This is a genomic window from Angustibacter sp. McL0619 (assembly GCF_049994355.1).
Taxonomy (GTDB): Bacteria; Actinomycetota; Actinomycetes; order Actinomycetales; family Angustibacteraceae; genus Angustibacter.
On record NZ_CP188257.1, the window covers coordinates 794,924 to 852,594 of the forward strand.

At 71.5% G+C, this 57,671-nt stretch carries 38 protein-coding genes (2 of these 38 running past the window's edge); 15 read left to right on the forward strand and 23 right to left on the reverse strand.

Annotation, left to right across the window (positions count from 1 at the left end):
- Together ACPPVT_RS03425 and ACPPVT_RS03430 are read left to right on the forward strand one after the other, a co-directional pair.
- Positions 1 to 19,933 carry the end of a hypothetical protein gene (locus tag ACPPVT_RS03425; protein ID WP_426565479.1) on the forward strand. The gene continues 27,680 nt to the left of window position 1, outside the view, so the window shows 19,933 of its 47,613 coding nt (coding positions 27,681-47,613); its start codon lies off the left edge, out of view; it ends in the stop codon at positions 19,931 to 19,933.
- A 58-nt stretch (positions 19,934 to 19,991) separates the two neighbouring features.
- On the forward strand, positions 19,992 to 20,168 hold the full coding sequence (locus ACPPVT_RS03430) for a hypothetical protein (protein WP_426565481.1): 177 nt from the start codon (positions 19,992 to 19,994) through the stop codon (positions 20,166 to 20,168).
- A 316-nt stretch (positions 20,169 to 20,484) separates the two neighbouring features.
- Here the strand turns inward: ACPPVT_RS03430 and ACPPVT_RS03435 are convergent, their stop codons facing one another.
- The 3 genes from ACPPVT_RS03435 to ACPPVT_RS03445 are packed head-to-tail and all read right to left on the reverse strand — an operon-like array spanning position 20,485 to position 22,497.
- Complete coding sequence (locus tag ACPPVT_RS03435; RefSeq protein ID WP_426565483.1) at positions 20,485 to 20,961, reverse strand: hypothetical protein; 477 nt, start codon at positions 20,959 to 20,961, stop codon at positions 20,485 to 20,487.
- Positions 20,962 to 21,001: 40 nt separating this feature from the next.
- Positions 21,002 to 21,676, reverse strand: a complete 675-nt coding sequence (locus ACPPVT_RS03440) for a hypothetical protein (protein WP_426565485.1) — start codon at positions 21,674 to 21,676, stop codon at positions 21,002 to 21,004.
- A complete protein-coding gene (locus tag ACPPVT_RS03445; RefSeq protein WP_426565487.1) occupies positions 21,676 to 22,497 on the reverse strand; it encodes a hypothetical protein in 822 nt (273 codons plus the stop codon). The genes ACPPVT_RS03440 and ACPPVT_RS03445 overlap by 1 nt, the downstream gene beginning before the upstream one ends.
- A gap of 182 nt (positions 22,498 to 22,679) precedes the next feature.
- On the opposite strand from ACPPVT_RS03445, the gene ACPPVT_RS03450 reads away from it, so the two are divergent.
- Positions 22,680 to 23,435, forward strand: a complete 756-nt coding sequence (locus tag ACPPVT_RS03450; RefSeq protein ID WP_426565489.1) for an AfsR/SARP family transcriptional regulator — start codon at positions 22,680 to 22,682, stop codon at positions 23,433 to 23,435.
- Here ACPPVT_RS03450 and ACPPVT_RS03455 read toward each other — a convergent pair.
- Positions 23,417 to 24,280, reverse strand: a complete 864-nt coding sequence (locus ACPPVT_RS03455; protein WP_426565491.1) for an IclR family transcriptional regulator — start codon at positions 24,278 to 24,280, stop codon at positions 23,417 to 23,419. The two genes, ACPPVT_RS03450 and ACPPVT_RS03455, sit on opposite strands and share 19 nt — an antisense overlap.
- 294 nt (positions 24,281 to 24,574) lie before the next feature.
- Here ACPPVT_RS03455 and ACPPVT_RS03460 point away from each other — a divergent pair, with 294 nt between their 5' ends.
- From ACPPVT_RS03460 to ACPPVT_RS03470, 3 genes are read left to right on the forward strand one after another with little or no spacing between them, the layout of a single operon-like run.
- The gene (locus tag ACPPVT_RS03460) at positions 24,575 to 25,639 is read left to right on the forward strand and encodes a hypothetical protein (RefSeq protein ID WP_426565492.1); all 1,065 of its coding nucleotides are present in this window, start codon (positions 24,575 to 24,577) and stop codon (positions 25,637 to 25,639) included.
- Entirely contained in the window at positions 25,636 to 26,625 is a 990-nt protein-coding gene (locus ACPPVT_RS03465; protein WP_426565494.1) for a DUF2332 domain-containing protein, read from the forward strand. Before ACPPVT_RS03460 ends, ACPPVT_RS03465 begins: the two co-directional genes overlap by 4 nt.
- 8 nt (positions 26,626 to 26,633) lie before the next feature.
- Positions 26,634 to 27,833, forward strand: a complete 1,200-nt coding sequence (locus tag ACPPVT_RS03470; protein ID WP_426565496.1) for a cytochrome P450 — start codon at positions 26,634 to 26,636, stop codon at positions 27,831 to 27,833.
- Between the two features lie 8 nt (positions 27,834 to 27,841).
- Here ACPPVT_RS03470 and ACPPVT_RS03475 read toward each other — a convergent pair whose 3' ends face one another.
- From ACPPVT_RS03475 to ACPPVT_RS03495, 5 genes are all read right to left on the reverse strand, one after another.
- Positions 27,842 to 28,717, reverse strand: a complete 876-nt coding sequence (locus tag ACPPVT_RS03475; protein WP_426565498.1) for a ZIP family metal transporter — start codon at positions 28,715 to 28,717, stop codon at positions 27,842 to 27,844.
- Between the two features lie 82 nt (positions 28,718 to 28,799).
- The gene (locus tag ACPPVT_RS03480) at positions 28,800 to 29,675 is read right to left on the reverse strand and encodes a decaprenyl-phosphate phosphoribosyltransferase (RefSeq protein WP_426565500.1); all 876 of its coding nucleotides are present in this window, start codon (positions 29,673 to 29,675) and stop codon (positions 28,800 to 28,802) included.
- A gap of 46 nt (positions 29,676 to 29,721) precedes the next feature.
- Complete coding sequence (locus tag ACPPVT_RS03485) at positions 29,722 to 30,912, reverse strand: hypothetical protein (protein WP_426565502.1); 1,191 nt, start codon at positions 30,910 to 30,912, stop codon at positions 29,722 to 29,724.
- A gap of 42 nt (positions 30,913 to 30,954) precedes the next feature.
- A complete protein-coding gene (locus tag ACPPVT_RS03490; RefSeq protein WP_426565504.1) occupies positions 30,955 to 31,707 on the reverse strand; it encodes an SDR family NAD(P)-dependent oxidoreductase in 753 nt (250 codons plus the stop codon).
- A 1-nt stretch (position 31,708) separates the two neighbouring features.
- Positions 31,709 to 33,115 carry an FAD-binding protein gene (locus ACPPVT_RS03495; protein WP_426565506.1) on the reverse strand — a complete coding sequence of 469 codons (1,407 nt, stop codon included), beginning with the start codon at positions 33,113 to 33,115 and terminating at the stop codon, positions 31,709 to 31,711.
- Between the two features lie 94 nt (positions 33,116 to 33,209).
- Here ACPPVT_RS03495 and ACPPVT_RS03500 point away from each other — a divergent pair, with 94 nt between their 5' ends.
- Complete coding sequence (locus ACPPVT_RS03500; protein WP_426565508.1) at positions 33,210 to 34,082, forward strand: hypothetical protein; 873 nt, start codon at positions 33,210 to 33,212, stop codon at positions 34,080 to 34,082.
- A gap of 8 nt (positions 34,083 to 34,090) precedes the next feature.
- Here the strand turns inward: ACPPVT_RS03500 and ACPPVT_RS03505 are convergent, their stop codons facing one another.
- The gene (locus ACPPVT_RS03505; RefSeq protein WP_426565510.1) at positions 34,091 to 34,891 is read right to left on the reverse strand and encodes a PIG-L deacetylase family protein; all 801 of its coding nucleotides are present in this window, start codon (positions 34,889 to 34,891) and stop codon (positions 34,091 to 34,093) included.
- A 95-nt stretch (positions 34,892 to 34,986) separates the two neighbouring features.
- Here ACPPVT_RS03505 and ACPPVT_RS03510 point away from each other — a divergent pair, with 95 nt between their 5' ends.
- From ACPPVT_RS03510 to ACPPVT_RS03520, 3 genes are read left to right on the forward strand one after another with little or no spacing between them, the layout of a single operon-like run.
- Entirely contained in the window at positions 34,987 to 36,033 is a 1,047-nt protein-coding gene (locus tag ACPPVT_RS03510; protein WP_426565512.1) for a lysylphosphatidylglycerol synthase transmembrane domain-containing protein, read from the forward strand.
- On the forward strand, positions 36,030 to 37,109 hold the full coding sequence (locus tag ACPPVT_RS03515; RefSeq protein WP_426565514.1) for a glycosyltransferase family 4 protein: 1,080 nt from the start codon (positions 36,030 to 36,032) through the stop codon (positions 37,107 to 37,109). The genes ACPPVT_RS03510 and ACPPVT_RS03515 overlap by 4 nt, the downstream gene beginning before the upstream one ends.
- A gap of 22 nt (positions 37,110 to 37,131) precedes the next feature.
- On the forward strand, positions 37,132 to 38,544 hold the full coding sequence (locus ACPPVT_RS03520; protein ID WP_426565516.1) for a sensor histidine kinase: 1,413 nt from the start codon (positions 37,132 to 37,134) through the stop codon (positions 38,542 to 38,544).
- A 3-nt stretch (positions 38,545 to 38,547) separates the two neighbouring features.
- On the opposite strand, the gene ACPPVT_RS03525 is transcribed toward ACPPVT_RS03520, so the two are convergent.
- A complete protein-coding gene (locus ACPPVT_RS03525; RefSeq protein ID WP_426565518.1) occupies positions 38,548 to 39,225 on the reverse strand; it encodes a response regulator transcription factor in 678 nt (225 codons plus the stop codon).
- Between the two features lie 142 nt (positions 39,226 to 39,367).
- Here ACPPVT_RS03525 and ACPPVT_RS03530 point away from each other — a divergent pair, with 142 nt between their 5' ends.
- Both ACPPVT_RS03530 and ACPPVT_RS03535 read left to right on the forward strand, forming a co-directional pair.
- Positions 39,368 to 39,772, forward strand: a complete 405-nt coding sequence (locus ACPPVT_RS03530) for a BlaI/MecI/CopY family transcriptional regulator (RefSeq protein WP_426565520.1) — start codon at positions 39,368 to 39,370, stop codon at positions 39,770 to 39,772.
- Positions 39,769 to 40,692: a M56 family metallopeptidase gene (locus ACPPVT_RS03535; RefSeq protein ID WP_426565522.1), complete on the forward strand. Its 924-nt coding sequence runs from the start codon at positions 39,769 to 39,771 to the stop codon at positions 40,690 to 40,692. Before ACPPVT_RS03530 ends, ACPPVT_RS03535 begins: the two co-directional genes overlap by 4 nt.
- Here ACPPVT_RS03535 and ACPPVT_RS03540 read toward each other — a convergent pair.
- Genes ACPPVT_RS03540 through ACPPVT_RS03555 form a run of 4 tightly spaced genes read right to left on the reverse strand, consistent with a single transcriptional unit; the run spans position 40,634 to position 43,389 of the window.
- A complete protein-coding gene (locus ACPPVT_RS03540) occupies positions 40,634 to 41,251 on the reverse strand; it encodes a phosphatase PAP2 family protein (RefSeq protein ID WP_426565524.1) in 618 nt (205 codons plus the stop codon). The genes ACPPVT_RS03535 and ACPPVT_RS03540 overlap by 59 nt on opposite strands.
- Before the next feature lie 55 nt (positions 41,252 to 41,306).
- On the reverse strand, positions 41,307 to 41,951 hold the full coding sequence (locus ACPPVT_RS03545) for a nitroreductase family protein (protein ID WP_426565526.1): 645 nt from the start codon (positions 41,949 to 41,951) through the stop codon (positions 41,307 to 41,309).
- Entirely contained in the window at positions 41,948 to 42,364 is a 417-nt protein-coding gene (locus ACPPVT_RS03550) for a RidA family protein (RefSeq protein ID WP_426565528.1), read from the reverse strand. The genes ACPPVT_RS03545 and ACPPVT_RS03550 overlap by 4 nt, the downstream gene beginning before the upstream one ends.
- Positions 42,361 to 43,389, reverse strand: a complete 1,029-nt coding sequence (locus ACPPVT_RS03555; RefSeq protein ID WP_426565530.1) for a sugar kinase — start codon at positions 43,387 to 43,389, stop codon at positions 42,361 to 42,363. Before ACPPVT_RS03555 ends, ACPPVT_RS03550 begins: the two co-directional genes overlap by 4 nt.
- A 29-nt stretch (positions 43,390 to 43,418) precedes the next feature.
- Between ACPPVT_RS03555 and ACPPVT_RS03560 the strand changes: the two genes are divergently transcribed.
- Genes ACPPVT_RS03560 through ACPPVT_RS03570 form a run of 3 tightly spaced genes read left to right on the forward strand, consistent with a single transcriptional unit; the run spans position 43,419 to position 46,611 of the window.
- Positions 43,419 to 44,786: an amino acid deaminase gene (locus tag ACPPVT_RS03560; RefSeq protein WP_426565532.1), complete on the forward strand. Its 1,368-nt coding sequence runs from the start codon at positions 43,419 to 43,421 to the stop codon at positions 44,784 to 44,786.
- Positions 44,787 to 44,791: 5 nt separating this feature from the next.
- Positions 44,792 to 46,420 carry an N-acyl-D-amino-acid deacylase family protein gene (locus ACPPVT_RS03565; RefSeq protein ID WP_426565533.1) on the forward strand — a complete coding sequence of 543 codons (1,629 nt, stop codon included), beginning with the start codon at positions 44,792 to 44,794 and terminating at the stop codon, positions 46,418 to 46,420.
- Positions 46,417 to 46,611, forward strand: a complete 195-nt coding sequence (locus tag ACPPVT_RS03570; RefSeq protein WP_426565535.1) for a hypothetical protein — start codon at positions 46,417 to 46,419, stop codon at positions 46,609 to 46,611. The genes ACPPVT_RS03565 and ACPPVT_RS03570 overlap by 4 nt, the downstream gene beginning before the upstream one ends.
- A 33-nt stretch (positions 46,612 to 46,644) precedes the next feature.
- On the opposite strand, the gene ACPPVT_RS03575 is transcribed toward ACPPVT_RS03570, so the two are convergent.
- The 8 genes from ACPPVT_RS03575 to ACPPVT_RS03610 all read right to left on the reverse strand — a co-directional run.
- Entirely contained in the window at positions 46,645 to 48,171 is a 1,527-nt protein-coding gene (locus tag ACPPVT_RS03575) for an APC family permease (RefSeq protein ID WP_426565537.1), read from the reverse strand.
- A gap of 126 nt (positions 48,172 to 48,297) precedes the next feature.
- A complete protein-coding gene (locus tag ACPPVT_RS03580; RefSeq protein WP_426565538.1) occupies positions 48,298 to 50,190 on the reverse strand; it encodes a Na+/H+ antiporter NhaA in 1,893 nt (630 codons plus the stop codon).
- Between the two features lie 111 nt (positions 50,191 to 50,301).
- Positions 50,302 to 51,762: a DUF222 domain-containing protein gene (locus ACPPVT_RS03585; protein ID WP_426565540.1), complete on the reverse strand. Its 1,461-nt coding sequence runs from the start codon at positions 51,760 to 51,762 to the stop codon at positions 50,302 to 50,304.
- Between the two features lie 96 nt (positions 51,763 to 51,858).
- Positions 51,859 to 52,374, reverse strand: coding sequence for a hypothetical protein (locus ACPPVT_RS03590; RefSeq protein WP_426565542.1), 516 nt, complete (start codon positions 52,372 to 52,374; stop codon positions 51,859 to 51,861).
- A 69-nt stretch (positions 52,375 to 52,443) separates the two neighbouring features.
- Positions 52,444 to 53,361 (reverse strand): HAD family hydrolase, encoded by a 918-nt coding sequence (locus ACPPVT_RS03595; RefSeq protein WP_426565544.1) that lies wholly within the window; start codon positions 53,359 to 53,361, stop codon positions 52,444 to 52,446.
- A 1-nt stretch (position 53,362) separates the two neighbouring features.
- Positions 53,363 to 54,862 (reverse strand): arylsulfatase, encoded by a 1,500-nt coding sequence (locus ACPPVT_RS03600; RefSeq protein WP_426565546.1) that lies wholly within the window; start codon positions 54,860 to 54,862, stop codon positions 53,363 to 53,365.
- Positions 54,855 to 55,910, reverse strand: coding sequence for a lysylphosphatidylglycerol synthase transmembrane domain-containing protein (locus ACPPVT_RS03605; RefSeq protein WP_426565548.1), 1,056 nt, complete (start codon positions 55,908 to 55,910; stop codon positions 54,855 to 54,857). Before ACPPVT_RS03605 ends, ACPPVT_RS03600 begins: the two co-directional genes overlap by 8 nt.
- Positions 55,907 to 57,671, reverse strand: the 3' portion of a protein-coding gene (locus tag ACPPVT_RS03610; protein ID WP_426565550.1) for a phage holin family protein. It continues 452 nt past the right edge of the window; 1,765 of the gene's 2,217 nt are visible here — the last part of the coding sequence; its start codon lies beyond the right edge, outside the window; it ends in the stop codon at positions 55,907 to 55,909. The genes ACPPVT_RS03605 and ACPPVT_RS03610 overlap by 4 nt, the downstream gene beginning before the upstream one ends.

The following is a 57,671-nucleotide window of genomic DNA, read 5'->3' on the forward strand; positions in this document are numbered from 1 at the left end:
GTCCCCGGTGCGGCGGGAGTTGCCGTCGCCGCTGCCGGATACCGAGCACGTCGCGCAAGAGGTCCTCAATCGCGCGGTCCACCTGGCTCTGGACGGCCTGCCCCGGCACCGGCAGGTGGCCTTGTTGACCCGAGCTGATCCGGATGGAGAGAGCATCGGAGCAGAGCAGGACCTCAGCCTGTTCCCGGCTGACCGGCGCTATCGGGCGGCGGTGCTGGGCGTCGCCGAGGGCGCCTTCCTGCGCACCGTCCGCCCACCGAGCGCGGAGGAGGACCTGCGCCAGGTCACCCGGCTGTTCACCGCGGCCCGGCTCGCCGGGCGCCGGGGCGAGCTCGCCGCGGCCGCCGAGCTCGCCGCCAGCGGAGGCCAGCCGGACGGTGAGCTGCTGCTCGCCCTGCTGCCATGGTGGCCCGACACCCAGGATCCGATGCAGCTGGAGGCATCGGATAGCGGGATCTCGACGGACGCCGCCAGGTGGGACCGGGACCAAGCCCGACAGAACCTGGGCAGAGCGGGCGACGAGCCCGGACGCGACGGCTGGGTCGCGCTGGCCCGGATGATGGACGACGCCACCATGCTCGTGCGCGCCCTTGCCATGACCGGCGACCAAGGGCAGGCCGCCCTGCTTCGGGCACTCGCAGACGCGCAGCGGGACCGGGTCCTGGCGGACGACATCCTGTACGAGCTGGTCCAGGAGCTGCCGGGTGACCTGCAGCTGCTGTCCGCCCGGGAGACCCTGCAGTTCGACGAGCAGACCCAGATCGACTTCGACGACGCCCTGGAACGGGTCGGTCCGATCCTGGCGTTCCAGGGTGACTTCGCGGTGCTGGTGCAGGCCTGGGCGATCCTGCAGCGCGGGACCCTTGCCCTGATCCGGGTGCAGGCCGTCGAGGTGCTCGCCCAGGTGAGCCGAAGCGAGTCGACCTCGCCGGACTCGGCTCGGCAGCTGCACGAGGTGATCGAAGAGTCCTGGCTGCGCAGCGGGGACCTGGCTGGCTTCCATCAGATGCTGCGCGCACTCCTGAGCCCTGGGTTGTGGTACGACCGCGTGCTGTCGACCGAGCGGCAGTTCTTCGCCGAACCCGATTGGCGACGACAGATGGTGCTGCATGCGATCTGGGCTCACCGGCAGGGTGGTGTGCTGCAACCGATGGACGACGACGTCAATCCGCCGTTGCCGTTGGTTCGGCTCATTCAGCCGGGGGCGGCGCTGTTCACCATGCACCGGGTGCTGGACCTCGTGGTGGGCGACGGGAGCGAGGACGCCGGGCAGGGTCGGCCGATCCCGTTGCCCGACGTGGAGACGGTGCTGCGCGCGCAGACGGAAGCCCTGAGCCTCTACGGCGACGATCCGGCAGTGGTGCCGGGGTGGTTGTCAGTCGCAGAGCTTGCGGATCGACCCGATCGACCCGATCAGCCCGATCAGCCCGATCAGCCCGATCAGGACCACCAAGCCCGCGCCCGCCTGGAGTCCGTCGACCCCGACTGGGTGCGGGACGTCTGGACCATGGCTTTTCGACTCGACCAGCTGGCTTCCCGAGGGGTGATGCACTTGGCCGGGCTGCTGGCTGGCCGGGAGGACGCGTTGCACGAGCTGGACGTCGCCGTCGAGTCCGATCCGCTTCGGCAGGGTGGTCGGGTCGAAAGCGCCCAGCGGGAGCTTGACCTGGTGGATTCCGGCCTGCGGCGCCTGCACCTCCTGGCCGTGCGGTTGACGAGCGGTCCGGTGGACCGAGTCGAGGCCGACATCGAGCTGGCCCAGGCGATGGGGGAGCTGGGCGGGCTGCAGTTGGGAGGGTCTGAAGCGGCCGATGACCTGGCGCTGGGACTCATGCGCGGTCCGAACCTGCGGGGCTGGCTGATCGTGTTGAGCGCGCTGCGTGATCGGGCGACGCTGCCCGACGACGTTGTCACCACGGACCGTCGCCTGGCCCCGGACGTCAGCCCGCCGCCGGCGCCGGTGGTGGGGGAGGTGGTGGGGTCGCCGGGGTGGTTGCGGGCTCGGTTGCAGGCGGCGGGGGTGTTGCTGCAGACCACCTGGAGTGCGCAGGACGGGGCCGAGCCGGTGCTGGGGGTGCGGGTGGGCCCGGACGCCGCGGTGCTGGAGGAGGTGGAGCTCAGCCAGCAGGAGGGGGTGGTGCAGGTCCGGCTGCCCGCGGGGCTGGCTGAGGAGGTGGCCGAGCTGGATGTGGGGTTCTTTGCGGCGATGTTGGCGGTCGGGTCGGGCCGGGTGGTGCGGGTGGTGACGGCGGCCGGTGCTGGTCAGGTGGCCGTGCAGGTCGATGGGGCGGTGGTCGGCGGCCCGGTGGTTGATGGCGGGGTGTCGGGCTCGCCGTCGCTGGAGGTCGCCTATCAGCGGTTGCGGCGGGTGTTCGTCGAGCCGGCGATGATCGCCGAGCCGGGGGCTGAGCAGTTGGAGCGGGACCGGTTCCAGGCGGCGGTGGCGGCGGTGGCGGCCTATCTGGAGGGTGGTCGACAGGCCTCGCCGGCGGTGGTGGCGGAGCGGTTCGGTGACCTGTTGGGGTTGACCCGCCGCGACGGACACCCACCACCGCGTGGCTTGTTTGGTGGTGTGCCAGGCGCGCCGGGCGGCTTCGGGTCGGGCCGCGCGGACGGGCAGGGCTCGTCCCGAGACCACGACGGCGAGCCGGACGACGGTGAGCCGGACGACGCTGAGCCGGGCGACGGCGAGCTGGACGTGGCGCGGCTGCTGGTGGCGTTGGCCGGGCGCGGGTACCTCACCGCGGAGAGCATCCAGCGGGTAGTGGCCCGGGACGACCCGTTCCTGCTCGAGGCGTTGGCCGAGGAGTGGCCGGACGACGGTCAGCCGGTGGATCCCGCTGCGCTGGCCCAGGTGGAAGCACTCGAGAGGAACAATCGGATTGATCTGGCTCACCTGGCCGGGCGGGTCCAGGTCAGGCGCACCGAGTCCTACCGGCGCCTGGTTCGCACGCTGGTGGACGCCGCACGGGACGGTGTCTTGGACCGGTTGGCGGTCACCCTCGGCGCCGGGACGGTCGACTCGTGGGTGCTGGCCTGGATGGTCCAGCACGAGCTGACCGGGCCCAGCGAGGGCGTGCTGTCCCGGCTGGTCGAGCCGCAGCAGGACGTGCACGACGCGGTGCTGCAGGTCCTTTACGCCCGTAGTGAGGTGGCCCGCGGTCTCGAGGTGCGCGGGGGGCAGCGCGCCCCGATCGGGAACGAGGTCGTGAGCGATGACCTGCTGTCCCGGTTGATGGCGGACCCGGCGGCGATGCTGGACGTGCGGGCCGCCGTGCTCTTCGCAGACAGCATCCTGACGCAGGAGGTGATCGGGTCCGAGTCGGCTTTTGAGTGGTTGGTGGGCCGGGCCGAGTCGGTGCTGGTGGCTCTTCACCGCGGGATCTCCGTGACGGACGCCGACGCCGACGCCGACGCCGACGCCGACGCCGACGCCGACGCCGACGCCGGGAGCGGCGTCGTCCTGGACGCCCCTTCCCCTGAGGAGCTGCGCCGGCCGGACTGGCCGGACCGCGTGGCTGAGGCTCGCCGCGTGCTGACCGCGCAGCCGGCGATCGTGCGCGGCTGGCTGGCCGGGGTGCGGGAGGCCGTGCCGTCGCCGCTGCCGGCGACTGACGACCTCACGTCGCAGGTCCTCAATCGCGCGGTCCAGCTGGCTCTGGACGGCCTGCCCCGGCACCGGCAGGTGACCTTGTTGACCCGAGCCGATCCGGATGAAGAGCGGATCGGGCCAGAGCAGAACCTCAGCCTCATGCCCACTCACCGGCGCTATTGGGCGGCGGTGCTGGGCGATGCCGAGGGCGCCTTCCTGCGCACCGTCCGCCCACCGAGTCTGGAGGAGGACCTGGGCCAGGTCACCCGGCTGTTCACCGCGGCCCGGCTCGCCGGGCGCCTGGGCGAGCTCACCGCGGCCGCCGAGCGAGCCGCCGCGGGAGGCCAGCCGGACGGTGAGCTGCTGCTCGCCCTGCTGCCATGGTGGCCGGACACCCAGGATCCGATGCAGCTGGAGGCATCGGGTAGCGGGATCTCGACGGACGCCGCCAGGGAGGACCGGCGCCAAGCCCGAGAGAACCTGAATGCAGCGGGAGACGAGCCTGGATGGGACGGCTGGGTCGCGCTGGCCCGGATGATGGACGACGCCACCGTGCTCGTCCGCGCCCTTGACCTGGTAAACGGAGTCGCCGAGCAGCAGCAGCTGTTCAAGGCACTCGACGATGCGCTGCAGGGAAGCGTGGCGGACGACATCGCGCACGTGCTGGCAGCTCGGCTGCCGGGTGAGCTGCAGTTGCTCTCCGCGCAGGAGGCGGCCGTGTTCGACGCGCAGACGCAGACCCGGACCTTCGGCCGCGCCCTGGAACGGGTCGGTCCGATCTTGGCGAACCGCGACTTCGCGGTGCTGGTGCAGGCCTGGGCGATCCTGCAGCGCGGGACTTTCGCGCTGGTCCGCGTGCAGGCCGCTGAGGTGCTCGCCCAGGTGAGCCGAGGCGAGTCTTCGGCGCCACGTTGGGCCCAGCAGCTGCGCGAGGTGATCGGCGAGTCGTGGCTGCCCAGCGGGGACCTGGCTGGCTTCCAGCAGATGCTGCGGTCACTCCTGAGCCCCGCGCTGTGGCACGACCGCGTGCTCTGGGCCGAGCGGCTGTTCTTCGCCGAACCCCTGTGGCGACGACAGCTGGCGCTATACGCCATCCAGGTTCACCAGATGAATGGCGAGGCTGTCCCGGTGATCGTGGCAGACCCTACGCCGCCGACCGCGTTCGTGGACGTCTTGCCGCAGGAGGGTCTGCTCATCATGGACCGTGTGTTGGACCTCGTGGCGGGCGACAGCAGCGAGGACGCCGGACAGGACGGGCCGATCCCGTTGCCCGACGTGGAGACGGTGCTACGCGGCCAGTCGGACACCTACCCGAACGATCTGGCGCTGATGCCGCGGTGGTTGAGAGTCCGAGACCTTGCGGTTCAGCCCGGTCACCTCGCCCGCGGACCGCGGCCGTCCCAGGCGGAGCTCGCTGTCCGCGAAGCCAGCGCGCGCGCCCGCCTGGCGTCCGTCGACCCTGACTGGCTTCGGCACGTCTGGACCATGCATGTGCGGCTCGATCGGCTGGTTTCCCGAGAGGTGACGCACCTGGGCAGGCTGCTGTGGGCGCGGGGCCGGGACAGTCGTCGGCTCGAGTTGGACGCCGAAGCCGCGTCCGATCCGACTCGTGAGGGTGGGCGGGTGCAGCGCGCCCAGCAGGCGCTTGACCTGGTGGATTCCGGCCTGCGGCGCCTGCACACCCTGGCCGTGCGGTTGACGCGCGGTCCGGTGAACAGCGTCTTGGCCGACCTCGAACTGGGCCAGGCGATGCAGGAGCTGGGCGGGCTGCACTTGGGAGGGTATGAAGCGTCCAGTATCGCGGGTGCGCTCGTGCACAGTCCGAACCTGCGGGGCTGGCTGCTGGTGTTGAGCGCGATGCGTGACCGGGCGACGCTGCCCGCCGACGTGGTCACCAGGGAGCGTCGTCTGGCCCCGGACGTCAGCCCGCGGGTGGTGGGTGAGCAGGAGCCGGCGGCGCCGGTGGTCGGGGAGGTGGCGGGTTCGCCGGGGTGGTTGCGGCGTGTGGTGCAGGCGGCGGGGGGGTTGATGGAGACGTCCTGGAGTGGACAGGCCGGGGCCGAGCCGGTGCTGGGGTTCCGGGTGGGCGTGGACGACCCGGTGCTGGATGAGCTGGCTTTCAGTTACGAGGACGGCGTGCTGCAGCTCCGGCTGGCGGGCTGGCAGGTTCCGGCAGCAGCCCTGGACGATGCCGCGGCCGAGCTGGATGTGGGGTTCCTGGCGGCGATGTTGGCGGTCGGGGCTGAGCGGGTGGTGCGGGTGGTGACGGCGGCCGGTGCTGGTCAGGTGGCCGTGCGGGTTGATGGCGCGGTGGTTGATGGCGCGGTGTCGGTGTCAGGCTCGCCGTCGCTGGAGGTGGCCAATCAGCGGTTGCGGCAGGTGTTCGTCGAGCCGCCGATGATCGCCGAGCCGGGGGCTGAGCAGTTGGAGCGGGACCGGTTCCAGGCGGCGGTGGCGGCGGTGGCGGCCTATCTGCACGCCCGTCCGCAAGCCTCGTCGGCGGTGGTGGCGGAGCGGTTCGGTGACCTTCTGGGGTTGACCCGCCGCGACGGGCTCCCACCACCGCGTGGCTTGGGTGGGGCGCCGGGCGCCCCGGGCGCCCCGGAGGGCTTCGAGCGGGGCCGCGCGGACGGGCAGGGTTCGTCCCGGGACCACGACGGCGAGCCGGACGACGGTGGGCTGGACGGCGGTGAGCCGGGCGACGGTGGGCTGGACGGCGGTGGGCTGGACGAAGGGGCGCGGCTGCTGGTGGCGTTGGCCGGGCGCGGGTACCTCACCGCGGAGAGCATCGCGGGGGTAGTGGCCGGGGATGACCCGTTCCTGCTCGAGGCGTTGGCCGAGGAGTGGCCGGACGACGGTCAGTCGGTGGATCCCGCTGCGCTGGCCCAGGTGGCAGCACTCGACGGGCAACACCTGATGGTTCTGACTCTCCTGGCCGGGCGGGTCCAGGTCAGGCGCACCGAGTCCTACCGGCGCCTGGTTCGCACCCTGGTGGACGCGGCACGCGACGGTGTCCTGGACCGGTTGACGGCCGCCCTGACCGCTCGGGGTCCGGTCGACCCGTGGGTGCTGGCGTGGATGGTCCAGCATGAGCTGACCGGGCCCAGCGAGGGCGTGCTGTCCCGGCTGGTCGAGCCGCAGCAGGACGTGCACCGTGCGGTGCTACAGGTCGCCCAGACCCTGAGCCAGGGGGTCCGCAGGGTCCGGGTGGACGGGGCGAAGCGGGTCTCGATCGTGAAGGCGGTCGTGAGCGATGACCTGCTGTCCCGGGCGGCCGCGGATCCGACGACGATGCTGGACGTGCGGGCCGCCGTGCTCTACGCCGAAGCCATCCTGACGCAGGAGGTGGCCGGGTCCGAGCCGGCTCTTGAGCGGTTGGTGGGCCAGGCCGAGTCGGTGCTGGTCGGTCTTCATCGCGGGAGCACCATCCCGGGCGCCGACGCCCACAGCGGCGTCGTCCTGGACCCCCCTGGCGCTGGCGAGCTGCGATCGCCGGACTGGCCGGACCGCGTGGCTGAGGCTCGCGGCGCGCTGACCGCGCAGCCGGACATCGTGCGCCAGTGGCTGGCCCGGGTGCGGGAGGACCTGCCGCCGGCCCTGCCGGAGACCGACGACCTCACCTCAGATCTCGTCACTCGCGCGGTCGGCCTGGCTCTGGACGGCCTGCCCCGGCACCGGCAGGTGACCTTGTTGACCCGAGCCGATCCGGACGAGGCGCCGATCGGGCCGGAGCAGGACCTCAGCGTCCTGCCGGCTGACCGGCGCTATCGGGCGGCGGTATTGGGCGATGCCGAGGGCGCCTTCTTGCGCACCGCGCGCCCACCGAGCTCGGAGGAGGACCTGGGCCAGGTCACCCGGCTGTTCACCGCGGCCCGGCTCGCCGGGCGCCTGGACGAGCTGGCCGCGGCCGCCGAACAAGCCACCGGCGAAGGCCAGCCGGACGGTGAGCTGCTGCGCGCCCTGCTGCAGTGGTGGCCCGACACCCAGGAGCCGTTGCAGCTGGAGGGGCCGGGTAGCGGGATCTCGACGGTCGCCGCCGGGTGGGACCGGGGCCAAGCCCAAGAGAACCTGGGCACAGCGGGCGGGGAGTCTGGACGCGACGGCTGGGTCGCGCTGGCCGGAATGATGGACGACGCCACCATGCTCGTGCGTGCCCTTCACGTGGCCGGCGACCGCTGGCGGACCTCCCTGCTTCGGGCACTTGAAGTTGCGCAGCGGGGCGAGGCCCGGGCTGACGACATCCCGCACCTGCTGGCCTTCGAGTTGCCTGGTGACCTGCAGCTGCTGTCCGCACGAGAGGCGTTGCTGTTCGACGCGCACGGCCTCAATGACTTCGACGAGGCCCTCGAACATGTCGATCCGATCCTGGCGAACCAGGATGACTTCGCGGCGCTGGTGCAGGCCTGGGCGATCCTGCAACGCCGGACCCTGGCGCTGGTCCGCGTGCGAGCCGCTGAGGTGCTCGCCCAGGTGAGCCGAAGCGAGTCGACGTCGCCACACTGGGTCCAGCGACTGCACGAGGTGATGCAAGAGTCTTGGCTGCGGATGGGGGACCTGGATGGCTCCCAGCAGGTGCTGCGCGTACTCCTGAGCCCCGCGCTGTGGCACGACCACCTGCTGTCGGCCGAGCGGCAGTTCTTCGCCGAACCCGAATGGCGACGAGAGAGGGTTCTGCACGCCATCCACGTTCACCGGAGCGGGGGCCCTGACGCTGTCCCGTTGAGGGTGGAAGACCCTACGGCGTACACGCTCGTTGACTACATGCCGCGGGATGTTCGGCTCATCGTGTACCGGGTGCTGGAACTCGTGGGGGGTGACGGCAGCCACCACCCCGGGCAGCGCCGGCTGATCCCGTTGCCCGACGTGGAGACGATGCTGCGCGGCCAGTCGGAGAGCTACCTGAGCATCGACGGCGACGATCGGGCGGCGGTGCCGGCGTGGTTGTCAGTCCCGGATCAGGACCAGCCGGATCAGCCGGATCAGCCGGATCAGCCCGATCGACCCGATCGACCCGATCAGTCCGATCAGCCCGATCAGGACCCAGAAGCTCGCGCCCGATCCCGGCTGGAGTCCGTCGACCCCGACTGGCTGCGGCACGTCTGGACGATGCATATGCGGCTCGACCGACTGGCTACCCAAGCCACGACGCGCCTGGCCGGGCTGCTTGCCGGCCGAGAGGCCGCGGTGCGCGAGCTGGACGCCGCCCTCGAGTCCGACCCGCTCGGGGAGGGTGGGCTGGTACAGCCCGCCCAGCAGACGCTTGACCTGCTGGAGTCCGGCCTGCGCCGCCTGCACACCCTGGCCGTGCGGTTGACGCGCGGGTCGGTGGACAGCGTCGAGGTCGACGGCGAGCTGGGCCAGGCGATGCAGGAGCTGGGCGGACCGTACTGGGGAGAGTCGGAAGCGGCCGCCGACCTTGCGGTGGGACTCGTGTTCGGTCCGAACCTGCGGGGCTGGCTGATCGTGATGAGCGCGCTGCGTGACCGGGCGACGCTGCCGCGCGACGTCCTGACCGCGTTGCCCGAACCTGGCGAGCCGGTGGTGAGCGGGCAGCTGCCGGTAGTGGGCGAGCAGGAGCCAGCGGCGCCGGTCGTGGGGGAGGTGGTGGGTTCCCCGGGGTTGCGGCGTGTGTTGCAGGCGGCAGGGGTGTTGCTGCAGACCACGTGGAGTGGGCAGGACGGGGCCGAGCCGGTGCTGGGGGTGCGGGTGGCCCCGGACGCCGCGGTGCTGGAGGAGGTGGAGCTCAGCCAGCAGGAGGGAGTGGTGCAGGTCCGGCTGCCCGCGGGGCTGGCTGAGGAGGTGGCCGAGCTGGATGTGGGGTTCGTGGCGGCGATGTTGGCGGTCGGCTCTGGCCGGGCGGTGCGGGTGGTGACGGCGGCCGGTGCTGGTCAGGTGGCCGTGCAGGTCGATGGGGCGGTGGTCGGCGGCCCGGTGGTTGATGGCGGGGTGTCGGGCTCGCCGTTGCTGGGGGTGGCCGCGCAGGATTTGCGGCAGGTGTTCGTCGAGCCGGCGATGATCGCCGAGCCGGGGGCTGAGCAGTTGCAGCGGGACCGGTTCCAGGCGGCGGTGGCGGCGGTGGCGGCCTATCTGGATGGTGATCGACAGGCCTGGCCGGCGGTGGTGGCGGAGCGGTTCGGTGACCTGTTGGGGTTGACCCGCCGCGACGGGCGCCCACCACCGCGGGGATGGGGCGGCGCGCCGGGCGCGCCGGGCGGCTTCGAACGGGGCCGCGCGGACGGGCAGGGCTCGTCCCGGGACCACGACGGCGAGCCGGACGACGGTGAGCTGGACGTGGCGCGGCTGCTGGTGGCGTTGGCCGGGCGCGGGTACCTCACCGCGGAGAGCATCGCGGGGGTAGTGGCCCGGGATGACCCGTTCCTGCTCGAGGCGTTGGCCGAGGAGTGGCCGGACGAGGGTCAGCCGGTGGATCCCGCTGCACTGGCCGAGGTGGCAGCACTCGACGGGCAACACCTGATGGATCTGGCTCACCTGGCCGGGCGCGTCCAGGTCAGGCGCACCGAGTCCTACCGGCGCCTGGTTCGCACCCTGGTGGACGCGGCGCGCGACGGCGCCCTGGACCGGTTGACGGCCGCCCTGACCGCTCGGGGTCCGGTCGACCCGTGGGTGCTGGCCTGGATGGTCCAGCATGAGCTGACCGGACCCAGCGAGGGCGAGCTGTCCCGGCTGGTCGAGCCGCAGCAGGACGTGCACGACGCGGTGCTGCAGGTCCTATCTGCCCGCAGTGAGGTGGCCCGCAGTCTCGAGGTGCCCGATGGGCAGCGCGCCCCGATCGGGAACGAGGTCGTGAGCGATCACCTACTGTCCCGGTTGATGGCGGACCCGGCAGCGATGCTGGACGTGCGGGCCGCCCTGCTCTTCGCCGACAGCCTCGTGGAGGCACAGCTGCTCGGCTCACGTTTCCTGGAGTTGGTAGGCCGGGCCGAGTCGGTGCTGGTGGGTCTTCACCGCGGGAGCACCATCACGGCCCCCACCGCCCGCCGCGGCGTCGTCCTGGCACCCCCTACCCCCGACGAACTGCGCCGGCCGGACTGGCTAGACCACGTGGCTGAGGCTCGCCGCGTGCTGACCGAGCAACCGGCCATCGTGCGCCGGTGGCTGGCCCGGGTACGGCGGGACCTGCCGCCGGCACTGCCGGATACCGACTACGTCACGCAAGATGTCCTCACTCGCGCGGTCCAGCTGGCTCTGGACGGCCTGCCCCGGCACCGGCAGGTGACCTTGTTGACCCGAGCCGATCCGGACGGGGCCCCGATCGGAGCAGAGCAGGACCTCAGCCTCCTGCCGGCTCACCGGCGCTATTGGGCGGCGGTGCTGGGAGGTGCCGAGGGCGCCTTCCTGCGCACCGCCCGCCCACCGAGCCCGGAGGAGGACCTGCGCCAGGTCACCCGACTGTTCACCGCGGCCCGGCTCGCCGGGCGCCTGGGCGAGCTCGCCGCGGCCGCCGAGCGAGCCGCCACGGGAGGCCAGCCGGACGGTGGGCTGCTGCTCGCCCTGCTGCCGTGGTGGCCCGACACCCAGGATCCGATGCAGCTGGAGGCATCGGGTAGCGGGATCTCGACGGACGCCGCCAGGTTGGACCGGGGCCAAGCCCGACAGAACCTGGATGCAGCGGGCGGGGAGTCTGGACGCGACGGCTGGGTCGCGCTGGCCCGGATGATGGACGACGCCACCATGCTCGTCCGCGCCCTTGACCTGGCCGCCATGGTCGGCGCGCAGCAGCAGCTGTTCAAGGCACTCGACGATGCGCTGCAGGGAAGCGTCGCGGACAATGTCTATCCCTTTTTCGCCGTCGAGTTGCCGGGTGAGCTGCAGCTGCTGTCCGCGCAAGAGGCGGCCATGTTCGACGCGCAGACCGACATCGACTTCGACAGCGCCCTGGAACGCGTCGGTCCGATCCTGGCGAACCATGGTGGCTTCGCGGTGCTGGTGCAGGCCTGGGCGATCTTTCAGCGGGGGACTTTGGCGCTGATCCGGGTGCAGGCCGCCGAGGTGCTCGAGCAGGTGAGCCCAGCTGCATCGGCGCCGCAGTGGGTCCAGCGACTGCACGAGGTGATGCAAGAGTCTTGGCTGCGCATGGGGGACCTGGATGGACCCCAGCAGATGCTGCGCGGACTCCTGAGCCCCACGCCGTGGCACGATCGCGTGCTGTCGGCCGAGCGGCTGTTCTTCGCCGAGCCCTCGTTACGACGACAGATGCTGCTGGCCGCCATCCAGTTTCACCGGAGTGGTGCAAGGGCTGCCCCGTTGGTCGTGGCACACGCTTCGCCGCCGGCGCCGTTCGTTCGGCTCATTCGGCCGCTGGAGGCTCTGTTCACGGTGGAGCGGGTGCTGGAACTCGTGATGGGCGACGGCAGCGAGCACGCCGAGCAGGACGGGCCGATCCCGTTGCCGGACGTGGAGACGGTGCTGCGCGCCCAGCTGGACGACATAAGCCTCTACGGCCACGATCACCCCCACCTCGCGGACCTGCTGGCGGTGCCGGCGTGGTTGTCAGTGCCAGACCTTGCGGATCAGCCCGGTCAGCCCGGTCAGCCCGGTCAGCCCGGCCGCGGACCGCGGCCGTCCAGGTGGGACCTTCATGACCGCGAAGATCACGCCTGGTCCAGCCTGGAGCCCGTCGACCCCGACTGGCTGCGGGACGTCTGGACCATGCATTTGCGGCTCGACCGGCTGCTTTCCCGAGAGCAGACGCACCTGGCCAGGCTGCTGGCTGGGAGGGAGGCCGTGATGGGCGAGCTGGACGCCGCCGTCGCGTCCGACCCGACTCGGGAGGGTGGGCGGGTGCAGCGCGCCGAGCAGTCGCTTGGCCTGGTGGAGTCGGGACTTCGGCGCCTGCACACCCTGGCCGTGCGGTTGACCAGCGGGTCGGTGGACAGCGTCGAGGCCGACGCCGAGCTGGGTCAGGCGATGCGGGAGCTGGGCGGCCTGGGCTTGGCAGAGCCTGCAGCGGGCATGAGTCTGGCGCGCCAGCTCGTGCGCAGTCCGAATCTGCGGGGTTGGTTGATCGTGTTGAGCGCGCTGCGGGACCGGGCGACGCTGCCGGCCGACGTGGTCTCCACGGACCGTCGTCTGGCTGCGGACGTCAGCGCGCCGGTGGTGGGCGAGCAGGTGCCGGCGGCGCCGTCGGTGGACGAGTTGATGGACGAGCTTGCTGGCGAGCTGGTGGGCGAGTTTGTGGGTTCGCCGGGGTGGTTGCGGGATGTGGTGCAGGCGGCGGGGGGGTTGATGGAGACGTCCTGGAGTGGGCAGGGCGGGGCCGAGCCGGTGCTGGGGTTCCTGGACGTGGACGCTCCGGTGCTGGATGAGCTGGAGTTCGAGGACGTCGAGGAGGAGGGGGTGCTGCAGGTCCGGTTGGCGGGCTGGCAGGTTCCGGCAGGGGACCTGGATCAGGCGGTGGCCGGGCTGGATGTGGGGTTCGTGGCGGCGATGCTGGCCAGTGGGTCGGGCCGGGTGGTGCGGGTGGTGACGGCGGCCGGTGCTGGTGAAGTGGCCGTGCAGGTCGATGGCGGTGTGGTCGGCGGCTCGGTGGTCGATGGTGGCGTGTCGGGCTCGCCGTCGCTGGAGGTCGCCTACCAGCGGTTGCGGCGGGTGTTCGTCGAGCCGGCGATGATCGCCGAGCCGGGGGCTGAGCGGTTGGAGCGGGACCGGTTCCAGGCGGCGGTGGCGGCGGTGGCGGCCTATCTACACGCCCGTCCGCAAACCTCGTCGGCGGTGGTGGCGGAGCGGTTCGGTGACCTGTTGGGGTTGACCCGCCGCGACCGGCGCCCACCACCGCCTGGTCTGTTGGGCGGAGCCCCGGGCGGCTTCGAACAGGGCCGCACGGACGGGCAGGGTTCGTCTCGGGACCACGACGACGGCGGGTTGGACGACGGGGCGCGGCTGCTGATGGCGTTGGCCGGGCGCGGGTACCTCACCGCGGAGAGCATCGCGGGGGTGGCCCGGGACGACCCGTTCCTGCTCGAGGCGTTGGCCGAGGAGTGGCCGGATGACGGTCAGCCGGTGGATCCCGCTGCGCTGGACACGGTGCAAGCATTCGACGAGGCCCGCCTGATGGATCTGACTCAGCTGGCCGGGCGGGTCCAGGTCAGGCGCACCGAGTCCTACCGGCGCCTGGTTCGCACCCTGGTGGACGCGGCACGAGACGGTGTCCTGGACCGGTTGGCGGCCACCCTCGCCGACCCCGGTCCGGTCGACCCGTGGGTGCTGGCCTGGATGGTCCAGCATGAGCTGACCGGGCCCAGCGAGGGCGTGCTGTCCCGGCTGGTCGAGCCGCAGCAGGACGTGCACGACGCGGTCCTGCAGGTCCTGTACGCCCGCAGTGAGGTGGCCCGCAGTCTTGAGGTGCGCGGGGGGCAGCGCGTCCCGATCGGGAACGAGGTCGTGAGCGATGACCTGCTGTCCCGGTTGATGGCGGACCCGGCGGCGATGCTGGACGTGCGGGCCGCCCTGCTCTACGCCGACAGCATCCTGACGCAGGAGGTGACCGGGTCCGTGTCGGCGTTTGAGTGGTTGGTGGGCCGGGCCGAGTCGGCGCTGGTCGCTCTTCACCGCGGGATCACCGTGACGGACGCCGACGCCGACACCGACACCGACACGGACGCCGACGCCGACGCCGACGCCGACGCCGGGAGCGGCGTCGTCCTGGACGCCCCTGACCCCGGCGAGCTGCGCCGGCCGGACTGGCCGGACCGCGTGGCTGCGGCTCGCCGCGTGCTGACCGCGCAGCCGGCGATCGTGCGCGGCTGGCTGGCCCGGGTGCGGGAGGCCGTGCCGCCGCCCCTGCCGGAGACCGACGGCGTCACGCAAGATGTCCTCACTCGCGCGGTCCAGCTGGCTCTGGACGGGCTGCCCCGGCAGCGGCAGGTGGCCTTGTTGACCCGAGCCGATCCGGATGAACAGAGCACTGATTCGGATGAAGCGAGGATCGGGCCAGAGCAGGACCTCAGCCGCCAGCCGGCTGACCGGCGCTATCGGGCGGCGGTGCTGGGCGTCGCCGAGGGCGCCTTCCTGCGCACCGTCCGCCCACCGAGCGCGGAGGAGGACCTGCGTCAGGTCACCCGGCTGTTCACCGCGGCCCGGCTAGCCAGGCGCGTGCACAAGCTGGCCGCGGCCGCCGAGCGAGCCGCCAGCGGAGGGCGGCCGGACGGTGGGCTGCTGCTCGCCCTGCTGCGATGGTGGCCCGACACCCAGGATCCGATCCAGCTGGAGGCATCGGATAGCGGGATCTCGACGGTCGCCGCCGGGTGGGACCGGCGCCAAGCCCGAGAGAGCCTGGACGCACCATCCACGGGCAGGGGCAGGGTGGGCGTCGATCCTGGACGCGACGGCTGGGTCGCGCTGGCCGGGATGATGGACGACGCCACCGTGCTCGTGCGCGCCCTTGACCTGGCTGACAGGGTCGGCACCCAGCCCGAGCTGTTCAAGGCACTCCTGGATGCACTGCGGCGCGGCGCGGCGCACGTCAAGCCGCACGTGTTTGCTCAGCTGCCGGGTGAGCTGCAGTCGCTGTCCGCGCAAGAGGCGGCCGTGTTCGAGGCACAGACCCGGACCAACTTCGGCACTGCCCTTGAGCGAGTCGGTCCGACCTTGGCGAACCGCGACTTCGCGGTGCTGGTGCAGGCCTGGGCGATCCTGCAGCGCGGGACTTTCGCGCTGATCCGCGTGCAGGCCGCTGAGGTGCTCGCCCAGGTGAGCCCAAGCGAGTCGTCGGCGCCACAGTGGGCCCAGCGGATGCACGAGGTGATCGACGAGTCTTGGCTGCGGATGGAGGATCTGGATGGCCCCCAGCAGATGCTGCGCGGACTCCTGAGCCCCGCGCTGTGGCACGATCGCGTGCTGTCGGCCGAGCGGCAGTTCGTCACCGAACCCTGGGGGCGACGCTGGATGGCGCTGCGCGCCATCCAGTTTCACCGGCGGGGTGCTTTTGCTGGCCCATTGGGCGGGGCTAACGCTGGGCCGTCGATCACGTTCGTGGAGGACATGCGGCTGGACGATCTGCTCACCGTGGAGCGGGTGCTGGACCTCGTGGTGGGCGACGGCAGCCAGCACCCCGGGCAGGGCCGGCCGGTCCCGTTGCCTGACCTGGAGACGGTGCTACGCGGTCAGCTGGACACCTACATGAGCCTCGACGACCACGATCCGGCAGCTGTACCGGCGTGGTTGTCAGTGCCAGACCTTCCGGATCAGCCCGGTCAGCCCGGTCAGCCCGGCCGCGGACCGCGGCTGTCCTGGGCGGCCCTCGATGACCGCGCAGCCGGCGCGCGCACCCGGCTGGAGTCCGTCGACCCTGACTGGGTGCGGGACGTCTGGACCATGCAGGTGCGGCTCGACCGGCTGCTTTCCCGAGAGCAGACGCACCTGGCCGGATTGCTCGCTGGGAGGGAGGCCGTGGTGCGCGAGCTGGACGCCGCCCTCGAGTCCGACCCGACTCGGGAGGGTGGGCGGGTGCAGCGCGCCGAGCAGTCGCTTGGCCTGGTGGAGTCGGGACTTCGTCGCCTGCACACCCTGGCCGTGCGGTTGACCAGCGGGTCGGTGGACAGCGTCGAGGCCGAGGCCGAGGTCGAGCTGGGTCAGGCGATGCGGGAGCTGGGCGGCCTGGGCTTGGCAGAGCCTGCAGCGGGCATGAGTCTGGCGCGCCAGCTCGTGCGCAGTCCGAATCTGCGGGGTTGGTTGATCGTGTTGAGCGCGCTGCGGGACCGGGCGACGCTGCCCGCCGACGTGATCACCACGGACCGTCGTCTGGCTGCGGACGTCAGCGCGCCGGTGGTGGGCGAGCAGGCGCCGGCGGCGCCGTCGGTGGACGAGTTGATGGACGAGCTTGCTGGCGAGCTGGTGGGCGAGTTTGTGGGTTCGCCGGGGTGGTTGCGGGGTGTGGTGCAGGCGGCGGGGGGGTTGATGGAGACGTCCTGGAGTGGGCAGGGCGGGGCCGAGCCGGTGCTGGGGTTCCTGGACGTGGACGCTCCGGTGCTGGATGAGCTGGAGTTCGAGGACGTCGAGGAGGAGGGGGTGCTGCAGGTCCGGTTGGCGGGCTGGCAGGTTCCGGCGGGAGCCCTGGATCAGGCGGTGGCCGGGCTGGATGTGGGGTTCGTGGCGGCGATGTTGGCCAGTGGGGCTGGCCGGGTGGTGCGGGTGGTGACGGCGGCCGGTGCTGGTGAAGTGGCCGTGCAGGTCGATGGGGCGGTGTCGGTGTCGGGCTCGCCGTCGCTGGAGGTCGCCTATCAGCGGTTGCGGCGGGTGTTCGTCGAGCCGGCGATGATTGCCGAGCCGGGGGTTGAGCGGTTGGAGCGGGACCGGTTCCAGGCGGCGGTGGCGGCGGTGGCGGCCTACCTGGAGGCTCATCCGCAAACCTCGCCGGCGGTGGTGGCGGAGCGGTTCGGTGACCTGTTGGGGTTGACCCGCCGCGACGGACCCCCACCACCCGGTGGTTTGGGCGGCGCGCCGGGCCCGCCGGATGGCTTCAAGCGGAGCCGCGCGGACGGGCAGGGTTCGTCTCGGGACCACGACGTCGGCGAGCCGGACCTGGCTCGTCTGCTGGCTGCCCTGCGTGCCACCGGGCTCGACCCGGCGACGGTGCCTGCCGGGGGGATCTCGTCACCGGCGGTCCTCGAGCGGATCGTGCAGCACTGGCCACCGCTGACGCAGTTCGTGATTCCCATCGATCCGGGAGACCTCGCTGATACCCAGGAGGGCCCAGCCCTGGATCGCGCCCAGGTCGGTGCGCTGTCGATCCTGTTCGGCCAGGTGGCGGAGCATCGTCGCCGAGCCAGACTCGTCGTCCAGGTGATGGCCCCGGTCATCCAGCTCGGCTGGCTGGACCGCGTGCTGACCGCGGTGTACGACGTCCAAGCCGGCCGAACCCCCCAACCGGTTGCGGTGCACCAGATTGCGGCCGTTCGACTCTCGTCGTCGCGCACCGGCGTCGTCCCGCAGCTGGCGGACCAGGGAGACGGCACCCACCTGGCGGTGCGCCGGTCGGTTCAGGCCTTTCGTGAGGCGTCCAGCGGAGGTCGAGTCCACGACGACGTCCTGGCCTGGGCGGCCCAGCTCGAACCGCTCCTCGACCTGCCGACGGCCGGCGTCCTGGCCGACCTGATGGTCGAACGCGACCTGGATCTGGCGCTGCGCACGCTGCTGAGCGACCACGTCGAGCCGCTGCTCGTCGCCGTCACGGAATGGCGCGACGCTCACCCAGACACTGTGCCCGCGCTTGGCCCGGCCTGGGCGGAGCTCGACATCCCGGGTCCCGAGCAGACCACACGTGACGGGTGGCCGGCTCGGCGTCAGCGCGCACTGGACCTGCTCGACAGGGATCCCTACTCGCTGGCCACCCTGCTGCGGAGCGCGGCCCCCGGGTGGGGCACCTCGGGGCCAAGCACGGACACCCGGTCGCTCGTGGCCGAGCTGGGTGCCCGCATCGCACGGCAGGCGCTGGACCGGCTACCGGACCATCAGCGCGAACTGCTGGAAAAGCGCGCGGAGGCGAGCCTGCGCTCGGCGGACGGCTCGGACCTCTTGACGGAGGGCGAACTGGCGGTGCGAGCAGCCCAGATCGGGCACGTGGACGGGCTCTTCCTGCGTGCACTGCGCCGGCCCGACCATCAGGACGACGTCCGGCGGGTCACCAGGTTGGTCACCGCCGCGCGACTGGCCTATCGCCTCTCGGACCTGCCGGACGCCGTGGACGTCCTGCGGCGCGGCGACGCGCCGGACGCCGACCTGCTGCTGGACCTGGCCGCGCAGTGGCCCACCACTGCGTACGCACCGCTGCGGACCGACGACGGCGCGACCCTGGTCACCGAAGCGGCGCTGGAGCGCGACGCCGACCACGCCCGGGCCCAGCTGTCCGAGACCGGGCATCGACGAGTACAGGTGGCCCAGCCAGACGTCGTGGATGGCTGGCTGGCGCTCGCCGACTTGGTGGACGACGCAACCCAGCTCGTTCGTGCATTCCGCTCTCTTCGAGCCGTCGAACCTGGCGGTGGCCTCGCCGCGGACCTGGACGGCAGTCTGGTGGAGGATCTTGTGCGGGATCTCGTCGAGGCAGCTGCCTGGCGGCCGCCCTCGCAGCCGTACTCGGCGGCCTCGCACACGCCGGGGCAGCTGCACGTCCGGTCGGCGGAGCAGGCGATCAGCTGGGACGTCGAGATGCGCACCGGCATGGCGCTCGACCCCGCCGGTACCGTGGCCAGGTTCCAAGCAGACATGGTCTCTTGGCTGGCCTCGCTCGACCTGGAGATGTCGGTCGCCGTTCAGGGGTGGGGCGTCCTGCAGCGATGGTTCCTGGAGCCGATCGCCCTGCAGGGCGGGCAACGGACCAGGGCGTTCGTCGAATGGTCCGACGTGCCCGAGACACCGGTTCACGACGTCCACGACGCGCCGCGGCGGCTCGGGCGCGTGCTGCTCAGTCCCGGCACGTGGCGGGACCAGGTGCTGGACGCCGAACGATGGCTCCTCGCCGGGCCGACGACCCGTCGCTATCAGGCGTTCATCGGCGCCGGAAGGGCGGCAATGGGCGCGGCCGCGTTCGCGCACCTTGCCATGCCAGCGGCCGACGTTCAGCCGCCGCTGTTCGTGATGCCCCCGGACTCCCTGGCCCTCGCACTGCTGCTGCTCGTTGAACACGCCGGCTCGGCTGATGGCGCCCGGTTCGAGCCGGCTGCTGTGCTGCCGCCGGCGGCGCCACCGCCTCGGCTGCCCTCCGTCTGGTCCGTGTTCGATCACTGGCCGGAGATGGCCGCAGTGCTGACCGACGTCGAGCCGCCGCCTGGTGATCCAGCGGTGAACCGGTGGGACCAGGTGCGCGCCATGCGGCAGGCTGCGGAGGGCTGGGTGCTTCGGGTGATGCGAGCGGACCGGGATCACGACGCCGACATCGCGCTGCGCGACTGGCTGCGCCACGTCAACGCCGTGGTCGCCTTGGCGCAGCGAGAGGTCGGGCTGGCCGAGATCCCGCTGCGGCGTGCGTGGGTCGCCCACGCCATCGCCGTGGCGGAGCAGGAGGCTCGCCCGACTGAGGACGCCGAGGCCAGGGTGGCGGCCTTCCAGGCGCACCGGGGCGGACTCGCCGACCTGGTGACCCGGATGGCGGCTGGAACGGTGCCGCCCGACGAGCTGCTCGCGTCAGTGGACCGGCTGGTCCTGGAGCAGCGCACCGCCACAGACTTCATCGACGCCCATCTGGACCTACTTCAGGCCGAGCTCGCCGCCACCCATAACTTCGACCACGCCACCGCTCTCGTGCGGCAGGACGTCGTGCACTGGGTCGCCTTGGCGCAAGCGCTGGAGCACCGCACCGCGGAGCTGTTGGCAAACACGACCTGAACCGATATCAGCGCCCTCTCGTCCATTGAGCAGTACCGGATCGGAGGGGAAAGGCACCATGAACGGGACCGAGCGCAGCCTGGCCGTCGTCGGGGGCGTGCTGGGTGGCCTGCTGGTCGCCGCGCTCGGTGTGCCGGCGATGATGGCGGTCGAGAGCGCTGCGGTGCGTCGCAACCGGCGCCGGACGCTCGCGATGCGCACGCTGTCGAAGCCCGACCAGCGCCGCGCGCCCTGAGTGAGCGCGGTGGTCACCCGGCAGCAACATGCGCCGTCGGGCGCCCGCGGTGGTGCAGCTGGTCGTGCTGGCTGGTCAGGGATCGTGCAGCCTCGGCCTCTAACGGCGGCCCGGCGACCTCGCAGGTCGCGCAGACCACCTGAAGCTCGGATGCTCGATCCTCAAACCGGTGATGGGGATGGTCCATGCGATCGATACGGCTTCAGCGTCAGTCCGGTTCATCCTGCGCCTGCGCCTGCGCCTGCGTCTGCGACACAGGCGCGCCGCGCCCCGAGGTGGTTCCGGGGCGCGGCACGCCGATGGGCAGGTCAATCCCTCAGGCGATCAGCTTCTCGAAGTGCACGCAGAGGCCCTGGGCGTTGGCCGCGGCTTCGAAGCCGCTCGCCCCACGCACGATGGAGTAGCGCTGGGAGTTCTTCTCGATCGTCACCGCGACCGGGATGGCCTCGGCCGGATCGAAGGTGAACGCCTGTCCGGCGTTTCGCTCACTGGCGTAGGACAGCTCCTTGAGCAGCGGAGCGTTCAGGAAGCAGATCGTCGACTTGCTCGTCGGGTAGAGCTCGTCCCAACGGGCCCGAGAGATCGTCCACGCGGTCTGCGCGAAGTCCGCGTCGTTCTCCGCCACAGGCTTCAGCTTCGCGGTGGTGGCCCACTGCAGAAACAGGACGTCGATGTCCCGCTCGCCGACCCCGAGCTGACGCAGACCGTTGCGCATGTCGTTGCCGCACAACAGGTCCACTCCGTCGTCGATCGGTCGTACGTGCTTGATCAGAAAGTCGATGGCAATACCCATGTCGATTCCTTTCGTGGTGCTGGGAAGGTGGTTTGAGATGTCACACGGTCAGTTCGACGACCGCCGAACGAACCGGTGCGACCAGCGGGTCGAGCTGTGGAAGGAGGGCGGCCAGCTGCGCGTTGGAGATGTCCAGCTGCACGTTCCAGGTGGTGATCTGCGCACCGTGGGTGGCCACCGGGTGGTCGGGGAACCCCGAGATGGGTTGCGACGGTTGCTGTTCCGGGTAGCTGAGCGAGCAGCCGGCGACCCACAGGCTGGTCTCTGCCGCTGACTGCGCCTGGACGGCGAGCAGCACGATCGCCGATTCGCCGAGCACCGTCCGGGACCGCCACCGAGCAGCGTTCTGCGCCGATAGACCGGACAGCCCCCGGACCAACGCGTCCAGCCCGGTGCTGGCTGCGGACCTCTCGGCCGCAGGCAGGCTCAGCACGGCAAGGTCGCGGATCTTCCCCCACGGCACCGCCGTCCGGCCGCCGAACCAGTGCGCCGGCGCCAATGTCGCCGACCGCGTGCTCGCTGCCGACTCCACCCATCCGAGCTCGGTCAGCACCTTGGTGCAGCTGCTGAACCATCCGGGCAGGTCGGCGACGGTCGGTGGTTCGCGCTGGGCCAGCAGCAGGCAGTCGACGGTCGCCGCCGCGGCCTGGGAGGGCGAGCCGGGCGCCTCCGCCGTGATCAGCAGCGCCCCGTCCAGCACGTAGCCGGCGGCCATCAGAGCTTCAGCGGGGGCAGCCCCGCGATGTAGCCGGCCGAGTGCTTCTTCATGGCCGCCGAGATGGCGTCCCCGACCCCGGGGCTGCTCCACAGGTCGTCGTTGAACGTCATCGTGGTCTTGCCGTAGTCGATGTTCAGCGACGTCGTGTTGTAGGTGGCCCAAAGGAACCGGTCGCTTGTCTCGGTGCCGGTCATCTTGAAGCCGCTGATGTCCATCGCGACGTGTGGCGCGCCGTCCGGGCCCTTGGTCTGGCTGGCGGCGCCCACGCTGAACGTGCCGTTGCCCGAGCTCTGCGAGTGGCTGCTCCAGATCGCCCACGGCGCGCCGTTGTCGTCGGCGTCCTCCTTCAGCGCATTGAGTGTCGCGACGGCCGTGAGCAGCTCGTCACCGGTCAGCAGCCCCTGCAGCACCTGCACGACCACCTGGTCCAGCTCGACGGTCTTCGTCTCGGTGTTGAAGGTGGAGAAGTTCACGCCCTGGGTCACGAAACCGATGTTGGTCAGCATCGTGGTCACGGCGTGGTAGTAGCCGATCGGGTCGGCGGTCGGGTCCACGCCCTGGTTCTGCGTCACCTGCAGCTGGCAGAAACCGAGGGCATAGCTCAGGTCCGTCGCGTGGGCGGCGTCGAGCTCAGCGGTGAACGAGACCAGCGAGCCGCCGACGACCGCTCCGCTCGGGGTGGTCGTCGGCAGCGGCGGGGTGTCTCCGACGGCGATCCCCTCGGGCAGCCGCGGAATGGGCGGCGGCATCAGGGCCGGCAGCCGGGAGATGAGGGCTGCGGTCTGCTCCGCGGTACGACGGGTTTGGTGGGTGGTCATCTTCGTGCTCCTTGGTTTGCGCCTGGACCGAGGTGAGCCAGGTCGAAGCGGCCACTGAATCCGGTCGTCCGCAGCGCGCCGTCGGGTCGCCGTCAAGGCGGCGTGAGTCCCCCGTCGGCCGTCCGTCACCAGTGCGTTCGCGGGGCCTGACCGTTTCGCCACGTTCTGTCTAGGCTCGCGACATGGGGGAGGATTCCGAACGACAGCTTCGGCTGCTCGGGCCTTTCCGGGCGCGGGTGAACGACCGTCTCCTGGTCGTGCCGCACAGCGTGGAGCGGCTGCTGGCCCTCACCGCGTTGGTCGGACCACTCGCCCGATCCCACGCCGCCGCAACGTTGTGGCCCGACGCGGATGGGACCCGCGCCTCGGCGAACCTGCGCTCTGCGCTGTCTCGGATGACGTCCATCGACGACGGGTACATCGTGGTCACCGGGGACGTGCTAGGGGTCCGAGAGGACGTCGCCGTCGACCTCAACGACGCCATGGGGTGGGCCAACGAGACCATCTACGGGGCCTGCGCGGCCAGCGCCGGCCCACCCGACTCCATCGGCAAGGAGCTCCTGCCGGGCTGGGACGAGGAATGGCTGATCAACGCGCGGGAGCGGTTGCGGCTGCTCAGCACTCAGGCCTTGCAGAGCGCGGCGGAGTCGCTCATCGCCGCCGGACGACCGGGCGAGGCGATGCCGTACGCCTTGCTGGCTGTGCAGGCGGAGCCGTGGTCGGAGAGCGCGAACCGGCTGATCATCGAGATCCACGCCCGGCGCGGTGACCCCAGCAACGCGCTGCGTCGCTACCACCGGTTCCAGCGGGCACTCGAGCACGAGCTAGGCGTTCAACCTGGGCCCGACATGGTCGCGGTCATCCGGGGGCTGTACCCCCTCGGCGCTCCCTCGGTCGACGGCCTGGTGCGGCGCACGGCTCATCGAGGTCGGCCGTGAGCGACAAGTGCTTCCAACTGGTCCACACGGATCCGCCCAACCCCTTGGACTGTCCCCGAGGCGGCCCGGCCGGCCGCGCGCACAGCCTGCACCATCATCGGCAGGTCGCTCCGAGTGCGGTGGGCGCGCACGACCACGGCAGCCCAAGCCAGGCCGCGGACGTCGAGCACCGGCGCTGCGACGCACAGAATGGCCTGGTGTCGTTGCACCTGCACCGCGACGCCAGCATGGCGTACCTGGCGCAGATGCTCGTGCAAGGTCGCGCGCTCCCCGGGCCGGAGCCCCGCCACGACGGCCGCCCGCTCGGCCGCCTCGGCATTCCAGGCCAGCAGTGCCGAGCCCGAGGCGGTCCCCAGCACCGGCGCTCGGCCCGTCTGGTCTGACGGCATCCAGTCCGTCTCGCAGCCGTGGATCCGGTAGGCGTAGCAGACCTGGTCCTCGTCGAGCACGGCCGCGCTGGCGGTCAGTCGGGTCCGGGCGAAGATCTCGCCCACCTCGGCGGCCAGTGCTCTGCGGACCTCGGCGTGCGGCCACTCCGGCGCCGTCGCCGGGTCTGCCATGGCGAGCTCGCTCAGCCGGTAGAGCTGGCCCTCCCGGTCGATGGCACCGGCCGCGACGAGTGCCGCCAGCGTGCGGTGGGTCGTCGACTTCGGGTAGCCGAGACGGCGAGAGATCGCGGACAGCGACATCGCCGACGGCTGGCGCGCCAGCACGGCGCGGATCGCGAGCGCGCGGTCGACCCGGAACTCCGGAGCACGCTGCCGTGGCACCGGCCTCGAGGTGATCCCGGCTGCCCGACGTTCGTAGTCGAGGTCCATACCGGCCTCCAGCCTGCTCGCAGTCACCCCCCAGGTGCACTCAAAGACGAGCGGCAACGCGCCGCGGTTCATTGTCGACGCAACCGGCCGACCGGTGTTCCACATCCGTTCCAGGGCAATTGATCGCCGTGGCTGCGCGGGGTGACATTGATCACATCCCGGTGGACGCGGTGCTACCGGCAGTCGAAAGGAAAGAGCCATGGACGCAGTCATGAGTGCAGAGCAGACCCTGTCCGGCGCGTGGGAGACCGACCTCGGCCAGGACGCCCCGAAGGACGAGCTCGACCAGCTCATCGAGCCAAGGATGGACTGGGGAGGGTTGTGCTGAACGGCCATCGGGTCGTCCGGCGGGCCGATGGCACAGTTGCCGCCGGCCCGCCGGACTCGTCAGCAGGCAGCCCGGCCCCGTGGCCCCCGTCACTGGCGGACGCCCGGGTGGCGGCCGAGATCGCCGTGGACCGCCTTCTCCCGTTCGTCTGTGCCGAGTTCCCTGACCTGCTGGCGGCGGCGACCCGGTTGTGTGCCGTGCATCGCACCAGGGTTCCACCCGCCCGTTTCCTCGCCGTGGTCCTGGCCCGCGCCGCCGGGCTGTCCGGGTCGTGCAGCGAGGCCGCGATGGTCACCTCCGCCATCTGGTGGGCCGGCGCTGAGACGCTGGACGACCTGGCCGACGAGGACTTCGCGCCCGACGTCTATGGCCTGCGCAGCGCGCAGGCGATGCTCGCCGGGGTCTCGTGCCTCACCTGGTTGCCGTACCAGGTCCTGGTGAGGATGGCCCCCGACCGTCGGACCCGCGACGGATGGCTCGCCGAGCTGGCCTCGACGTCGATGCACTGTGCGCAGGCCGAGCTCCTTGATGTGACAGCGCAGGCCGAGTCCTCGTGGGGCTCGGTGATCCGCGTATACCACGGCAAGACCGGTGCGCCGTACGGCCGCGACCTGGCCATCACGGCGCTGGCCGGTGGCCTCGACCGGCGCAGGGTCCGGGCCTGGCGCACGCTCGGTGGGCTGTTCGGTGTGCTGCGTCAGCTGGCCAACGACGAAGCCGACACCCGGTCCGCCGACCCGGCCGACCTGCGCCATGGCACCTGGACGCTGCGGCTGGCCCACCTGGTCGAGGCCGTCGACTCCGCGCAGCGGCCCGTGGTGCTCGCCCTGCGTCAGGACGCGATGCGGGACGCGGCCGCCGCGCAGCGGCTCCGCGCCCTGATGGCCGAGCCCGCGGTGTCGGCCGACTTCACCCGCAGGGTTCGCGTGATGGGGCGCCAGGCGCTGAGCCTGGTCGATGACCTGAGCTCGCCCGGCGACGACCAGGACCTGGCGAACCTGCTCGTTCGTTCCACGGTCGCGGCCGCCCTGCCCGCTGACGAGCAGGTGCCGACATGAGTCCTGCGCTGTCCGAACGCAGCCGGACGGCGACCGCCGAGCTCGCGCAGGGCATGATGTCGAGTTCGCCCGTGTCCGGTCAGATGCTGCTCAACCTGCTCGATGAGCTGGACGGCGACGGCCCCCTCGGCCGGGTGCTGAACGCCCACCCCGAGCTCAACGTCCCTCTGTTCTGCTCCCGCGCCCTCGGCTGCGCGCACCTGTTGATGCTCACGGGTCGTGCCCCGGAGCTGGCGGCGCACCTCGGCAACTACCTGTCCGAAGGCACCGACCCCGCCTACGTCGAACGGGCGTGGCAGCTCTGGCATCGGGACATGCTGGCGAACCTGGACGTGGTCCGCCAGGCACTCGACCGGCCGGTGCAGCAGCACGACCCGGGTCGGGCGGCGGCACTCGTGGAGGGGTTGGCGATGCTCGGCGCGCCGCGGGTCCGGTTGCTTGAGCTGGGTGCCTGTGCGGGTCTGTCGCTGCTGGTGGACCACTACCAGTGGGTCGGCCGGAGCTGGACCTGGGGGAATCCGGACTCGCCCGTGCGGCTGCCCGCCGGCGACCGATTCCCCGGCGAGCTGACCATCGTGGAACGGGCCGGTTGCGACCTGCGCCCGCTCGACGTGCGAGATCCGGACGACGTCCTCGTGCTGCGCTCCTTCGTGCCCTTCGACCACGAGCTGGCGGACCTGCAGCTTCGCGAGGCGATCGAGCTGGCAGCGCGCATCGACGTGCGGGTCGATCGCGCCCCTGCTCTGGAGTGGTTGGCCGAACGGCTCGCCGAGCCTCGTCGCGACGTCCTGACCGTGGTGTGGCACAGCCTGTTCTGGGGGTTTCTGCCTCGGTCGCAGCAGCGGGCGATCCACGAGCTGATGCTCGCCGCTGGACGCCGGATGCCGCTGGCTGTCGTGGAGTTCGAACCCTTCGAGCTGCCCGGCGAGCCGCGTCTCGGGCTGCGGGTGTACGGCTCTGGAAGGGACGAGTCATCGTGGACGTAGCCTCGATCGTGGCCGGCCTGTTCACGCCAGAGGGGCGCGAGGATCCCTATCCGTACTACCGCGCGTTGCACGAGCGTGGCCCGGTCCTTCAGCTTGCCCCAGGGGCATTCATCGCGATTGGGTTTCATGAAGTGAATAAGCTGATCCGTGACGCCAACTTTCTGGTCGAGGAGGCTGCCTACCAGGACAGGGTTTCACTCGACTGGCGGGCACACTCCTCATTGCTGGCGGTGAAGAACTCGCTCCTGTTCACCAACTCACCGGACCACGAGCGTGTGCGCGGGATGGTGAACGGCCCCTTCAGCGCGCGCCGGATCCTGGAACTGCAACCCCGAATAGCCCACCTGGCTGAAGCTCAGCTTGATCTGATGCTCCGCTCAGCCGCCGGGGACGGAGTGGTCGACTTCAGCGCCGAGTTCGCTCTGCCCTATCCGCTCACGATCTTGAGTGAGCTCCTGGGACTACCCGTGGCAGATTGTGGCTGGTTGCGGCCGCGAGTCGGCGAGTTGACCGCAGTCCTTGACCCGCAGGCCGGCCGGAGGGACCTCAAGACCGCCGACGACGCGGCCAGCGAGTTGATGGCCTACCTCGCCGAGCTCATCGAGAATCGACACCGGGAGCCACAAGGCGACCTCATCAGTCAAGCTGTGCTGTCCAGGCATGCCACCGATTGCCGGCTAGGCCGGGACGAGCTGATCGGGAACCTGATCGCTCTGATGCTGGCGACCGAGAGCACCGGAAACCTGCTCAGCAACGGCGTCGCGGTACTGCTAGAACGCCCTGAGCTCTGGACCCGACTTCATGAGCAACCGGAACTGGTGGACGACTTCATTACCGAGGCCATGCGCTACGACCTGCCGGTGCAGCTGACCAGCCGCAGGGCTCACTGTGACTCGGTCGTGGCCGGCACCGAAATCACAGCCGGCTGTGCAGTCCTGATCGGCTTGGGTGCGGCCAACCGAGACCCTCGACGGTTCGCCAAACCCGACGTCTTCGATCTGCAACGACACGACAACCGACCGATCACCTACGGCGGCGGCAGCCACTTCTGCCTTGGCGCCGCCCTCGCTGCCGCGGAGGTGAAGGCCGCGTTCGCCAGCCTGTTCGCCCGGTTCGCCACGATCGGCAAAGCCGGCGTGCCCATTCGCCGCGACCGATCGACAATTCGTGGCTACGGGTCCTTGCCGGTCGTCTTCTCAACCCCTTGAAGGCTCTGTCAGATCCCGGCTGCGGTCACGATGGCGTCGGTGATGAAGCCGGCGAACAGTCCGATCAGCAGGCCGTAGGCCAACAGGTCGGGGCGCTTGGCCTTGGCGGCGATCCCGAGCAGCACCGTGATCACGTAGATGATCGAGCCGGCGGCCAGGGACAGGAAGACCACGCTGACGGCCTCGGACGTGAAGCTGTGCCCGATCCCGGTACCCACGAAAGTCGGGCCACCGCCGATCAGCGCCATCAGCAGCAGGAAGCCCCAGCTGGGACGGCGCGGGTTGCCGTCGTCGTCCAGGTCACCGGCGAGCGGGGCGACGATGCCGAAGCCCTCGGTCGCGTTGTGGGTGGCGAAGCCGATCACCAGGACGGTGGCCAGCGCGATGGCGTCGCTCGCCGCTGCCTGGCCGATGGCCAGACCCTCGGCGAAGTTGTGCAGGCCGATCCCGACCGCGATCAGCAGCGCCAGCCGACGGGCGGGCGACCAGCCGGCGACCCCCGTGCGGAGCCCGCGCTGCTCGTCCACCGACATCGCGCCCGGCCCAACCGACGTGACGGGCCGCCCGGCCGCGCGCTCGAGGTAGCGGTCGTAGGCGACGAGGGACAGCAGCCCGACGGACAGTCCGATGGCGAACAGGGCGCCGTAGCCCAGCGCCGGGGCCACGCTCGCTCCCGCCTCGTGCACGTCGGTGAGCGCGACGTCGATCGGCTCCCAGGCAGCCGAGAAGACGTCCCACAGCAGGAACAGCAGGATCCCCACCGCGGTCGCGTTGAGCACGAGCTTCAGCGCGGGCCGGGGCGTGCGCAGGCGGCCGATCGGCAGGCCGATCACGATCGTCACCCCGGCCAGGAATCCGAGCAGCAACGTCTGGGGCAGGTCCACGGAATCTCCTCGTTCGATTAGGCGAGCCTTGCCTAACCTAGTACGAGGGACGTCGTTTCCACCAGCCACCGTGACGGACGGATCAGGCCAGGTAGAGGCCACCGGTCACCAGCGTCAGCCACACGCCGACGCAGCCGAGGATGAGGGGGTCGCGGGCCAGGTCCTCCGGTCGCTCGCCCTCGCACTGGTCGACCATCAGCAGGTACCTCAGCAGGCCCACCAGGAGTGGCAGCACCGAGGCGGCCAGCACCGGCATGACGGCGTCGGTTCGCAGCTGCACCGACCACGACGCGTAGGCCAGGACCGCGCCGGTCAGCGACAAGGTGATGACCTGGGTGAACCACTCGCTGCTGTAGCCCGCCAGGGCGGGGCGGGTGCTCGTGTCGGGCGGCACCGCCCGGATCTCGGCGCGGCGCTTCGCGCAGACCAGGAACAGGGAGCCGAACAGCGACACCAGCAGGAACCAGCTGGAGACGGGCAGGTGCGTCGCGGCGGCTCCGCCGAGAGCGCGCAGCACGAATCCGACGGCCACCGCCACGACGTCGAGGACGGGGACGCGCTTCACCCCGAGGACGTACGCCGCGCTGCTGGCCAGGTAGGCCACGACGACCAGCGCCATCAGCCAGCCGAGGGCGGCCGAGACACCCACCGAGGCAGCGCCGCAGCCCGCCGCCAGCAGCAGCGCGGTTCCCTCCCTGAGCTCGCCGGCGGCGACCGGACGGTGTCGTTTCGTCGGGTGCCGCCGGTCGTCGTCCGCGTCGAGGACGTCGTTGACCGCGTACACGGCGGCGGCGGCCAGGATGAAGGCCAGACAGGCCGCCGAGGCGGCCACCAGCTGATCCGGTTCGTCGATGACGCCGGCGGCCAGCGGTGCCGCCAGGACGAGTAGGTTCTTCGGCCACTGGCCAGGTCTGGTCAGCCGCAGCAGGGAACGGGCGGTGCGACGGTCGGCCGCCACCGGCCGCACGCGATGCAGATTGTCCGTCAGCACCGCCGACCGCCGATCACGGCGCACCTGGGACCGGCCGGCCGATGACGGTCAGGTACAGGAAGTCACGCTGGTCGGGGACGAGGTAGCGGCGGGCCGGTGCGTCCATCGAGCTCAGCAGCCTGGTCATCGAGACGTCCCCGCCGCTGCGATGGCTGACCAGGTTGAAGATCACCATGTGCGGGTGCATGTCCATCTGCATGCCGGTCACGACACCGAGCCGCGCCATCGCCTGCGCGAAGGTCGCGAGCGTCATCGAGCGTCCGGCCACATAGATCAGGTCACCGCGGCGGTCCACCCCCAGACCGGAGCGCCACGTGTACTGGAACTGGGTGTGCGCCGTCCCCCAGCGGCCCCCCGCGTTGCTCCCCAGTCCCGGTACCGGCCGACCGTGGTCGACCACCAGGTCGAGGTTCTGCCGGACCGCGAGCACGTCCGCCGACATGCTGACCTGCTGACCCCAGGTGCCGATCCGCCATCCGCCGCTGCGGTCGATGACCAGGCTCGCTCGGCCCGGGACCAGCCGCACCGCGGCCGTGCTGCCGAGCTGCCAGCCACCGTGGGAGTCCCGCAGCTTGAAGCCGCTGTTGAACGTCGCGGCCAGCCGGTCTCGTTGCGCCGCAGGGACTTCGGCGCGAGCGGGCGATGCCGCCCCGGCCACCGGTTCACGGGTGCCGGCGGCCAGGTGCAGGGCCATCCGCCCCTTCGGGACGAGAACTGCCGCCGCGACCACGGGCAGGTGCCTCGGGTCCGGACGTACCCAGGTCTGCCACATCGCGTGGTCGACACCGACCGACGTCCAGACGCCTTCGCCGGCGAGCGGTGCGGTAGAGCCCAGCAGCTGCACGCGCGGCAGGGACGAGGTCGCATGCCTTCGGGCGTGCACAGCGGCGGGTGGTGGCGTGGACAGGTCGATGCTGTCCTGCGGAGCCCCGGCCGCGCTGGGCGCCTTCCGGGTGTAGTACCAGTTCTCGACGGCGTCCACGACGGGGCTGCCCCCGTGGTCGCGGACCCACTCCACGGAGCGCACGGAGAAGGACGCGTTGCCGGGGTAGGTCAACGCCCGCACGTACGACACAGCCGGCAGCACGAGCAGCACGAGCAGGACGGTCAGGACGACGCGGGTCCGCTTGCCGGGCCTGCGGCGAATGCGACTCCGTCGGGCAGCCGGAGCGGGGGTTGCGGCGCGCCTCTCGTCGATGCTCACCCGGCCATCAGAGTCCGACCCCCCTGAGAGGTCGGTGAGAACTCACCTCAGCGAGTCCGGCAGCAGCCGGCGCGGAGCCACCCGCAAGGCCGCCATCACCCATCGCATGACGGGTGGCGACCAGATCACCCGGCGGCCGGCGGCTATCCCGCGGGCGACGTCCTCGGCCACGTCCGTCGGCTCGTTCGCCAATGGCGGGACTGGCAGGCCGGCTGTCATGGCCGTACGGACGTGGCCCGGCCGGACGACATGCACCCGGACCTGCTGCGGGCTCTCGTCGTCGACCATGCGGCACAACGAGTCCAGCGCCTGCTTCGCCACGGAGTACATGCACAGGGACCGTCGCGGCCTGACCGCGGAGGCGGAGGAGAGCACCACGATCCGGCCGCCGTACGGCTCCAGCTGACGGACAGCGGCCAGCACGACTGCTGCCGGCGCGAGGAAGTTGACCTGAGTCGCGCGGTCGAGCGCTGACTCGTCGAGGCTCCCGACGGCGACGACGACGAGGTCGAGCCGCCCGTCGCAGGCACTGGCTGCCTTCCGCAGCAGCTCGGAGGGCTCCGGTCCGTGCGTCGCGCTCCAGCCGACCTCGACAACCGTGTGGACCCTGGCCAGCCAGGCCGCTGCCTGGGTCAGCCGGGGGGAGGGGCGTCCAGCCAGCACCACGTGGGCCGGCTCGGCGGGCAGCAGACGGTCGAGTACAGCGCGGCCTATGTCTGAGGACCCGCCCACCAGGAGGACGGCGGGTGGGCGGCCGTCCGCGCGCAGCGCGATCGGCCGCTGGACGGGACGCACGTCAGGCCATCGTGTGCCGGGCGGAGTCGACCAGGCCGACCCGGGCGCCCAGCGAGGACGTCATCCGCCTGCTCGGGTCGAGCCGGTCCCGGTCCGTTCGCCAGCTCTCGAGCAGCGGGTACATCCGCGACATCGCGTGCGCCGGCAGCCGTGAGTCCTTGGTGAGGTAGACCCGACCGCCGTGGTCGGCGACGATGCCGTCGACGGCGCGCAGCGCCGGCTCCAGCAGCGGCCAGCGTCGGGGGAAGTCGAGGGCCAGGCTCCAGCCCTCGACGGCGAACGCCAGCGGAGCTAGAGCGCCGTCGGTGAAGCGCTTGAGCACTGCGAGCGCGGGCGGGACCCCGAGGCGCAGCAACAGGCGGAGGATCACCTCGATCTGGTCCGAGCCGGTCAGGGGCAGCCCGAGCTGGTACTGCACCAGCCCCTCGAGGCCGAAAGCTGCGGGCCACCAGGGCGCGGCGTCCATCGGGGTCAGCCCACGGCGGACGGCGACCAGCGTCTCTCGCGAGCGGCCGGCCGTGTGCCAGTGTGCGCCCGCCCCGGCCCGGACGGACAGCCGGCTGACCACGCCGGCACCGGGCAACGCGCGGACGTCGCGGCCGAGCCTGCTCGAGCCGTTCTGGCGGAGCGATCGCCGGTGCGGCAGGTCGCCCGCGTCGGCGTGCCGATAGGTGTCGACCACGGCGCGGCCCAGGGCCGGACCCTCGACGCTGGCATCGATCCAGGCGACGTTGTGCAGCAAGGGTTCGATGGACTGGCGTCCGGCGACGGAGTCCATCAGCCACATCGTCGAGGCGAGGTCGGCGGTGCGGCTGCGTCGGTGCCACATCAGGTCCGACCCCACCCGGGTGAGCTGCAGGGCCACGACGTCGATGACCCCGGTCAGACCCATCCCGCCCACGGTGGCCCAGAACCCCTCCGGGTCGTCCTCGCGGGACCCCTCGGGGGACAGCCGCCGACTGTCGCCCTCCCCGCACATCAGGTCGAGCCACTGCACGTGCCGGCCGAAGGTGCCCGCGCCGGGTTGGTTCTTGCCGTGGACGTCGCTCGCGACCGCCCCACCGACCGTGACGGCAGCGGTGCCCGGCATCACCGGGACCGACCACCCGTGCGGCAGGCCGAGGTCCTGCAGGGCGGCGAGGCTGGTCCCGGACTGCACGACGACGACTCCGGTGCGGCGGTCGAAGTCGAGCACGGCGTCGCGCCGGGTCAGGTCCAGGACCGATCCGCCGTCCATCTCGGGCAGTGCCGCGTCGCCGTAGCTGCGACCCGCCCCGCGGACGGTGACCGGCCCGGGCAGCGACAGCAGTGCCTGCCGCAGGTCGTCGTGTGGGCCGGGTGCCTGTACTCGGGCCGACCGTCGGTCCGCGCGACCCCAGCCGGACAGGGACCTGCGCGTCTCAGCCATGCCCAGACGCTAGGTAGGCCCCGCTGAGAGGCACCTGAGGGCGCCTGGAACCACTCAGCCGACGTTCAGGTCGGGCCCCCTACGGTCGCCCGTCATGACATCTTCCGCCACGCCGCCATCCGCCATGCCGCCATCCGCTGTGCCCAGCCGCGCCTCGCGCGGCCGACTCATGCTCAACAAGGTCCCGGAGGTCACCCTCTGGTTCTGGATCATCAAGGTGCTGGCCACGACGGTGGGTGAGACCGCCGCCGACTTCCTCTCGGAGACCCTCGGTCTGGGACTGACCATCACGACCGCGCTGATGTCCGTGGCCCTCGCGGCCGTTCTGTTCTGGCAGTTCCGCACGTCCCGCTACGTCCCGTCGGTCTACTGGCTGGCGGTAGTGCTGATCAGCATCGTCGGCACGCTGTTCACCGACAACCTGGTCGACGGGCTCGGCGTACCGCTGCAGGTGACGACCGTGGGCTTCAGCTTCTGCCTGGCCATCACCTTCCTGGTCTGGTGGCGCAGCGAGCGAACGCTGTCGATCCACTCGATCACCACGCCGCGCCGGGAGGGCTTCTACTGGCTGGCCATCCTGTTCACCTTCGCGCTGGGCACCGCCGCCGGAGACCTTCTCGCAGAAGGACTCTCGATCGGCTACCTGGCCTCGGCCGTGCTGTTCGCCACCTGCATCGGTCTCGTCGCGGTCGCGCACTACGCGTTCAGGCTCGGCGCTGTGCTGTCCTTCTGGATCGCGTACATCCTGACCCGCCCACTGGGTGCGTCCCTGGGTGACTACCTGTCGCAGCCGCGGGCGGACGGCGGGCTCGGGCTCGGCACCGTCGTCACCAGCGCGATCTTCCTGGTGGCGATCCTGGCCGTCGTGACGTACCTGACCGTGTCGCGGGTGGACGTAGACAGCCACGTCGACGAGCTGGACGACGACCAGCTGGACGACGAGCTGGACGGCTCGGTGGTCCGCTGACCGACGGGTCAGAGCCCGTCGAAGAGGTCGTCCGTGCGCAGCCCCGGTCGGCGTCGGTCCAGGAACCACTCCCGGCCGGCCACCAGGGCGAACGCGGGCTCCGGCAGTCGCAGCAGCAGCGCGACGGTCCGCGGTCCGACGTCCGAGGACGCCTGGCTGGCGTGCGCCCCCAGGGCCGCACGCTTGGCCGCCAGGTGTCCTCGGACGTCGATCCGGTGGGTGATCCGCGAGCGGGGCGTGAAGGCCGCGGCGAACGTCGTCGGGTCGACAGCGTCGAGCAGCCCAGGGATCCGAGCAGCGACCCGGACGAGGCGGTGCAGCGGCTCACGCGGCAGCGTTGCCTCGAGGACCACCGGGGTTCGCGCCCGTGCCGCGGCAACCGCACCCACGAGATGCACCTGGACGTGGTCCGGGTGCCCGTAGCCGCCGGCCGGGTCGTATGTGGTCAGCACGTCGGCCTCCTCCTCGCGCAGCACGTCCACCAGGCCCGCAGCCGCCTCGACCGGGTCGATCCGGCTGAAGCCCGCGCCGTCCGCCCGCGTGCTGTCCCGCCACCCCGAGTCGGGCAGTCCCAGCCGTACGACTCTCGCGCAGCCGAGCGCAGCGGCCGCCCGGTCGAGCTCGCGGCGACGCAGCTCGCCCAGGTCCGTCGTAAGTTGTGCGTCCGATGCGAGCCCGGCCTCACCGTCCGTAGCGACCACCAGGACGACGCGATGACCCGCCGCCGCAGCCCGGGCCAGGGTGCCGCCGGTGAGCAGCGCCTCGTCGTCCGGGTGGGCGTGGAACGACACGATCGTCCGTCGCCGCATGCTTCGGAGCATGCCAGCGTCGGGGTTCGCGCCGAACGCCGACGCGTGGCTTCGCTCTCAGGTGGTGCTCAGCGAGCTCGATCGACGATTGCCCGGTGAAGCCGCACCCGCCACCGCGAGCGCTGCGCTGGTTGCCCGCGCTGTCGTTGGCGCTCGCGTCGTCGGTCCTGTTGTTGGCCGTCCCTCGACTGGCCGGCTCCACCTGGACGGCGGTGGGCGACGTCGCCACGGCCGTCCACCTCGGCTGGGTGCCGGTCCTGGTGGTCGTCTGGGCCGCGGGGCTGTTCGCACACAGCCTGGTGCTGACCCGCTCGCTGCCCGGCCTGTCGACCCGGCGCGCGGTCAGCCTCAACCTCGCCGGCAGCGCGGTGGCCAACACGCTGCCGCTCGGAGGTGCGGTCAGCGTGGCGCTGACCGCGCGGATGGTGCGGTCCTGGGGTTTCGCGGCCCTGCCGCTGAGCGCGTTCCTGACCGTCAGCACGGTGTGGAACGTGCTCGCCCGGGTTCTGGTCGGGACCTTCGGCCTGGTCTGGATGCTCGGGTCGTTCCCGGGTGTGGCTCGGGCGGCCAGTGGCTGGGCGGTGCTGGTGGCGAGCCTGAGCGTCTTCGGCATGCCGCTGCTGGGCTTGGCCCGGTCCCGCACCGCGGCCCGGACGGCGGCCGTCGGAGCCCTGGTCTGGGGGCGAGCGGCGTCCGCGGTGGGACGCCCCGGGGTGGACCGGCGCTGGCACTGGGCTCTGGCGATCCTGCGGCTGCGCCGGTTGGTGCTGGACGTGGTGCGTCGCAGCTGGCGTGCGCTGAGTCTCGCCATGGTGCTGTACTTCCTGCTGCTCGCGCTGCTGCTCGACCTCTGCGTGCGCGCCGTGGGCACGGCTCAGCCTTGGCGGCTGGTCGTGGCGACGGTCGCTGTCGAGCGGCTGCTGACCGCGGTGCCGCTGACCCCCGGCGGCGCCGGGGTCGCCGAGCTCGGCATCACGAGCTGCCTGGTGCTGGGCGGTGCCTCGCCCGTCGACGCGGTGGCTGCCGCACTGCTGTACCGGCTGTTCACCTTCCTGCTGGAGATCCCGGTCGGATTCACCGTGGCCGCGTCCTGGGGCTGGCGGTTGCGCCGCGCCGCTCGGCCGGCTCGGGTCGCGACGTGAGGGTCCTGCACGTCTCGGACGGGTACCTTCCCCGGCTCGGTGGCGTGGAGCGCCAGGTGCACGATCTGGCTGTGCAGCAACGGGTCCGCGGTGACGAGGTCTGGGTGGCGACCCGGACGCAGGGACCTCCCGAGCCGGGCACCCGTCGCCTGGGTGCGGACCGCCTGCGCCCGAGCGCGCTGCTGAGGGAGCTGTCCCCCGACCTGGTGCACTGCCACAGCTCGGTCCTGTCACCACTGTCCTGGACGTTCGCCCGCGCGGCCACCAGAGCCGGGCTGCCGGTCGTCGTCACGATGCATTCCATGGTGCCGACCGTGGGCCCGGTCGCGGCCGGACTGCGGGTCGTGGCGAGGTCTGTCGGAGCCGGAGCGGTGTGGACGGCGGTCAGCGGGGTGTGCGCGTCCGCGCTGCGACTGGCCGCCGACGTCCCGGTCCACGTGCTGCACAACGGTGTCGACCCGCAGGCCTGGGGTCCCGCGGCCACCGGCGGCGCGGTGACGACGGTGTCGTCCGTGATGCGGCTGGCATCTCGCAAGCGGCCCCTGCCATACGTCGAGGTGCTCGGGCAGGTGGAGCGAGAGCTCGGCATCGGCGCGCGGTGGCGGGCGGTCATCGCCGGCGACGGACCACAGCGGGACGCGGTGGCGCGGTCCATCCGCCGGCACGGCCTCGAGCACCGGGTCTCGCTCCCTGGTCGGCTGGATCGCAGCGAGGTCGAGGCGCTGATGCGTCAGACTGGTCTCTACGTCGCGCCTGCGGTCCTGGAGTCGTTCGGCATCGCAGCCCTTGAGGCGCGGTGCGCGGGCGTGCCGGTGCTGGCCATGCGCGGCGCCGGGGTGTGCGAGTTCGTCGAGCACGGAATGGACGGCGAGCTGGTCCAGGACGACCACGCGATGGCCGACCGGCTGGTCGAGCTGCTCGGCGAGGGTTCGCGGCTGGCGGGGTTGGCGCGGGGCGCCCGGCGTCCGGTCGTCGACCAGGCCTGGGCGACGGTGATCCGCCGCTGCGCTGACGTGTACGAGCTCGCCGGCGCGTGCGAGGCTGGTCGTCGCCAGCCTGTCGCGCACGTCGAGTGAGCGGGGTTCACGGTCCATGCCGATGACCAGCGAGCCGGGCAAGAAGGTCCGGCGCCCGGCCCTGCGCGGTGTCCGTGGCCGGTCCACGGCCGTCGCGGTCCTCGTGGTGGCCGTCGCCCTGCTCGTCGGCGCGTCGGCGTTCATCCTGATCCTGCAGCGGGCGCTGATCTCCAGCGTGCAGTCGACGGCTGCGGCCCGAGCCGCTGAGGTGATTGCCCAGGTCAGGGACGAAGGGCTTGCCGGCTTGGACGAAGACCTCGCCTCGCGCACCCGGACCGGGCTGGTCACCCAGGTCGTGGACTCGGCCGGTCGCGTCGTCGCGTCGTCCAGCGTTCGGGCGAGCACGAACCCGCTGACCACGGCGACGGTGGTCGACGGCCAGGTCAAGCAGGTGCGGCTGAGCCGGGTGCCGATCCTGGACGAGGACGACCCGTACCTGCTGGAGGTCGGTGGCGTCGCGAGCGAGGGGCAGAGCTACCGGGTGATCGTGGCGAGCCCGTTGGGCGCGCAGCAGGAGTCGGTGCGAACCGCCTTGACCCTGCTGGTGATCGGTGCTCCGTTGCTGCTGCTGCTCGTCGGGACCGCGACCTGGTTCCTGGTCGGTCGCACGCTCGAGCCGGTGGAGCGGATTCGCCGTCGGGTCAACGAGATCGGGGGCTCGAACGTGGCCGAACGCATCCCGGTGCCACCCTCGGACGACGAGATCGCCCGGCTGGCGGTGACCATGAACGAGATGCTGTCGCGGCTGGACGAGGCGCACCGGACCCAGCGCAGGTTCGTCGCGGACGCCAGCCACGAGCTTCGCAGCCCGCTGACCACCCTCGCCGCGTCGGTCGAGCTCGCCAGCCTCGACCCCACCGGTGAGACGTGGCAGCACCTGTCGCCGGTGATGGACAACGAGATCGCCCGGATGAACCGGCTGGTGTCCGACCTGCTGCTGCTGGCCAAGGCGGACGAGCACTCCATCCCGCTGCGGCTGGTGGACGTCGACCTGGATGACGTGGTCGAGCGGGAGGTCCGGCGGTTGCGCGCGGTGACTTCGCTGACCGTCGAGGTGAGCGTGCGTCCCACCCGCGTCGTCGGCGACCCGAGTCGACTCGGCCAGGCCGTCACCAACCTCACGGACAACGCCGCCCGGCACGCCCGTTCGACCGTTCGTCTGCAGCTCGGCGCCGATCCTGGCGCCGACGGCTCAGGGGCGTTGCTGGTCGTGGAGGACGACGGCCCCGGCGTCCCAGCTGCGGAGCGCGAGCGCGTCTTCGAGCGCTTCGTACGCCTGGACGACAGCCGTGGCCGAGACAGCGGCGGCTCGGGACTCGGCCTGGCCATCGCCCGGGAGCTGGTACTGGCGCACGGCGGGTCGGTGCGGATCGTCGACGCGCCCGCCGGTGGCTGCCGTGTCGAGGTCAGGTGGCCCGCCGCGGCTGCCGAGTGAGCCTCACCCGCCGTCCTCGGCGATCCGGTAGCCCATGCCGCGGACGGTCTCGATGGCGTGCCGGTCATATGGGACGTCGATCTTGCGCCGCAGGTACCGGATGTAGACCTCGACGATGTTCGGGTCGCCTTCGAAGGCGGGGTCCCAGACGGCGTCCAGGATCTGCGACTTGGTCACCACGTCGCCGCGCCGGTGCATCAGGAACTCCAGCAGCCCGTACTCGCGCGGGGTGAGGTTCACGACCTGGCCCTGGCGCTCGACCCGTCGTCGCGCCGGGTCGAGGGTCAGGTCGCCAGCGGCGAGCAGCACCGGCCGCTCCGGTGCGCCGCGGCGGATCAGCGCCCGCAGCCGGGCGATCAGCACGATGAAGCTGAACGGCTTGGTCAGGTAGTCGTCGGCGCCGAGGTCGAAGGCGTCGCTCTGGTCGTAGTCGCCGTCCTTCGCCGACAGCATCAGGATCGGCGTCCAGTTGTTCCGCTCGCGGAGCTGCCTGACGACTTCGTACCCGTTCAGCTTGGGCAGCATGATGTCCAGGACCATCACGTCGTACTCGTTCTCGGTCGCGGCCCAGACAGCGTCCTCCCCGTTGTGCACGACGTCCACGACGAACCCGTCGGAGCTGAGGCCCCGCCGCACGGTCTCGGCGAGCCCCGGCTCGTCCTCGACGACCAGCAGTCTCACCCGGGCGTCCTCTCGTGGGCGGGTCCGGTGACCCACGCCCAGACTTGCTGGAGCCGGCTGAGGGACACCTGAGAAGCGCTGACCTCGATACTACGACCTGTGTCGTTGTTCGATCCGGGGCACGCTCACCTACGCTGGGGCGGTGAGCAGCAGCCGGTCGGGGCACAACCGTTCGCGTCGGGAGCGCGGCGCCCTGGAGGCGGGCGTGCTGTCCGCCCTGACCGCGTCCGGTGCGATGACTGCGGCGCAGGTCCAGGAGGCGGTCGACCCCACCCTCGCCTACACGACGGTGATGACGGCCCTGGTGCGGCTGCACGACAAGGGCCTGGTCGACCGGGTCCGTACCGGGCGCAGCTACACCTACACCGCGGTGACGGACCCGGCCGTGCAGTCGGCCCGGGCGATGACTCGCGTGATGGATGCCGCGCCGGACCGCTCCGCAGTGCTCGCCCAGTTCGTCGGGACCCTCGGCGCTGATGCCGTCCCCGTACTGCGCGAGCTTCTCGCCGAGGCCGAGCAACGCCAGCAGGACGAGCCCGCGCCGTGATCGCGCTGATCGCGGCGGCCCTCGCGCTGGCGTGCTGCGCCGCCCTCGGGCTGTCAGCGCGCCGGCTCGCAACCGTACTGCCAGCCGCGGTCGCCACCCCGGTGATCGTGGTCAGCGCGCTCGCGGCCTCGGCGTCCGCCGGGTTCTCGCTCGCGTCGCTGGCCCTGGTCGCGGTCGCGCAGCTGGCCCCGGTCGCGGGTGCCGGCGGCTGGGATCCCGTTGCGTTGCAACGGGGTTCGGACGTTCCGCCGGCGGCGGGGGTGGCGGTGGCGTTGCTCGTGGTGCTGGCGCTGTCCAGTGGCCTCGCCCTGCTGGTGGAGCAGGCGCATGCGCTGACTCGCGCGGTCGGCGAGGTCCGTCCGCTGGCCTCGACCGACGACGGGTTCTCGATCGTGGACGACGCGGCGCCGCGAGCCTTCGCGGTGGGAGCGGGCGACTCCGGCCGGGTCGTCCTGTCGACGGGGCTGATCCGTGGCCTGGACGTCCAGGACCGCCGGGCCGTGCTCGAGCACGAGTTCGCGCACCTGCGCCATCACCACGTGCTGTGGGTGGCTGCCGCTCGGCTGGCCGCCCGGACGAACCCGTTGCTGCGCAACGTCCCCGGCGCCGTCCGGTACGCGGTGGAACGCTGGGCGGACGAGGACGCGGGGCGGGCCCTGGGCTCCCGTCCGGCCGTTGCTGCAGCGCTGGCTCGGGCCGCGCTGATGTCGGCCGGTCAGCAGGTGCAGGGGGCGTTGGCCATGACGACGACCGACGTGCCGGACCGCGTTCGCCAGCTGCTGGACCCGCCACGCCCGCTACGCCGCGCGCTGGTGGTCGCCGTCTGCGCTGTCGGGTTCCTCGGCCTGGTGGTTGCGGTGGTCACCGGGACAGCGACGCATGACCTCTTCGAACACGCCGAGCTCGTTGCGACCCGATAGGGATCCCTTCCCGCAGCCGGCGCGCGAGCGGCTCGAGGTGCCGCGCGCGGCGCATCAGCGGGATCGTTACCAGCAGGCCGACGACGACGGCGGCCAGGACGTCGTGCGGGTAGTGCACGCCCACCCAGACCCGCGACAGCCCGACCCCCGCGGCCGCCAGGGTCGCGACGAGACGCAGCCGTCGGTCGATCATCCAGATCGCCGTCGCCGCGGCGACCGCGACCACGGTGTGGTTGCTGGGGAACGACCAGTCGCCGGTGCCCGGGCACACCTCGAGGACGACGACGTGCGCGTTGGCCGCACAGGGCCGGACCTCGCGCACGAGCAGCTTCAGGACGGCGTCCACGGCGAACGCGGCCGAGATCGCGACCGGAGCCATCAGGACGAGTGCCAGCTTCGAGGTCGACCGCCTCGCCCGCCAACCGCAGACCGCCAGGAGCAGGGCGAGCACCATCAAGCCGATCAGGGACCACGCGGCCACCACGTCGTTCAGCGCGTCTGGACTGCGGGCAGCCAGCCGCGTCACCCAGAGGTAGAGGCCGTCGTCCGGTGAGCTCATTCGCCCATGCTAAGCGACAACTACAACAGTTGTAGTAACGCCCCGGACGGTTCAGCTACCAGCCGTTGACGTGCAGTACCTCGTCAAGCGGCTGGCGACGAGCCGGCTTGAACGTGTCACCGGTGTAGTAGGCGGTCGGGATCAGCACCCCCTGCCGGACGCCGTCCGGCAGGCCGAGCAGCCCGGCCACCTCCTCCTCGTACTCCAGGTGCAGCGTCGTCCAGGCCGTACCCAGGCCGCGTGCCCGCGCCGCGAGGCAGTAGCTCCACGCCGCCGGCAGCAGCGAGCCCCACAGCCCGCCCTGGCTGCCGCTGCCGAACTCTCGCACGGTCAGGCACGGGATCACCAGCACCGGAACCTCTCCCAGGTGCTCGCCGAGGTAGGCCACGCTGTCACCGACCCGCTGCTGCACCGGCGCCCGGTCCGGGTCCTGCGCGAACAGCGCACCCGCCGACCCCGGCGAGTCCAGGTACGACGCGACCGAGCGTCGGTAGACGTCGCCGATGCCGCGCCGCAGCGCCGGATCGGTCACCACCAGCCAGTGCCAGCTCTGCCGGTTCGACCCCGACGGCGCCTGCAGGGCAACGTCGATGCACTCACGCACCAGCTCCAGCGGCACCTCGCGGGTGAGGTCGAGGCGCTTGCGCACCGACCGGGTCGTGGTCAGCAGCTCGTCCGGGGTCAGCGGCAGCGTGGTCATGCCCCCGATCCTTGCAGCACAGCGAGCGCGTCGATCTCGACCAGCATCTCCTCGCGGGGCAGCCCGGTGAACACCGTGGTCCGCGCGGGCAGCACGCCGCTCGGCACGCGTTCGCCGACGAACGCGCCGTACGCCTCGTTCATCGCGGCGAAGTCCTCGGGCTTGGTCAGGTACACCCTCAGCATCACCACGTCCTCGAACGACGCCCCGGCGGCCTCGACGATGGCGGCCACGTTGCGCAGCGTCCGCTCGGTCTGCCGGACGACATCGCCGGGGTACAGGTACTCGTTGGTCTGCGGGTCGACCGGCCCCTGCCCCGAGACCTGCAGGATGTTTCCCTTGCGCACCCCCTGGGAGAACGTGTGCGCGGGGGCGGGTGCGTCGTCCGTGCTGATCCGGGTCTTGTCGCTCATCGGGTCATCTCCTCGTCGGGTAGGTCGGCCAGCGCAGGTGAGTCGATCCCGGTGGGGCGGACGACGGTCGCCGCCCACTGCTCGTCCGCACACCTGAGCAGTGCCTCGCGAACAGCCGGGTCGATCGCCTCGGCGTGATCGCCCTCGACGACCAGAACCGTTGCGGCAGTGAGGTGTCCGAGGCGCAGCGACTCGCGCGGGGGACGGCTGGCGAGGTGCCCGGCCAAATAGCCGGCCGCGAAGGCGTCACCGGCGCCGATCGGGTCGCGCACGTCCACGGCCAGCGCCGGGACGGCGGTGGGGGCACCATGCGCGGGAGCGCTCACCGCCTGGTGGTCGTCGCTCTTCAGCACCAGCGTCGGCCGCGGCCCAAGCAGCTCACGCAGCCCGGTGACGTCGTCCGCGCCGAGGGCGAGCTGGGCCTCGTCCGAGCCGAGCAGGGCGATGTCGGCGGCGGCCAGCAGCCGTGCCAGCTCGGCGCCGTCGCGACCCTGCCACAGCACCGGGCGCCAGTTGAGGTCCACGCTGAGCAGCATCCCGACCCGGTCACGGAGGGCCAGCAGCGCGTCCACGAAGGCTGCCGGGTCGGCGACTACGCCGAGGGTGATGCCGGAGACGTGCACCAGATCGGCTGCCGACAGCGCCGCAGCCACCGCCGGCACCGACAGGAACGCCGGGTCCATCGCGCTGGCCGCCGACCCGGCCCGGTAGTAGTGCATCCGCGATCGAACCCCGTGCCGGTCCTTCAGGTACATCCCGGTCGGCCGGGTCGGGTCCACCTGGACGGCGCCGACCTCGATCCCGCGCCGGGCCAGGTCACGGACCACGTATTCGCCGAACGGGTCGTCGCCCACCCTGGAGACCCAGCTGGGACGCAGGCCGAGGGCAGCCAGGCCGCTCGCCACGTTGCCCTCGGCGCCGCCCACGGACCGGCGCAGCAGCCCGGCCTCGGCCAGTGACGGGGAGTCCGCACCGGTCAGCACGACGAGGCCCTCGCCGATGCACACGACCCGCGCCTCGCCCACGCGCCGATCCTAGGAGCCATGATGGGGTGATGCGCAACGGAGGCGACCGGAGTCCGGCCCGGCCGGCGGGCATCGACCGCGAAGCGGTGTCGAGCCTGCGCGCCGCCCGGGTCAGCACCCACGACAAGGCCCTGCCGCCGGACTGCTGGGGGCTGACCGTCGACGACGTCGTCGCCCGCCGGTTGCGGCGCTCGCAGCTCCCGACGCCGTTGCTCACGCTGTCCGAGCGGGACGTCGCCGCGAACCTGGAGCTGCTCTCCGGCTGGGTCGCCGACCGCGGGTTGCACCTGGCGCCGCACGGCAAGACGACGATGGCGCCGCAGCTGTGGGCCCGGCAGCTGGCCGCCGGCGCGTGGGGGATCACGTTGGCCAACCTGAGCCAGCTCGCCGTCGCGCGCTCGTTCGCGGTCGGCCGGGTCATGGTGGCGAACCTGGTGCTCTCGCCGCTGGGGCTGCGCTGGCTGGCGGCCGAGCTCGCCCGGGCCGACTCGTTCTCCGTGAGCGTGTGGGCCGACTCGGTCGCGGCGGTACGCCTGATGGACGAGGCGCTGGCCGGGGCGGACCAGCCGCTGCCCCGGCCGCTCGACGTCCTGGTCGAGCTCGGCGGGCCGGGTGGCCGCACGGGTGCCCGTGACCTGACGACCGCCCTCGAGGTGGCCCGCGCGATCGCCGCCGCCCAGCACCTGAGGTTGGTCGGGGTCGCCGGCTACGAGGGTGCGCTGGCGCACGACAGCGACCCGGCGAGCCTGGCGGTCATCCGCGACTACCTGTCCGCGATGGTGGCGGTGCACGAGGCGGTGGCGGGACAGGCCCTGTACCCGGCCGACGTCGTCCCGGTGGTCACCGCGGGCGGCAGTGCGTACTTCGACGTGGTCGCCGAGGTGCTCGGACCGCTTGCGGCACAAGGGGTCGAGGTGGTTCTGCGGTCCGGGGCGTACCTGGTGCACGACGACGGCTTCTACCGGCACATCTCCCCGGTGGGCGAGCGGCCGCGTACGTCGGGTGGTCGGCTGACGTCGGCGATGCACGGCTGGGTCCGCGTCACCTCCCAGCCTGAGCCGGGCACGGCGATCTTCGACGCGGGCAAGCGCGACCTGCCGTTCGACGAGGGCCTGCCCACGGTGCAGCGCCGGTTCCCGGTCGGTCCCGCTGGTGCGGCCGGCGGGCCGTCCGAGGGGACTGTTCTGGAGGGGGTGACGGTCAGCGCGCTCAACGACCAGCACGGTTTTCTGTCCTTCCCCGCCGACCGGCCCGCGCCGGTGGTGGTCGGTGACGAGCTGCGGCTGGGCCTCTCGCACCCCTGCACGGCCTTCGACAAGTGGGGGTTGATCCCGGTCCTGGACGACGCGGCCGCCGACGACCCGGTGGTCGTCGACCTGATCCGGACGTACTTCTGAGCCCGATGACCGCCGACCTGCTGATCCGTGGTGCGACGGTGCTGGACGGCACCGGCCGCCCCGGCGTCACCGCGGACGTCGTCGTCGCCGACGGGCGGATCGCCGCGATGGACCCGACCGGGCAGGCGGTCGCGGCGGGGCAGGCGGCCACAGCTCGCCGGGTGGTGCAGGCCGACGGCCTGGTGCTCTGCCCGGGTTTAATCGACATGCACGCGCACTCGGACCTGCAGATCCTGGCGGCGCCGGACCACACCGCCAAAGTCAGCCAAGGAGTCACCACCGAGGTGCTCGGGCAGGACGGGCTGTCGTTCGCGCCGGTGGACGACGCCGTGCGCGCTCGCCTGCTGGACCAGATCGCCGGCTGGAACGGTGACAGCCGCGGCGTCGAGACCCAGTGGACGACCGTGGCCGGCTACCTGGACCGGCTCGACCAGGGCATCGCCTGCAACGCCGCCTACCTCGTGCCGCAGGGCACGCTGCGACTGCTGGTGATGGGGGACGAGGCCCGGGAAGCGACCGCGAGCGAGCTCGACCGGATGGTCGCACTGCTCCGCCAGGGCATGGTCGAGGGCGCGTTCGGGATGAGCAGCGGGCTCACCTACCCACCGGGCATGTTCGCCGGCACCGACGAGCTGGTCCGACTGTGCGAGGTGGTCGCGGAGCGCGGCGGCTACTACAGCCCGCACACCCGGTCCTACGGCCGGGGGGCGCTCGAGGCGTACGCCGAGATGGTGGACGTCGCCCGGCGCTCGGGCTGCGCCCTGCACCTGACCCACGCCACGATGAACTTCGAGCCCAACCGCGGTCGGGCGGACGAGCTGCTCGCCCTGGTGGACCGGGCGCTGGACGACGGCGTGGACGTCACGTTGGACACCTACCCCTACCTGCCGGGCTCGACGACGCTCAGTGCCCTGCTGCCGAGCTGGGCCCTGGCCGGCGGTACATCGGCTCTGCTGCAACGACTTGGTGACCCCGACACGCGGGCGCGGATCACCCACGAGCTGGAGGACGTCGGCACCGATGGCTGCCACGGCTGCCCGGTCGACTGGACCACCATCCAGGTCAGTGGCGTGCGCGACCCGGCCTGCTCGCCGGCCGTCGGGCGCACCGTCGCCGAGCTGGCCCAGGCGTCCGGACGTCCACCGGCGCAGGAGTACTTCGACCTGCTGGTGGCCGACCGGGCGGCGACCACGATCCTGCAGCACGTGGGGGACGAGGCGAACGTCCGCGCGATCATGGCGCACCCGCGGCACTGCGGTGGGTCGGACGCGATCCTGGTCGGTGACCGTCCGCACCCGCGGGCCTGGGGCACCTTCCCGCGCTACCTGGCCCGCTACGTGCGCGAGCTCGGCGTCCTCGACCTCGCCGAGTGCGTGCACCACCTGACCGGGCTGCCGGCCCGACGGCTGGGGCTGGTGGACCGCGGGCTGGTGCGCGAGGGGTTCGCGGCCGACCTCGTTCTGTTCGACCCGGCAACGGTGCGTGACGTCGCGACGTTCGAGCAGCCCCGCCAGCCGGCCGAGGGGATCGAGCTGGTGCTGGTCAACGGTGTCGCGGTGATGGATGGCGGGAACCGAACGTCCGATTTGCCGGGTACCGCGCTGCGCCACTTCGGGGTTACGGTTCAGAGATGAAGATCGGGAAGCACCACATCATCGACATGCTCAAGGGTCGTGGCAACCACGAGCACGCGGCCGAGGCCGAGGAGCACCTGCCCGACGAGGTCGACTACGACGAGCACCAGGACTCGCTGTCCCGGTGGGGCGTCAGCTATGACGACGCCGTCGGGGCCAGCAAGCTCGGCGTGGGTCGGATGGGGCTCTGACCGACCCACGCCGGCTTGCCGGCGTGCGTGGGGTCAGACCGGGTCCACCCCTGCCTCGGCACGGATCTGCCGCAGGTGCGCGGCAACCTCGATCGCGTCACCTTCGGCGACGTCCGACGAGCCCTTGTCGGGCCGTGCGATGAGCAGGTAGAGCAGGCCGGAGCCCATCACGATCGCCAGACCGATCAGCACGATCCAGCGGTCCAGGAAGGCCGGTGCGTCAGCGGGGCGCACCAGCAGGATCATCGCGAAGATGCCGTAGGCCAGCGCGGCCACGTTGACCGTCATCCCCCAGCCCCCGAGCGTCCACAGCCCGGCCGGCTTCCAGCCCCGCAGCCGCTGACGCAGCGCGGCCAGCACGACGGCCTGGAACGCCACGTAGATGCCCAGGACTGCGAACGAGGTGACCCTGGTCAGCGAGTCCGGCCGCCACCAGATGAACAGCGAGATCAGCATCGGCACGATGCAGACGACGAGCAGCGCGTTGGTCGGCACGGCGTGCTTGGCCGACACCTTGGACAGCCACGGGCTGCCCGGCAGCATCTTGTCGCGGGCGAACGCGTAGAGCAGTCGGCTTCCGGCTGCCTGCAGCGACAGCACGCAGCTGATGAACGCGGTCACGGCGACGACCAGGAACACCTTGGAGCCTGCGGTGCCGAGCGCGTCCTTCAGGATCGTCGGGATCGGGTCGGTGTCCGTGCCGTCGACGATGGCCTGCAGGTTCGGTGCAGCCAGCACATAGCCCGCGTACGACATCAGGCCGGACACCCCGCCGACCACGATGGTCAGGATCATCGCCTTCGGGATCTGTCGAGTCGGGTCCTCGACCTCCTCGGCGACGTCACCGCACGCCTCGAACCCGTAGAACAGGAACAGGCCGGCGAGGGCGGCGGTGAGGAAGGTACCCAGGTAGGCCGCGTCGCCACCGGCGCCCATCGGGTCGAAGAACACCGAGAACGGCTGCTCGCGCTTGAAGATCAGCAGGAACAGTCCCAGCGCCACCACGCCGACCAGCTCGGCGGTCAGGCCGATTCGGGCGATCCGGCCGAGCATCCGGGTGCCGCTGTAGTTGAAGGCGAGGGCCAGCAGCAGCAGGGCCGCGACGGTCACGAAGGTGATGGTGGGGGTTGGGTCGATGTCGAAGAGTGCGCCCACGAAGACGCTGGCGTACTCGGTGACCGCGGTGACCGTGATGATGATCGCCCAGATGTAGACCCAGGACACCAGCCAGGCGTACTGGCGGTTCCAGAGTCTGCGGGTCCAGGGGTAGATGCCGCCGGCCAGCGGGTACTGCGAGACGACCTCGCCGAAGACGAGCGCGACCAGCAGCTGCCCGGCGCCGACGATCACCAGCCACCAGATCGACGGTGGTCCGCCGACCGACAGGCTGTAGGCGAACAGCGAGTAGACGCCTACCAGCGGGGACAGGTAGGTGAAGCCAAGAGCCATGTTGGACCACAGGCCCATGTGGCGGTGCAGCTCGCCGCTGTATCCCAGCGCGGCCAGGTGCTCCTCGTCCGCTGCGCCCGAGTGGGCTTGCGGTGAGGTGGACGACGTCATCGGCGTTCCTTTCGACCCGGAGAAGGTGGCGCCGAACCTAGGCCCAGAACCACCGCTGCACAAGGGTTTGGGTCGCCCGATGTCCGCTGCGTCCGGAGTGGGCATGATTCGTAGCTGACTTGCGAGTCAGTTGGCGGACAGGCCCAGCGTCCGCCTGGCGTCGTCGACCGAGGCGAGCAGCGCGGGCAGGTCGAAAGCCCCGTGGTGACGTCGTCCGTTGACGAAGAACGTAGGGGTGCCGCGCACTCCGCTGGCGGCTGCGCCTTCGACGTCCGCGTCGATCCGAGCGGATCCTTTTCCGTGCATGAGGTCGGTGGTGAACTGCTCGACGTCCAGCCCGAGCTCGCGGGCGTAGCCGACGAGCTGGCGCGGCGCCAGCGCGTCCTGCCGGGTCAGCAGCAGGTCGCGCATCTGCCAGAAAGCGTCCTGGCGACCGGCCGCCTCGGTGGCGACCGCCGCCACCTGGGCTCGCGGGTGCACGTCGCGCAGCGGCAGGTGCCGCCAGACGTACCGGACGTCGGTGCAGCCGGTGAGCAGCTCGCGCACGGCTGGCTCCGCCTGGCCGCAGTACGGGCACTCCAGGTCGCCGTACTCGACCAGGGTGACCGGGGCGTCCAGCGGGCCGCGGATGTGGTCGCGCTCGGGGTCCACCGGCTCGGTCAGGTCGGTCAGCGCCGGGACGGCCCCGTACGTCGCGCGGTTGCGCAAGGCAGGCGGGAGCAGTGCCAGTACCCGGAACACCAGCCAGGTCACCAGGGCGGCGAGCACGGTCGCGGCCAGGACGCCGATCTTGGCCTGCTCCAGCTGTGCTCCACGGAAGGCGAGCGAGGCGATCAGCAGCGAGACCGTGAAGGTCGCGCCGGTCGCTGCCGCGCCACCGGCCACGGCGCCCCAGCCGATCGCGGGCTGCAGCCGTCCGCCGGTGACCAGTCGCACCAGCCACGCCGTGGCCAGCACGCCCACCGGCTTACCGACCACGAAGGCGAGCACGATGGCGATGGTGATCGGTGAGTGCAGGGCGTCGTCCAGCGCCGCGCGGCTCAGCGGGATCCCGGCGTTGGCGAGGGCGAAGACGGGGACGATCACGTAGCTGGTCCAGGGGTGGAACAGGTTCTGCAGGCGTTCGTTCGGTGATACCGCGAAGCGCAGTCCAAGCTGGGCTTCGCGGGCCAGCTCGGACGTCGGCTGCTCGCGGAACGAGCGGAAGCGCTCGGTGGCCGTCTCCAGCGCGTCGGGCTCCACCGGATCCGCGTAGAGCAGCAGCCCGAGGGCCAGGCCGAGCACGAGGGGGTCCACGCCGGACTCGAACAGGAAGGCCCAGACCGCGATGGAGAGCAGGGTGTAGGTGGCGCCGTGCCGGCGCCGGGTCAGCACTCCGAACGCGATCACCGAGAACAGCGCGACAGCGGCTACCAGCGGCCAGACCTGGACGTCATCGCTGTAGACGATCGCGATCACCAGCAGCGCCAGGACGTCGTCCACCACCAGGACGGTGAGCAGGAACGTGCGCAACCGTCCGCCCGGCTGGGCGCGCAGCAGGGCCAGCAGTCCGAGCGCGAACGCCGTGTCGGTCGAGATCGCCACCCCCCAGCCGTGCGCGGCGGGGGTGCCGGCGTTCAGCGCGAGGTAGACCAGGGCGGCGACGGCCATCCCGGCCAGTCCGGCGACCACCGGCAGCACCGTGCGGCTGCGGGCGCGCAGCTCACCGATGTCCAGCGCGCGCCGAGCCTCCAGCCCGATGACCAGGAAGAAGAACGTCATCAGGCCGGAGTTGACCCAACCGCGCAGGTCAAGCCCGAGGGTCCTGTCGTTCAGCGACACCGACAGCGGGGTGGTCCAGAAGTTCTCGTAGCCGGACGGCCACATCGCGACCCAGGCGAGCGCGACGACGATGGCGACCACGATCAACGCGGCACTGCCGGTCTCGGTGCGGACGAACTCGCGGACCGGCGTGTTCCGCCTGGACCTCCACGGCGTGGACACGCCCGTGTCCTGACCGTTCTCGTCAGTCGAGCTCATCGGCGTCCCTTCACTCAGCGCGCGAGAAGGGAAGCGTGCCCGCCCGCGCGGCATTCCCGCCACCCGTCGGGTCGCGGCTCGTAGCTGAGCGGAGTCCGTGGTTGAGCGGGTTCAGCGTCTGAGTCGGGTGAGGTGGCGGTGGATGAGGTGGTCGAGGGCTTGGTGGGCGCGGGTCAGGCAGGGCTGGTGGGTGCTGGTTGGGCTGCTGGTTGGGCTGGCGGTTTGACTGCTGGCTGGGCTGCCGGGTGGGGTGGTGTTCCAGTGCACGTGGCCGTGCTCGATCTGGCCAGTGGCGCGGGTCTGGTGGATGTGGCGGTGGTGGCGCCCGCAGAGCAGGGCGCCGTTGGTTACCGCGGTCCGGCCGCCGCGGCTGAACGGGGTCAGGTGGTGGATGTCACACCAGGGTGGTGGGGCGGTGCAGGCGGGGTAGGTGCAGTGCTGGTCGCGTAGGGCGATGGCGGTGCGTTGTCTGGTCGGGAAGGCGTACTGGGTGTCCCCGACGTCGAGGGGGTTGCCGACGTCGTCGACCAGCACGGGTACCAGGTCGGCCTCGCAGGCGATCGTCTGCAGTGCGGTGGATGAGAGGGGGGTGCCGTCGGGCAGGGTGGCCGGCGCCAGCCCGGTCAGGCCGGCTGCCGGGTCTGCGCTGGTCAGGGCGGCGTTGGTCAGGGTGGTGGTCAGGGTGGTGTGCGGGACGGTGAGCAGGATCCGGTAGGGGCTGCCGTGGCTGGAGGGCAGCTGGTCCGGGGCGGCGACGGCGGTCGCGGCGAGCTGGTGCAGGCCGTCGTGGCGGCGTTGGGCGCCGGTGCGGGGGTCGGCCGTACCGGCATCGGCGGGTGCGCTGGCGGGTTGGGGGGCGGACCAGGCGTCGATCGCGGTGGTCAGGGCGGCCCCGCAGGCCGGGGTCAGGGTGCCTTGCAGGTGCACCATGCCGGACTCGGTGGCGGCCAGGGTCAGGGTGCGGGCCCGGTCGCGGGCGGCTTCGTCGCGGGCCAGCCGGGTGTCGGTGTCGGGGTCCAGGCGGTCACGCAGGTAGCCGGCCAGGCGGCGCAGCTTGCCGGCCTCGAACACGCCGGCCTGCTCGAGCAGGAAGGCTTGCGCCTCGTCCACGGTGTCGGCGTCGATCATCTGGGCCGGCACGGTGGGGGGCTGCAGCGCGGTGATCGTGGCGGTGATGATGTCGGCCTGGTCCAACCCGACCGCACCGGCCAGCACCGCGGCCCGGGTCGGGCCCAGGTCGACCGCGGCCGCGCCGGTGAACAGCTCCCCAGCGCGCCGTCCCAGCGCGGCGGCCTGGCGCCCGCTCATCGTCGGCACCACCTGGGCGACCCAGCCCGCGGCCCGGGCGTGCCCGCCCTGGCCGGGCAGCCCGCGGGCCTCGGCCTCGGCGACCACCCGGACCGCCTGAGCCCCGACCCGGCGGGCCAGCCGGTCCAACCCGGCCAGCGCCTCACCCAGCTCGGCCTCGGCCAGCCGCCACCCCTCGACAGCAGCGAACCGATCCAACGCCGCCAACGCGTCCGCCAACGCCGCAGAGGCGGCGCCGGACTCGTCGGTGGGGGCTGAAGTCATGTGACAACCCTAGAAGAAGCCACCGACAAACAGGACGTACCAACCAAATCTGTGGACAACCGGCCAGCCGCTGACCTCGATGCGGGGGCCCTCGGGTCAGCGACGGAGGTGCGCGGCGGCGCCCCAGAGAAGCGTGACGACGCCGAGGAACAGCGCCGGGATTCCCAGGTAGAGCAGCAACGCGAGCGGCCACTCGTCGATGTCGAACCCCAGCTTCCAGAACAAGAGCATCGACAGGACCGGGGTCGCGAGGGCCGTCGCGACGGCTGCCGTCCAGTGCCGGAGCTCGTCCGAAGTGATCAGCACGTCGTCCAGCCGTGACCGGGGCGCCGACCGTCGCGCCGGGCGCAGCACTCGGGCCATCGAGTAGTACGCCGGCGGTGCGAGGGTCGGCGCCAACCACGCCATCGCCACCCAGCGGAACGGCCCGAAGAAGAGCGCCGGTGCGATCACGAGCGCAGACAGGGCGAAGGCACGTCGTGCGGTGTCGGCCTGTGCCCAGCCTCGGCGCGGTGCGAAGGGCGCCACCGGCCGCCGACGGGCGGGCGGCTGCAACCTCTCCGGCAGCGGGGGCAACCCGAGCTCGCGGTCCTCGTCGATCTCGTCGCGCACGCTTCCCCCGCTCGGCTCACCCCGCTGTGGAGCGGGCCGAGCGTAGTCGAGGAAGGCGCTTTCGGGGCCTCAGTCGGCGAAGACGGTCGCCCAGTCGTCGGCCATACTCACCACGGTCCAGCCCAGTCGCCGTCCGACGTCCGTGATCGGTTCGGGTTCGGCGAAGGTCTCGGCCGAGCTGACGTACTTGAACTCGCGGGCCTCGTCGTCGTGGTCGACCAGTAGCGCCAAGGACGGCCCGTCACCCGAGACCGCCCATTCGAGCATCTCCCGGTCGCCGCCCGAGTTGCCCGCGGCGAAGATCGGACGACGGCCGAGCTGGGTTTGGATGTTCGCGAGCTTGGCCGAACCCTCGTTCGCGGCGCCGATGATGCCGGTGGAGCGCAGCAGGCTCGGGCTCCCGTCGTCCCCGCGCCGGTACTCGTACTCGATCAGCGTCCCGACCACGGCCTCGGGCGGGACTCCGTAGAGGTCCTGGCTGATCGCCCGCACGAACTCGGTCCCGCCACCGGTCACCACCGCGACGGTGAAGTCCAGCCGCCGCAGCGCCTCGACCAGCTCGAGCATCGGCTGGTAGGTGTTGCTGCGCGATGGCCGGCCGAGTGTCGGGTGGGTCGCCCGGGCCATGAACTGCTGGACCGCCGCGTTGAAAGCGGCGGGCGTCAGGCCCGCGAAGAGACCTGCGAGCGCCGTCGCGATGCGTTCCAGCCCGATCGTCGCGATGGCCTGCCGGTCGCCGGTCAGCAGCGCCGCGAACTCCGGCACCTCGGCCACGTTCGGGTCCTGGCCCGCCCGGGTCTTGAGCGCGTCGACGAAGAAGTCGAACTGCACGTACGTCGGTCGCTCGCACCACAGCGTCCCTTCGTTGTCCAGGCAGGCCAGTCTGTCCCGCAGCGGGACCGCGGCCGCGGCGTCCAGGAAGCCGACCACGGCGTCCCGGGTCGCCCCGGGACGCCACGACGGCAGCAGCTCACTGCTGGTCGGCACGTCAGGAGCTCCCTATTCCGGCCTTGAGCTTCTCCATCACCTTGTTCACGCTGAAGCTCGCCGCCTCCTGGCGGGGCGGGAACTCGGCGAGCGTCCGGAGCAGTTGCGCGACATAGGCCTGGGCCGGCACGAACAAGAAGATGTGGTCCAGAACCCAGTCGTAGTAGGTGTTGGACGTGATGTCGGCCCGTTCGTAGGGATCGGTGCGCAGGTTGAACAGCTTCGGGAAGCGCAGCTCGACGTAGGGCTCGGCCCACACCTGAAGCGTTCCGGTGGCACGCTGCTCGAGGAAGACGAACTTCCAGTTGTCGTAGCGCAGCGCGGTGAGGTCGCCGTCGTCCGAGACGTAGAAGAAGTGCTGTCGCGGGCTCGTGTCGGCTGCGCCGGTGATGTAGTCGAGCTGGTTGTGCCCGTCCAGGTGCACTGTGAACCTCGTCCCGTTCAGGTCGGCTCCGGACTTCAACCGCTCGGCGATGTCAGCGTCACCGGCGGCGGCGAGCAGCGTGACGAACCAGTCGTTGTGACTGACGATGCCGTTCAGCACCGTGCCTTCCGGGATGTGCCCGGGCCAGCGCACCATGGCCGGCACCCGGTACGCGCCCTCCCAGTTGGAGTTCTTCTCGTTGCGGAACGGCGTCATCCCGGCGTCCGGCCACGAGTTCATGTGCGGGCCGTTGTCCGTGGAGTACATGACGATCGTGTCGTCGGCCAGCCCCTGCTCGTCCAGGAACTCCAGCACCGACCCGACGAGCTCGTCGTGGTCGACCATCGTGTCGTGGTACTCGGACTGCCACCGACCGGCCTTGCCGCGGCTGCCGTCCTTGAGGTGCGTGCGGAAGTGCATGTGGGTGGTGTTCAGCCACACGAAGAACGGGGTGTCGCTCGCCTTGGCGTCGGTCATGAATCGCAGCGCCTCGGGGACGACCTCGTCGTCGATCGTCTTCATCCGCTCCTTGGTGAGCGGGCCGGTGTCCTCGATGCGTTGCGTCCCATCGGCGTTCGCCCACGTGTGCAGGACGCCACGGGGGCCGAAGTTCTTCCGGAAGTCGGGGAACTCCTCCCCGCTCGGGTAGTCCGGCAGCTCCGGCTCCTCCTCCGCGTTGAGGTGGTAGAGGTTGCCGAAGAACTCGTCGAAGCCGTGCGCGGTCGGCAGGAACTCGTCCCGATCGCCGAAGTGGTTCTTGCCGAACTGGCCGGTGGTGTACCCGCGCGCCTTCAGCGCGGTCGCGATGGTCGGGTCCTCGGCGCGCAGCCCGATGTCCGCTCCGGGCATGCCGACCTTGGTGAGCCCTGTTCGGTAAGGGTTCTGGCCGGTGATGAACGCCGCGCGTCCTGCGGTGCAGCTCTGCTCGCCGTAGTAGTCGGTGAACCGCACCCCCTCGGCCGCGATCCGGTCGATGTTCGGGGTTCGGTACCCCATCAGGCCTTCGCTGTAGCAGCTCAGGTTGCTGACGCCGATGTCGTCACCCCAGATGATCAGGATGTTCGGGCTCTCAGGCACGCGCTCCTCCTTCTTCGGTGGCCAGATGTCGTCCGGCCAGTGCTCCCGGCCCGCGCAGCCGCGCGACCAGCCAAGCGACCAACCCCACCGGGATCGGGAACCAGAACGAGGCCAGGCGGTACAGCAGCGTCCCCACCACCGCCTGGTCCGACGGGACGCCGGCCAGGACGAGGAACCCGGTCAACCCGGCCTCGACGATGCCGACGCCGCCGGGGGTGATCGGCACCATGCCCAGGGCCATCGCCGCCACGTAGGCAACCAGCACGAGCGACGGTCGCACCTGCGCACCCACCGCGATCAGCGCGGCGACCAGCACCGCGTAGTCGGCCATCCGACTGGCGGCGGCGCTGGACAGCGCGCGGATCCAGCGCTTGTCCAGCGCCCCGGCGACCTGGTCGCGTTCCTCGAGCAGCCGGGCGGCGACCCGCTCGCGCGAGCTCTTGCGCCGCACCAGTGCGACGAGTCGGCCGACCAGCCTGAAGGCCCCGCCAGCGAACCGGTCCCACTTCAGCATCGAGTACCCGAGGCCGACCAGGAGCGCCCCCACGACAAGGCTGAACTCCAGCCCGAGCTGCAGGGTGTGAGCCAGCGGCGGACCGAGGAACGCCGCCGGGATGGCCAGCACCGGAAGGGCCAGCAGGACGCCGGTGGTGAGCAGCCCGCTCGCGGCCAGCGCGGTCGCGACCCGGCCGGTGTCCATGCCCGCCCGCACCAGCAGACCACCCTGCACGACAGCCCCGGACGCCGCGCCGCCGGGGATCACTCGGGTCGCCGCGTTCCCGGCCAGCTGGGACAGCGCGACGTCGGTCCAGTCCTTGGTGGACAACGCGATCCGGTACAGCAGCCAGAGCAGCGCCATGCTGAGCGACTCCAGGACGACGATCGCGACGAACCAGTACGGCTTGACGTCGCCCAGCTCGGGCCAGGCGCCGAAGACCGTGAGCATGCTGGGCAGCACGATGTACAGGCTGACGCCGCAGACCAGCAATGCGAGCGCCTGCTTGCCGAGCTGGTAGGCAAGGTGCCGGCGTCGAGGCTTCTCGGTCATACCACGTCCGAGCCGGCCGGCGACCTCTCCGGCAGGTCGGTCCGATGGCCGAGGTCGGCCAGCCAACGCACCAGCTGTCGGTGCAGGGCGGGAGCACCGTGCAGGTGCTCCGCCTCGGTCATCGGCCACTCCGCCGGGTGCACCAGCATTGCGCTCGTCTGCCAGCCACCGAGGCCGCCGTGACAGCCGACCAGCTCCTCGAAGGCCGACACCTCGTCGGTCATCGGCTCGAAGGCGCTTCCGACGAACAGGTCGGCCGCGTTGCCGAAACCGGCCAGCCGCAACAGGTCTGGGGCCGCGGTGGCGACGAACGGGGCGAGCGGGTCCTCGCCCTCGATCGTTCCGTCCACGAGTCGGTGCAGCCCGTTGGCACCGACCACGACCGGGCCGTGCGACGCGGTCTGCACAAGCACCCACCCGACCCCCGGGTGGTTGGCCAGCGCACCGACCAGGCCGGGGTGAAGCTCCTCGAGCTGCTCGAGGGTGAGGCGGCCGGGCTCGCGGGCGAACCAGACCAGGCCGAGGTTGCCCGAGCCGACGACGACGAGCTCTGGTCGTTGGCTGGTGGCGTCCGCACCCTCGCCCTGCGCGGCGGCGGCCTCGCGGTCACCGGGCCCGAGGCCGACGCCCCCGTCCTGCGAGCGGCCGGCCAGGCTGCGGCGGGCGATGCTCGCGGCCATGCCGCTCTGTCCGGTCAGGTCGGTCAGGAACGCGTTGACCGGCCCCCAACCTTCGATCGAGGACGTCACCGCGACGGTGTCCTGGGAGTCGGCCAGCTCGGAGACGACGTCCTCGAGGGATTGCCCGTACTTCTGCAGGAACGTCGGACCCTGACTCTGGCCGTGGTCCGACAGCAGCACGAAGTGGTAGCGCCGGTTGACCTGCTCGGCCACCCGCTCGAGGCTCTCGACCACCTGGTCGAGCCCGACCAGGGACGCGATGGACTCCGAGCGCAGCGGGCCGGCGTGGTGGGCGATCTCGTCGTAGTCCACGAAGTCCACGTAGATGGCCCGCCGGCCGAGCACCATCTGCTCGGCCACCAGGGCCATGTTCAGGTCGCGCAGCATCACGTTGGTGGCCGCGCGGAGCAGCACGTACGACCCGTGCCGGTGGATTCGCGGCTCGATGCCCCGCCTTTCCTGCTGCCAGCCCTGGTGGAGCTCCTTGACCATCTCCCCGATGGTCAGGAAGAACGCACGGGTGAAGCCGAACGGGTGCAGCACGAACGAGGCGTAGCTGCGCGAGGGCCCCAGCCCGCGCCGGCCCTCGGACATGCCGGCCATGGACAGCATGTTGATCTCGGCGTCGCCGGAGAACAGGTTGCTGATCGAGCACCCGTCGTCGGCGAGCAAGCCGTGCCGGTCACTCACTCGGGACTCGATCTCGGCCGCGTCGGCCGGCCGGTTGGCCACCAGCAGCCGGCCGGAGTCCTTCTCGTACCAGCGGAACGCCGGCATCCCGTCGTTGTTGCCATGCAGGATGCCGGCCTGCGAGACCGGTGTGGTGCAGGGGATCGCGGCAGTCCACTCCCGCATCACGTGGGTGCCCGAGCGCACCCAACGGCTGATCGTGGGGATGTCTCCGGAGGCGACGCCCACTTGCAGCAGCGGCCACGGCACCCCGTCCAGCTGGACGAACACGACGCCGTCCAGGCCGTCCGCCCCTGGCACGGGCAGGGTGATCCCTTTGCGCCGGGCCCGCCTGCGGGCGAACCGGCTGGGTTGGGCGGACCGTACGACGTGCGCGAGCAGGGCGGAGTCA

Coding starts and splice junctions, on each gene's coding strand:
- ACPPVT_RS03430 (WP_426565481.1), top strand. CDS start 19,992: ATGAACGGGACCGAGCGCAGCCTGGCCGTCGTCGGGGGCGTGCTGGGT.
- ACPPVT_RS03435 (WP_426565483.1), bottom strand. CDS start 20,961: ATGGGTATTGCCATCGACTTTCTGATCAAGCACGTACGACCGATCGAC.
- ACPPVT_RS03440 (WP_426565485.1), bottom strand. CDS start 21,676: ATGGCCGCCGGCTACGTGCTGGACGGGGCGCTGCTGATCACGGCGGAG.
- ACPPVT_RS03445 (WP_426565487.1), bottom strand. CDS start 22,497: ATGACCACCCACCAAACCCGTCGTACCGCGGAGCAGACCGCAGCCCTC.
- ACPPVT_RS03450 (WP_426565489.1), top strand. CDS start 22,680: ATGGGGGAGGATTCCGAACGACAGCTTCGGCTGCTCGGGCCTTTCCGG.
- ACPPVT_RS03465 (WP_426565494.1), top strand. CDS start 25,636: ATGAGTCCTGCGCTGTCCGAACGCAGCCGGACGGCGACCGCCGAGCTC.
- ACPPVT_RS03495 (WP_426565506.1), bottom strand. CDS start 33,115: ATGGCTGAGACGCGCAGGTCCCTGTCCGGCTGGGGTCGCGCGGACCGA.
- ACPPVT_RS03500 (WP_426565508.1), top strand. CDS start 33,210: ATGACATCTTCCGCCACGCCGCCATCCGCCATGCCGCCATCCGCTGTG.
- ACPPVT_RS03505 (WP_426565510.1), bottom strand. CDS start 34,891: ATGCGGCGACGGACGATCGTGTCGTTCCACGCCCACCCGGACGACGAG.
- ACPPVT_RS03520 (WP_426565516.1), top strand. CDS start 37,132: ATGACCAGCGAGCCGGGCAAGAAGGTCCGGCGCCCGGCCCTGCGCGGT.
- ACPPVT_RS03540 (WP_426565524.1), bottom strand. CDS start 41,251: ATGAGCTCACCGGACGACGGCCTCTACCTCTGGGTGACGCGGCTGGCT.
- ACPPVT_RS03545 (WP_426565526.1), bottom strand. CDS start 41,951: ATGACCACGCTGCCGCTGACCCCGGACGAGCTGCTGACCACGACCCGG.
- ACPPVT_RS03550 (WP_426565528.1), bottom strand. CDS start 42,364: ATGAGCGACAAGACCCGGATCAGCACGGACGACGCACCCGCCCCCGCG.
- ACPPVT_RS03560 (WP_426565532.1), top strand. CDS start 43,419: ATGCGCAACGGAGGCGACCGGAGTCCGGCCCGGCCGGCGGGCATCGAC.
- ACPPVT_RS03565 (WP_426565533.1), top strand. CDS start 44,792: ATGACCGCCGACCTGCTGATCCGTGGTGCGACGGTGCTGGACGGCACC.
- ACPPVT_RS03570 (WP_426565535.1), top strand. CDS start 46,417: ATGAAGATCGGGAAGCACCACATCATCGACATGCTCAAGGGTCGTGGC.
- ACPPVT_RS03575 (WP_426565537.1), bottom strand. CDS start 48,171: ATGACGTCGTCCACCTCACCGCAAGCCCACTCGGGCGCAGCGGACGAG.
- ACPPVT_RS03580 (WP_426565538.1), bottom strand. CDS start 50,190: ATGAGCTCGACTGACGAGAACGGTCAGGACACGGGCGTGTCCACGCCG.
- ACPPVT_RS03585 (WP_426565540.1), bottom strand. CDS start 51,762: ATGACTTCAGCCCCCACCGACGAGTCCGGCGCCGCCTCTGCGGCGTTG.
- ACPPVT_RS03605 (WP_426565548.1), bottom strand. CDS start 55,910: ATGACCGAGAAGCCTCGACGCCGGCACCTTGCCTACCAGCTCGGCAAG.